This window comes from Segatella baroniae B14, assembly GCF_022024235.1.
GTDB lineage: Bacteria > Bacteroidota > Bacteroidia > Bacteroidales > Bacteroidaceae > Prevotella > Prevotella bryantii.
Genome location: NZ_CP091799.1, coordinates 238186 through 295856, shown reverse-complemented (window position 1 = coordinate 295856; position 57671 = coordinate 238186). Strand labels below are relative to the sequence as shown.

Here is a 57671-nt window from a genome sequence, read left to right as displayed (position 1 = left end):
TTTCTGAAGCAACATTTACTGCACAAATAGTCAAAAACAAATAACGAGATGAATCAAATTAGTCCTTTAGCCTTCGTACACCCAGAAGCGAAATTGGGAGATAATAATATTATCGGCCCATTCTGCTATATCGATAAGAATACAGTTATAGGCGACAATAATATTCTACAAAATAGTGTTACCATAAATTATGGGGCTCGCATTGGTAATGGAAATGAAATCTTTCCTGGCGCCAGCATTTCAACCAAGCCACAAGACTTGAAATTCAAAGGTGAAGAAACGATTTGTATTGTAGGAGACAATAACAGCATCCGCGAGAATGTTACCATATCTAGAGGTACTGCATCAAAAGGCAAAACTGTTGTTGGTAATAATAACCTATTAATGGAAAATATGCACGTTGCCCACGACTGTGTATTAGGCAACAATTGCATTATTGGAAACTCTACTAAATTTGCTGGTGAAGTAGAGATTGATGATAACGCTATAGTCAGCGCTTCTGTACTTTGCCATCAGTTTTGTAAAATAGGAAGTTATGTCATGATACAAGGTGGTAGTCGCTTTAGTATGGATATTCCGCCTTTTGTTATAGCAGGTAAAGAGCCAACACGCTATTGTGGCATTAATCTGGTAGGACTTCGCCGTCACGGCTTTAGCAAAGAACAGATTGACAATATCCATGAAGCTTACAGACTTTTATACTCTAAAGGGCTTCTGAAAGAAGGTATTGAAGAAATAAAAAAGAATCTCGAGTTAACCCCAGAGATTAACTATATTATTAATTTTGTATCTACCTCAAAAAGAGGAATAATAAGATAATTGTGAAAACACTTGTTGTTGTTTTAGGACCTACAGCTGTAGGCAAAACCGAATTGTGTCTGCAAATAGCCGAACACTTAAAAATTCCTATTATTAATGCAGACTCTAGACAGATTTTTGCAGAACTGCCAATAGGAACTGCAGCCCCTACCCTAGAACAACAACAACGTGTTAAACACTTTTTTGTTGGAAACCATCATATTCAAGACTATTATAGTGCAGCAATGTACGAAGAAGATGTCATAAATATGCTGCCAAAATTATTTCAAGTTCATAACCAAGCCTTACTTACGGGTGGTTCTATGATGTACATTGATGCCGTATGCAAAGGTATTGATGACATTCCTACAGTAGATGATCAAACGAGAAATTTACTAAAGACTAAATTAGAAGCTGAAGGTCTACCATCACTTGTAGAAGAACTAAAACGGCGTGATCCTGAGCATTGGGAAATTGTAGACAGGAATAATCCAAGACGAGTTGTACATGCATTAGAGATATGCTATATGACTGGAAAAACATATACTTCTTTCAGAAAAAATACAACTAAAAAGAGACCATTCAATATATTAAAAATTGGACTCAATCGAGCACGCGAAGAAATGTATACCAATATAAACCAACGCGTCTTGAACATGATGGAAAATGGCATGGAAGAAGAAGCACGTAAAGTATATCCATTTAAAGGCTTAAACTCACTTAATACAGTAGGATATAAAGAGCTATTTGATTATTTTGATGGCAAAATTTCCAAGGAAGAAGCTATTCTAAAAATACAAAGTAACACACGCAGGTATATGCGAAAGCAATTAACCTGGTTTAAAAGAGATGAAACTATCAAATGGTTTAATCCCGATAACAGTAAAGAAATCATAAATTATATCGATAGCAATATCTAAATATTAAATAATTAGGTAAATTTGCACGATATAAAAATATTCAAAATATGTTTGATAAAATAAAACGTTTTTTGCAATGGGCATGGGTAAAATTAAAAGCCTTTTGGCCATGGTATAAGGGTTTGTATGTTGGAAGAGCATGGTATACAAAATGCACTGTTGCATTTGCATCACTTATTGTATTCTTCTTTTTGTATCTAGGTGCCGTTGATATAAATTTTCTATGGCTATTCGGAAAGAGCCCAGGCTATTTTTCAGGCATTCTAAACCCACAAACCAATGAAGCCTCAGAAATATATAGTGCTGATGGTAAACTTATTGGTAAATACTTTAATGAGAATCGTTCTCCTGTAAAATATGAAGAAGTAAACCCTTATTTCTTCAAAGCACTTATTGATACCGAGGATGAAAGATTCTACAAGCACATGGGTATTGACCCTATTGGAATATTCGGTGCAGTAAAAGACGCCGTTCTTCATCACGATGGTCGTGGTGCATCAACGATTACACAGCAGCTTGCCAAAAATATGTTCCGGGTACGATCTCAATACTCTACAGGACTTTTGGGAAAAGTACCGGGATTGAAAATTCTAATTGTCAAGAGTAAAGAATGGATTATAGCAACCAAGCTAGAAACAGTATTCAGCAAAAAAGAAATCATTACGATGTATGCTAATACCGTTGACTTTGGTTCTAACTCTTATGGTATTAAGACTGCAGCTAAAACATATTTTAATACCACACCTAAGGAATTAAGCATAGATCAGGCTGCTATATTAGTTGGAATGCTAAAAGCAACCAGCTATTACAATCCAAAAACAAATCCAGAAAATAGTCTCAAAAGAAGAAACACGGTTCTTATGAACATGGTTAATCATGGTGATTTAGACCGTGCACAAATGGAAACATTGTCAAAGATGCCTATTGACATGAAAGACTTCAAAGTCGAGGAGAACTACGATGGACAGGCTTTATATTTCAGAGAAGCAATATCAGACTATCTTAAGGATTGGTGCAATGAGAATGGCTACGATTTATATTCCAGTGGACTAAAGATATACACAACGATAGACACAAGGATGCAGAAATATGCTGAGGATGCTGCCAACAAGCAAATGAAAATCATTCAGCAAAATTTCGATAATCACTGGTCTATCAACAGAAAACAGGAAACAAACTGGATGAGGCAAGAACCATGGGTAGACGAAAATGGTAAAGTAATACCTAATTTTATTCAGCAGGTAGCAGAAAGACAACCTTTCTACAAAGAATTACTTGCTAAATATCCGAACAACCCTGATTCAGTAAACTACTACTATAAGGAATGGAAACATCCTGTAGAAGTTTTCGATTACAACAAAGGTAAAGTTACCAAAATCATGACATCAGAGGATTCTATCAAATATATGACATCCTTTATGCATTGTGCTATGGTAGCGATGGAACCACAAACTGGTGAAGTAAAAGCATGGGTAGGTGATATCAACTTTAAAACATGGAAATACGATAAAGCAACTGCTCAACGCCAACCAGGTTCGACTTTTAAACTATTTGTATATACCGAGGCAATGAACCAAGGATTAACACCTTGTGACAAACGCCGTGATGAATACATCTCTATGGAGGTATATGACAAGAAGAAACATGAAATGACTACCTGGACACCGGGAAATGCAAATGGGTCATTCTCGGGAGACTCTATGCCACTTAAGAGTGCATTTGCAAAGAGTATTAACTCCGTAGCTGTAAGACTAGGACAAGAGATGGGTATTAAGCGCATCATTGAAACCGCACAAAAAATGGGTGTCAAGAGTAAGCTTGATGAAGAACCATCATTAGCACTCGGTTCAAGCGACGTAAATCTTCTTGAAATGGTAAATGCCTATAGTGTTATAGCAGACAATGGCAAGCACCATGATCCTGTATTGGTAACCCGAATTGTAGATAAAGATGGAAATGAAGTTTATCAAGGTCCAACAACAGACGAACAAGTAATACCCTACAAGAGTGCTTTCCTTATGCAACAGTTGCTCCAAGGTGGTATGAAAGAGCCTGGAGGAACTTCACAAAGTCTATGGGGCTATGTTGGCTCATTTAAAGATACAGATTTCGGAGGGAAAACCGGTACATCAAATAATCACTCTGATGCATGGTTTATGTGTGTTAGTCCTAAAATTGTAGTTGGAGCTTGGGTAGGTGGCGAATATCGGTCTATTCACTTTAGAACCGGAGCCCTTGGACAAGGATCGAGGACAGCACTTCCAATCTGTGGGTATTTCATGCAGGCATTGCTCAAAGATCCAGAATTCCAAAAATATCATGGAAGATTTGACAAACCACACGATGAAGATATCACACGGGATATGTATGAATGCGCAAGCTATGTACCTACTGTAAAAAGAGATACTACCCGTATAGATACAACCATGACAACTGCTGAAGAAATTCTCTTGGATGAGAATGGAAATCCAATGATACAATCTACAGAAGAGAAATCTACGGGAGAAGAGGATAACTCAAGCAAAAGTTCATCAGTTCCCTCTATAAGCAAACCTAAAAAGAAAAAGGCAACTGAAGAACAAGTAAATTTTGATGATCTTTAAAATAATGGGCATCCTGCAATATACAGGATGCCTTATTTATAAGCATGGAAGAAGACAAGAAACAATTAGCTATACAAAATATAGATTTAGACAATCCTGAATTGCAAAAGGCACTTCAAATTATCAAATATACCCATCGCTCACTTTTCCTCACAGGAAAAGCAGGAACTGGTAAATCTACTTTTTTACGATATATCGCATCAACGACAAAGAAAAAACATATTATCCTTGCCCCCACGGGTATCGCAGCCATTAATGCAGGTGGGGTGACACTTCATAGCTTTTTTAAATTACCATTCCATCCTTTACTGCCTAATGACAGCAGATTTAGTAACCGAAACATAAAAGGCACGCTAAAATATAATAACGAGAAGAAAAAATTACTACAAGAAGTAGAACTTATCATTATTGACGAAATCAGTATGGTAAGAGCTGATATTATTGACTTTATTGATAAAGTACTGCGCATATACAGCAGAAATATGCGAGAGCCTTTTGGAGGGAAACAACTGTTATTAGTGGGAGACATATATCAACTGGAACCTGTAGTAAGAGAAGAAGATAGAAAATTACTAAATCCATTTTATACATCTGCCTTTTTCTTTGAAGCCAAAATATTTCAGCAAATGCAACTCGTAAGTATTGAGTTAACTAAAGTATACAGACAACAGGATCCCGTCTTCATTAATATTCTAGATCACATCAGAACGAGTGAAATATATTCTAAAGACTTAGATCTTTTAAACCAAAGGGTAAATGCTGAGCTGAATGAAGATGACAACAAACTATCAATTACACTGTCAACGAGAAGAGATACAGTTGACTATATCAACGAGAAAAAACTACAGGATCTTGAAGGTGAACCCATGCTCTTCAAAGGATATACAGAAGGAGAATTTCCACTAAATAGCCTACCGACACCTATAGAACTATATCTCAAACCTGGAGCTCAGATTATATTCATCAAAAATGATATAGATCACCAATATGTGAATGGAACACTGGGTACAATAGTAGGATTTGACGATTATGATGACCCAGATACAGCGAAACTATACATTGAAACAGAAGACGGAAATAGTGTAACTGTAGAAAGGACAACATGGAGCAATATGCGATACACTTTCAATCAAACAGAAAAGAAAATAGAAGAAGAAGAAATAGGAAGATACATTCAATACCCTATCCGATTAGCATGGGCTATAACAGTACACAAGAGCCAAGGACTTACCTTCAAACAAGTCAAGATCGATTTTACAGGTGGAGTCTTTGCTGGTGGACAAACATACGTTGCCCTATCGCGATGCACTAGCCTTGAAGGTATTAGCTTAAAAGAACCAATACGAAGAAATGAAGTATTTGTAAGACCTGAAGTAAAACAATTTGCCAAGAATTATAACAATAATAATATTATCAATACTGCCTTAATAGAAAGTAAGGCCGACTTAGAATATTTCAATGCTGTACAAGCTTTTAACCAAGGAGACATGCAAAAAGCGTTGGATAATTTCTTTCTAGCCATTCACAGTAGGTATGATATTGAAAAACCTGTTGCAAAACGATATATTAGAAGAAAACTAAATATTATTAATGAGTTAAAAGAAGAAAATAAAAGACTTAAAGAGCAACAAAAGAAACAGGAAGACTATCTGAAAAAATTAGCTGTAGAATATACTCTTCTCGGAAAAGAATGTGAAAAAGAAGGAATGGAAGATGCAGCTATCAACAATTATAAAAAAGCCATTGAACTTTATCCGTCAGCACCTGAAGCAAAAAGAAGACTGAAGAAACTAGAGAAAAAAACGGGAAAATAAGATTTTATACCAAAATTAAAAGTTGATCGCACTACCATAAGGAAGCCTGCAAAAAAATAATTCTCTGCTTGAATATTATAAATCAAACAGAGAATTATATTTTGCCAGCTACTACTAGTGATGTTCTGGAACGATAGCAAGGTAAACTAAATCATGATCAGTATTATTCTCCATAAAATGAGAATGATTGATAGGACAATAATGCACTTGACCTGTTCTAACCTCTTCCACTGTATCATCATAATGAAAAGTAGCTATACCACTTATAACATAGACAATCTCACAATTTCCCTCATGAGTATGAAGCCCCGTACTAGCACCCGGACGTAAAGTAGAATACATTATCTTTACTTTGTCATCAACAAAATTACGTGTATCCAATGAACCCTTTCCACCCTTAAAGCCTACGAGATGAGCTTCAGCAATTTTATCAAAATCAATAATCATAATTGTGTTTCTAAAAATATAGGCAAATATACGAAAAAAGGCGGACATTTATTTTAAATAATCCACCTTTTTACATTATTTTTTGTAATTATCTACATCAATCTTTGCGGAACCATATATGCATGACCTTACGACGAATAGCAAAAATATTCATTATCGAAACAAGGATAAATAAAATACATCCTACAGTTAAAGCAGGTAACATATTACCATCTTCTATCTGAGGAAACAATGTTTCTATAATATTCATATAATAATCACGAACGAAATATAGTATAAGCCAAGCTATTAAAAGCACTGTAACGTTCAATCCTATTGTTAGAACTTGATAAGGCCTAGCCACAAGACTTGGACTAAATCCAATCATTAACAGGTTTTCTAGTTTTGACGAATTTTTCTGAACTAACAAATAGATACTTAACATCAATATATAAAAACTCAAAATAGAGATGACAAGTCCAACAACCATAACCATTGTTACCATCAAACGGAGAAAGTAGGTAGTCTTTTCTTGATTCATCTTTTCATCCTCTATCTCATAGCCTTTCTTACTCAAATATTCACCTATATGCTCATCAGCAGGATTATTGACATCCATTATCAAACGTGAAGGCTCACTATGACTATTTGGTGCAAAATAGCTATTACTCCAATCCATGAATGATTCTGGAACCAAAATCGTATTCAAGCGACTTGAAAAACCTATAACCTTACCCTTAAAAGATCGCTGATTGCCATTAGCATGAACAAACATTTCAAAATCGATCATACCTACTAACCCATCACTTAATTTTGGCAAGGAATGGCTTTGTGCAAATCCAAAATTATACATGGTAATATAAGCTCTTGGCAAGATGATAGGTACGACATCAGCACCTGCTGTATATTTCCATTCTTGAAGTGGAACATCAATAAACTCATCAGGAACAGCTTCAACAGGAATTTCCGAATTAAGAACATTGGTGCCATTCACACCCATATTAGCTGTGATTTTATATTCTGCAGATGTAAATTTGCCTACTTTCTTAACAAATTTCTGAGAAGACACATCATCTATTTCACTATTATTAAAAGTATTAGAACGACCACTAATAGTACTAGCTGTTCCTATCTTCTTATTCATAATAAGATAATCAGCCCTCATAAAACTATCTTCTGCCGTAAAAACAGGCATAACATCCTGATAGAACTGAAAGCCCAATAACACTATGAACATACCAAAAAGATTGGCGAAGAAGAAACCAATAAATTGTGGTATACTAATATGCTGACGTAATAATTTCCAAACTAGATTCATAACTTAAACACCTTTTCGTACTTCAAGTCCATATGTTTACCAATACTGGTAACTATAACTCCGGCTCCCTGCTCATGAGCTTCTTTCATCATTATGTCAGCCATTATTCTAGAATTATTATCATCAAGGTGGCTAATAGGCTCATCTGCAAGAATAAAATCAAATGGTTGTACCAATGCACGAATCATAGCAACCCTCTGCTGCTGTCCAAAAGACATTCTACCGACCTTAGCATTAAGCTTGTCAGCGATTCCCAACATGTCAAACCACTCCTTAATCTGAGATTCAGACTTAAAATTTGTAATTTTATTTTTAATCTGAACATTCTCTAAAGCAGTAAGTTCAGGGAACAGACGCAACTCTTGGAACAAATGGCTGATATGATTCTTTCTCATCTCTACCCACTGCTTCACAGAGTATTTTGCTGTATCATCATGATCAAAAAAAACAGTACCCGAATGATCATGACGATAACCTAAAATATAACTACAGAAAGTACTTTTACCACAGCCACTCTCTGCTTCTACCAGATAAAGATGTCCTTTCTCAAAAGTGGCATCCACATTCCATATATCAGATTCCCATTCAGTTCGCTGAGCAAACACTTGAGGAATGACAGAATGTAATTGAATCGTTTCCATGAATTATTTTAAACTATATACTAGCGTATTAATCTTACCAAAAAGTGGTTCTATGAGCGATGACACAACAGCTAAAGGATTGTTCTTATCGTCTACCCCTTTAAGATTAACTACCAGAACCATTTTCTTACCTAGAATAAAATGAACCAAGTCATTATTCATGGCCTTAGGTGATGGAAGAATAGACAGATCAGCTAATTCTGCACTACTTCCACTATAGTATTGCAAATCTGATGTGACACCAAAATAATATGAAGTTTTTGCATCTCTATAATAGAACGCATTCTTTCTCCAATCTGATATCGAACCACCTTTAGGACAAGACTGTTTCCAATAATCTACATCATCCAACCATTTTGCATGGGCAAGTTTTGCACTCATACTCAAAGATAAATGATCTGAAGAATAATTTGGAGAAACAATAGCCATATCACCATCTACGCTACGAATAATATTATCCATATCAACTGCAGAATTCAACCCTGCAAGTAAAGCTACCATAGCCTTGTCATTCTGCATCAAAGGGAGAAATTTAGTACCATCCACATTCAAAAACATTCCCAAAATGGCCGAAGAGGGCATTGTATGCACATACTGTCCTTTAATCGGACGATAAACTTGAATTGCTTTTTTTAGTGAATCATCTATTCTTTTATTAAATGAAAAGGTCTCACCTTGGAATATCAGACTATGATTTTTTGTAGAGATATCTGCAGCAAGCATGATTTGAGAAGCATCCGCATCTTTAGGAGCACCTAATGTAAAAGGTGCTATAAATTTTTCAGGGAGAGCAGCAGCTTGAGCAACTAAAGCAAATGGTGCCGCCATAGAATCTAACCTACTATACAATGGAGATTCTTTTATACCCTCTTCTTCTTCCTGACTGAGATATTTGGCTATTTCTTGCTGTACATCCATTTGAGCAGACATGACAACAGGTCCCATAACCAATAAAGCATTTTCTGAATAACCAGCCACCCAAGAATCTTTAATAACAGTAAAGTGGAAACCTCTGCGTTTTACAATCTTTGAACAAAAACCCTTCTTTGCTAGATTCTCAAATGTATTAGTTAAGTCATCTTCGTCATTAACCTTAGCACATAAACCGAGATTACCTTCGGAAGATTCAAACATATAGACTTTTTCTTCGACATCCAGTCCACTATGGCTAACATCATCTATATGAAATAGCGACTTTAAAATGTTATTCTGCTTACCAAGCATACCTTCAGAATTAGCCAATTGAGGAATATCCAAAGATAAAAGAGCCGTACTTTCCTTTGGTATTGAATTGATATAATCATCACTTGAGCAAGAACTCATGACAAGTGAAACCAATAGAAAAGATAAAACAATGATATGAGAAAATTTAATCATGAACCACAACCTTAAAAATTATTTTCGCATAGCCAATTGAGCCATCATTACACCAGACAAGCCAGCAGTTTCTGTTCTAAGTCTTGCATTACCTAATGATACTGATTCAAAGCCCTGTGACAAAGCATAATTAACTTCATCTATCGAAAAATCACCTTCCGGTCCTACTAAAATCGTAACCTCAGGCACAGCCTCATCTTTAGCCAACAGCAAAAGCTCCGTATACAGATCTTTTTTCTCTATTTCATTATAACAATGACAGATATAACGGTGCCCTGTCGTGTGCGCATCAATAAAATCACGGAAAGCAGTCATTTCATGAACTACTGGCATCCAAGGCTTGCGACTTTGCTTCATAGCCGACACAACAATTTTCTCTATTCTCTCCTTTTTGAGAACCTTACGCTCAGAAAACTTACAATGAAGAAAAGAGAATTCATCTATGCCTATTTCAGTAGACTTCTCTGCCATCCATTCTATTCGCTCCATCATCTTTGTTGGAGCTATGCCCAAATGTATTTTACCTTTCCATGCCTTTTCCTGAACAAGCGTATTAGTGATACGGTAATGACAATGCTTAGATGAAGCCAAAGTCACCTCAGCTTCATAAAAAGCACCATTACCATCCATCAAGAACATTTGATCTCCACTTTGTAAACGCAATACTCTCAAAGCATGATTAGCTTCATCTACAGGAAGTTCATCACGATGGCAAGCATCTGGAACATAGAAATATCTGACTTCTTTCATTTCCCAAACAATTATTTAGATAAATGCTTTCTTCGGTTAACTTCATCTCGAATATGTGAGGCCATTTCATAATCTTCTGCAGCAATTGCTTTATTTAAAGCTTGTTGCAACATACTGTCACTTATTCCGTTTATCGGCATTCTCATCGAACTAGAAAAAGGATCAAAATCAACCTGTTGCTGCTTCATTAGCTCTTCACCTATATATATCCTTAAATGAGAAGCTAAAGCCAAGATAATAGCATCAGCTGCCCTAATTGGCACCATATCCAATGTTTCAGAATTAACTAACACTACTTTATATTCACCATCAACAATACCATGAATCAAAACATAAAAATGAGCATCAGAAAATTGTGCTAATACTTTTGCAAACACACTTGGTAAACGTCGTTCGGCTTCATTCCCCTCACTGTTAAGAAGTTGAATTTCCTTACAATCAGATTGATTACAAGTAATCGATAATTGCTTGGTTTCTTCTTGATTAACGAGGATAATAACACCGGTAGCGTCAACGCCTACGACTTCTGATATATACCAATATTTTAATTCTATTTTAGAAGGTAAATCCATATGCCTATTGCTTCTTAGGAGAACTGAACATAAATGCAAAAAGAACTGCTACAACAAGAGCATACCCTGCAAAAATGAACCAGCAAGACTGCCAATCACCCACGAGGAATCCATTATCTGTCCACTGACAATGAGAATTAACAATCATACCAGCGATAATTGTACCAATTGATGCTCCAAGACCATTAGTCATTAACATAAAAAGACCTTGTGCTGAAGCCCTAATATCTTCACTACATTCACGATCGACAAACAAGCCACCCGATACATTAAAGAAATCGAAAGCGACACCATAAACAATACAACTGAGAATGAAGAGAAGAACTCCTGGCATAGTAGGATTACCAATTCCAAAGAATCCGAATCGAAATACCCATGCAAACATAGAAATGAGCATAACTGTTTTGATTCCATATCGACGCAAAAAGAAAGGAATCATCAAGATGCAAAGAGCCTCACTAATCTGAGAAATTGAAGTTAACAATGTAGCATTATTAGCTGCAAATGAGGATGATATGATAGGATCAATACTAGCCTTAAAACTTGTTATAAAAGGTCCTGCAAAACTGTTTGTTACTTGCAGAGACATACCTAACAAAGCCGAGAAAACAAAAAACAATGCCATTCTACGAGACTTAAAAAGGCTAAAAGCATCTAAGCCTAAAACTTCCATAAGAGACTGTTTCTTTTCACGCTTAACGATAGGACAAACTGGAAGAGAATAACAATAAATAAACAATACAACACTCAATATACCAGAAACAAGAAATTGATTATAAGTATATTGAAATTTAAAGGCGTTTTCAGCAAAAGTAAAAGAAAGTCCATGACCATCCCAAACAGCACAATTAACAAACCACATGGTTACAATAAAACCAATAGTTCCTAATACACGAATAGGAGGGAAATCTGATACCGTATCTAAGCCATGACTCTTCAGGATAGAGAATGCTGCTGTATTAGATAACGCTAATGTAGGCATATAAAAAGCGACACTCAGCGTATAAATGGCAATAAAAAGGCTCTTATTTGCTATTTCTTGTCCTTCTAATGTTTGCCAACCAATAAACCATAAACACAACATAAAGAAACCCGCAAATAAATGACACAATCCCAAAAGTCGTTGTGGTTGTATCCATTTATCTGCAACAATACCCATGATAGTAGGCATAAAAATTGATACTAGACCCTGAATAGAATAGAACCAAGATATTTTATCTCCAAGACCTACAGTTCCAAGGTAATTACCCATACAAGTAAGATACGCACCCCAAACTGCAAATTCTAGGAAGTTCATTAGGGCAAGGCGAAATTTTAAATTCATTTTATTTTTTTATTTGCATATACCATGCAAAGATACTGCAAATTGAAGACAAAACAAAAAAAATGAAACTTTTTTTAGTGTTCAAAAATTGAAGTTGATTATACACAAAAAAAAATTGATTGTCTCACGACAACCAATCTTTATTAACCTTAATAATCTAATACCATGAAAAACACGATGCAAATTTACGATATTTTTCTTATCTTGCAAACATTTTCGATAAAAAAATGTATTGTTATAACATTAGTTAAACATTTTGCCAGTCCATTTAAATTTTCTTTGCAATATAATTGCTTCTAAGCCCTTTTTATCCTCCTGTTTCATCATAGGCAAAGAGAGACTAAAGGAAATTGTATAATCTGAAGGAGATAGTTTAGCATAACACATAAGTGGTTCTATCTTTTTCGTCAACTCAGAATAAGTACTTTGACTCATTGTATCTGGTTTACTAAAGAGCGACATTGGAATCTCTTGTAAATCATAACCACCAAATGGCTTTTCTAAAGAAATTCTATTCCACGAATAATCATAAAACTCTACCTTACTATCTTGTGCTGGTCCAGAATAAGTAGTTACCATACACAAGATTGAATCGGACTGATAAGGAAGAACCTTCATTTCTACTGTCGTTGAAGTATCTACTTGAAGAAGTAAATAATCAGAAGTCAAACTGTCCATATGACTTTCGCCATGAAATAAATTATCTACACTCGCTTTTAATTTCATATCCTTAAAATCCAGAAATTCCTGACGTAGATTTTTATTAAAATGAGGCATCTGATTATCTGGCATATTCAGCCAAAAGCCACGAATACTCTGTGCAGAAACAAAAAGAGTGTTCATTAACACATATAATAATACAAACAGTTTCTTCATAAACATACTTTAATTGATTATTTAGATAGCAAATTTACAGAATTATCTATAAACTTACAAACTTTTCTTATAAATCAATGATATTTTATTGACATGAACCGTCTTGTATTTTGCGTATTTGTTATTGCAATGCTAGAATGCTTCAAATATGGATTTTTTATAACAAGCCATATCTATCTGACTATCAACTAATTACCTATCATCCATTTATTAATCTAACAAAAGCATAGCATAAACATAATGTTTGTGGGGTAAAAACATTATGTTTATGGAGTAAAAACATAGTGTTTATGCTATGAAAGCATAATGTTAGTCAGCTCAAATGTAAGTTTTAACCTATCATTAGCTATGGGGTTGTTGGAAAAAAGGGTAAAATGTAGCAACAAGATACCAAATAGTCAGTCCTAAATTCGTATCGTATCACTTTAAATTCTTGGTAAAAAAGGAGGCCAATTTATCCCAAGGAATAAGATTTTTTGGTTTACCCTTACCCTCCAAATCGGTATAGCCACCATCATAGAGATCACAATGAGAGGCACCAGGAACAATAAGCAATTCTTTATTATTAGGGTTAGGATTAGGCTTACCTACCACCTTGTACCCCTCAGCCTTGCCATCCACCATATAATGGTAAGCAGCCTCGCCCATATAACGAGAATGAGCTTTCTCACCATGCATCACGAGGACGGCAGAACGAATCTCATTAATATAATAGAGGAAACGAGCATTCGAGTAAGCTTGGATACCTATGGCACGCCAACCATCATTTGAGTTACCGCTACGCTTGTGATAGCCACGTGGCGTAATATAATAGTCGTAGTAATCTTTCACAAACTGGGGAGCGTCCTTCGGTAGAGGATTTACCACCCCCCCAGCCATTGCCATAGGGTCAATAAGACGCTGTCGGCTCACCGTCTCGCGCATATTGTTACGTGTCTCTTCTTTGTCCTCGCTATCGAAATAGCCATTGCCCGCAGTACGAGACAAGTCATACATGGTGCTAACCACTGTAGCCTTAATACGTGTATCCGCTGCTGCAGCATTGAGGGCAATACCTCCCCAACCACAGATACCTATAACGCCTATACGATCAGCATCAACAAAATCCTGTTTTGAAAGGAAATCAACAGCCGCCATAAAGTCTTCTGTATTGATATCTGGGGATGCTGTACGACGAGGTTCGCCGCTACTCTCCCCTGTATAGGAAGGGTCAAAAGCTAAAGCCACGAAACCGCGCTCTGCCATCTTCATGGCATAAAGTCCGCTAGACTGCTCCTTTGTAGCTCCAAAGGGACCACTAACAGCGATAGCTGCCAATTTACCCTCAACACCTTTAGGCGTATAAAGGTCTGCTGCCAAGATTAATCCATACTGAGTCTCAAATATCACCTTTTTATGATTCACGTTCTCACTCAAGGGAAAAACCTTGTCCCACTTTTGTGTTAATGCCAATTTTTGTTTCATACAGTTAACTGTAGTTTGATTTTTGCCAATGCAAGCTGCCTGCATCCCGCTAAGCAGCATTAATACCATCATTATCTTTTTCATTTGATATATTTTTTTCCATTGTTGATATACATTCCCCTTGCAGGCACCTGTTTCACCTCTGCACCATTCAGCGCATATCGTTTCCCTTTTTGGTCTGCTACAGAGACATTCTTAACGCCAGTAGTTTCAAGTACATATAGTTTTATACTGATGCGCCCCTGTCCGCCTTTCAGAAACGATTTTAGTTCGTCGATGGTGGAATATTCAATTCGTCCATTGACGCCATGGTCGAATAGCATACTTCCCTCGTTCATCAGCCCAAGATTATTTTTCTTGAGCCGTTCATTATCTATTCATTTAATTATAATGCAAATGTACAACGAAAAAAACGCAACCCTGTTATACGGATTGCGGATATATTTACCCAAATTAAGGTATCGTTATTTTTTTCGTTGCTCAGCATAAAACTGCGAAGGCGTCTGCCCTGTCATCTGTTTAAACAAACGGGTGAAATGGGTGGGATATTCAAAACCCAACTGCTCTGACACCTGTGTTACTTGCATACCACTGAGAAGAAGATTCTTAGCCTTCATCACTATGAAGCCGTGAATATAGTCCTTAGGACTCTCACCCAGAGCCTCACGTACGATGTCACCAAAATAGCCTGCAGAAAGGCACAGTTGACTGGCACAGTATCTCACACTTGGGAGTCCATCCTTCAATTGCCTACCCGTGTCGTAATAATTGATGAGCACCTGCTGAAATCGACTGAGGATATCACCTCCCTCTGTAGTCATCTCCTTGAACTGACGGATGTAAAAACGTCGGCAATAGTCGAGAATTAAGAGTATATAATCGCGAATAATGTCATCATGGACATCGTCGTTTCCATGCGCCTTTAGTTCCTCTCTCACATTAGCCATCAAACCTGACAACACATTCTTTTCTTGTTCTGTTAGAAATAAGGCCTCGTTGGCATTATAAGAGAAGAAATGATAATCTGCTAATCTGCGCTCTATCTCTGAACCTTGAATGAAGTGGGTATCAAACAGTAGAACCCACCCATTGTACTGCCGCCTCGTTCCATCATCGTGCTTACCACCAATCTGCCCAGGCGAGAGTGCCAATAATGAGCCACCAGCATCATGATATCGACCAATACCATAGGTGAGGTTCTCTGGAAACTCACTCTGTAAGAATAGTCCATAGACATTATAACGATTCAATGTATGACGAATCGCACCCAGTTCATCATAATGGATGACCGAAACATGCGGATGCCATACAGGAGCCCCGATATCACGGGCATAATCGTTGGCCTCGTTGATATATAAATCCATTTTTGTAGGCATATACCCTTTTTTAATAACTTTAATTCAGCAACACTTATATCTATTTTTCATAATTAGCACATGAGCATAACAAAATGTTATTTTGGATTTATCCACATTGCAGAATCCACCTATTTTAATACTGCAAAAGCCAAATAAGCGAATCTACAATAGACATAAGCAAAAATACAAATTAAATCAAAGAAACTCACTTTTTATGTAAACTAAGTTGCAAATTTAAGGAAAACATTTTTTTCATCTGTGCTTTTTATTTATAGGAGCTATACTCTATTTGACCAATATTTTATATTTCATTTTGCAAATTATATTATACAAAATATTTTGTGCAAATATACATATAACAAGATTTCTCATCAAGAGTTTAGTTCGAAGTTCAAGTTAACTATCTTGAAGTATTATCTTTCAGTATATTTACAAAAGATTCTGGCAAACAGATGTTATCAACATCTATAGCATCTTGGAACAACGGAGCTATTTCGCTATCTTTAAAACCAGCAATACCACAACCAATACGTGTAACATAAAAGAACAATTCGGTATGTTCCTTGGCAAAGTCTATAAACAAGTCAACATACGGCTTAATGGTTTCTACGCCACCCTGCATGGTTGGTATCGCATAGCTTTGACCTTGCAGTCCTACACCTTGCCCCCAAATAGCTCCGAATTTCTTCACGGCAGCTCTGGCAGCTCCACCTCCATGATGTCCATGAAGGTTGCTTCCAAAGACGAACACTTCATCTGCTTTCAACGAGGATATTGCATCAGGAGTATAATCAGGACGAACAGTATCATTATATATACGTACTCTCAATTGGACAAAACTCTCTCCACAATTCACATAATTATCCAATTCGTCATTTATTTCTAACATCCATTTCGGTAGCTTCGCTTTAGCATTCTTGATAAGTTCTTCGGGAATCTCACGATAGAATGCATATGCCATCGGACCAGCTATTGCAGCAAGGGTATCAGCATCACCACCTAAAGCGATTGCTCGTTTCAAACAGTCTACATAATCACTGCTTTCAAGGAAGCATATCAGCGCAGCAGGGATAGTCTGCTGACATGTCTCATCAAAACCATAGCCAGGCTTTATACCTGCATAAGTCAAACCAGACCAATTCGGGTAAAATTCATCCAAGACATGATGTCTGATGTAGTCTTTATCTTTTCCTTGCATACCATAATAAATGGCAAGGGCTGTCGCAACAGCTCCCTTGATACCTTCTGGGTGGTCATGCGTTGGTAGTGCAGTCTTTGTTGCCAAGTCAATGCACTCTTCTACACTTTTTGCCATAAAGCCGGCAGCAGAAACTCTCATACCACTTCCGTTACCGTAAGAATGGTAGGATGGCTGAATTTCTTTTGCAATAAGCCACTTCGCAAAACGTCCTCCAAATCCTCTGAACCAATCAGCTCGCCCTCTTAATCTAAGATTTGTAGCCATATCTAAATGATGTAAAAGTGCTTCTGCACAAGCAAAAGTGCAGACGGTATCATCTGTGTAGGTATTATCAAAGCCAAGCAAATCTACTTCAGCATACACTTTTGTTCTATGATCAAATTCATAGGGTTGTCCACTAATATCGCCAATAGCTGCACTAAGCAATAGATTATTCATGATATAATTTCCTTTCTTTTTTTTAATTCCAAACGAAATCCCTTTTGTTTTAATTCATTATAGCTTTGCTTGTTGTAAATACACAATACTTTTTGCAAACTTTGTACGCTAAGTTACAATTTTTCCCGCAAATACAGATAATTCGCCGTCTAAAATAACGGCTGATAATAGTATTTTCTATGTCATATTCATGTTTTTCTCTGATTTGGAATTACTTATTTGACAACCTGATATTTGCCTTGACGCAATTTTTCGATTCGTGGATTTGGGGTTCCCTCATAATATCGGCTCTTGTCGAAAGCAAATGATTTTTCAACAACAAAATCATAGCCACAAACAAATGAGGCAATATCAACATCAGACATCAACGAATCACGGTAATAGACATGGCTATCATCGTGCGAATAATCGGCATTCTTATTATTGTCTGATACATAATCCGCATTTACATAATGGGATGGAAATATCACAAATGTCTTTGGATTGGCTCCAGGCAGCAAACGATTTTCATAGTAAACATGCTTACTGTCGGCATACCAGTTACGAAATAGTTCTACCTTATGGATGGTCAGAAAGTCTGTACCTACAGGCATGGCCATCAGTTCTGGATTATATACCGTCTTTCCATCCGTATGAAATGCATTATATATTCCATCTTCCATATTTTTGTGCCTCAATGCGTTGAAGTTTCGTATTTTCGAACCGTAAGCCTCGTAATATACACGATGTCTGTCTTGACCATAGCGATATTGCCCCTTCAAAACAGCAAAAGACGCTGGGTCTGCTCCTTTTACTATATTGTTTTTGTAATAGACACACTTGGCATCAACTGCATAGAAACCATTTAAAGCCTTAAACGTGCGGGAATCTCCTACAGACACCGCTTTTTTATCTGCAAGGACATCAACATCGAGATAATAGACATAAAGACTATCTAAAGCCCAATTCTCATCTATCTGTCTGAAACTACCCATATCTGCTACATGGAGAGGCTGGTTCCCCATGTAGTAATCATGTGCGTCATGAGCAAGATTTGAAATGCCACCATTTGGTATAACAAAAGTGGTAGGCTCTGCACCCTCTATAATATTGTCATTGAACCATACATGGTGCATATCGGTTGCATAATGTTCGTTCAGGACTTTGAATGTACTTGGGTCGGCCCCTTCTAATATTTCGTAATCACAATATACATGATTAATGTCTATTGCGTACGCTTCGTTTAGGCGTTTATAAGTTGAAAAATCACAACCTTTAGGTTTCCTTTCGACGTATGCACTTGATGCAAGTGTTACAACAAATAGGAAGAAAACTGCCATGGGTATCAATGGGCACAAATAAAACAACCATGACTTTCCCACTTTTTTGGAAAGTTTAAACCACAACCTTATTAAGGGGAACAGATAGATAGGGTAAAGCCTGATAGTCAGTGTTGCACCCCAAAGGCAAATCTCGTCAATTGAAGATTGGCCTGATGTATCCCAGAAAAATATGGACACATAGAAACCTATTGGCCACAACAACAGCGTTAGAAGCATAAACCAGATAAAGATTTTCTGGAGTATCGTAGGCTGTTCTCCCAAAATACGAGCAGTCAGTCCTTTCGACTTATTTTCCTGTTCTATATACATTTCGTTTTATCATTTTGAGACTAAATTCCGATTTAGATGTTATTATCCTTTTCATTTATTTATCGTTCACAGATTAATAGGAAGTGCTATAATATCGTATGGATAGGAAATCCGCTTTACGCTATATGGCTCCACAATTCCAGGACAAGTTTCCTTTATCTGTTGATTACTAAAAATCTTAATGCCGCTGATGACAAAATTGTAATCACTATTGTCAAGTGAAGGAGTTATTTCTTTGTAAAGGATTATTGAGAAAGATTTACAAGGCTCTAAGCATTTGATGAAACAATCTTTTGTTGCACTAGGACGCCACCATTCCCCTACCATATTAGGGTCGGTTCCGATATCAAAAATGGAGAAATCACCCTTTCGCTTCATTAGATAATACTTTATGGCCTTTCGATAATCTTTACCATAGTCTTTTGGGTCATACCATATCCACAAGGTTTCGCTATTACTATTGTAAATAGTGACTATAATTTGTTGCACTTGGCAAGTATCATAGTTGACCACTATGGTATCTATTTTCGTGTCGAAAGCTAATGCAAATCGTGATGTTATCATCAATAACATTAATAGTAATCCTAATCTTTGCATGATATTTTTATTTTATGATATCTCTTCAACTGTCGTTAAAACATATACCGTTAATTTGCTATCAAAAATAACAATTTATAATTACTTTACGCTCATTATATATATTTTTTTACAAAACAACTTTTTTCAAACTTAATAAAAAGCTATATTAAATGACTTTTTTAAAAAAAAGTACCTATGTGTAAAGTACTTGCACTTCAAATCCGACTCATTCTGCACACTTTTACACATTTTCATAGTCACGAAAAAACATGAGAGATTTTATTTGTCTAACAGATATGGGAAACTCCAACCATCAATTCCAACAGCACGGAATTCGCCATTGATAAATGAAACTTTCCAAGGATGATATGCCTTCAACAGACCTTCCATTTCAGTTCCAAGTTGCTGATTATCGCTGGGGTTAAGAACTTTTACTTCACATTCTACAAGATTCCCTTGACTATTTACGCGAGCCTTATTGATACAGAACACGATGCGCTTAGCATTTGCCAGTTCAGGGTATTGTTCAACGTGTATCGGAAATAACCTTCGTAATTCAGCATTGTCCTTAACTTTATCAAAAGAAAAACCATCTATGACGTAATTGTGATATACCTTCTTTCCGGTAACTACTCCTTTGTCAATGCTAATAATTTGTTCGTCTTCATAGTTCCGCTCAAAACCTATATGCTGATAGTTAATCACTTTACCTTTAGCCACGCGAATATTTTTCGTCAGCCAACTGCCCACAATACAATCTCCTGCAACATGCTTCTTGAACACACGAAATAAGGTGGCAGCTGGAATGCAACTGCCCATGTAATCCTTGGTATCAGAGTCAGAGTGCACAGTTCGAATGCTGTCTAGATATAGCACATTTTGCTTGATACTCCAATAGCCAGTAAATCCATCCCAGTTGGATGTCAATATGGATCGTTCTGAGGGTAACACAGCTCTTAAATCGTGGTATAACAGAGAGTCTACACATATTGGTCTGCCTAACAACTCCCAACGGGTACCATCTATATATATTATGTCACCATCTTGGCCTGTTGCATTAACGGTAATTGCCAAAATCAAATATTGAATGAATAAAAGGACTCTCTTCATAATACAAATTACGATTAATTTAAAATTTCTGTTGCAATATACTAAAAAAAAACGAACCGTCAAATAAAACTACAAAATTTCGCTTATTACGCGACGTATTTGTCTCCAATATAGCAGCCTTGGCATCGGCTAACGGATACTGAGTATCAGTTTTTTACAGAGTTATGTAAAGTACTGTCACCTCTTTTTTAGACTCATTCTGCCTATTCTGCACGTTCGAAACGTGATTTTACAGCAGAACTTTTCCATCCAATGTTATTGTTCAATATTTGTTTTATACAAAATTGCTCAACATAAAATCTTACAATCATTTATCACTAACAAATTGCGTTTCTTATTTTTTGTGGTGTTATAGCCCCAAATATGACTAAAGAAGCATCTCAATTTCATACCTTCAACAAAAAAAGAATAGTTGCATTCTCCCTTTGTTTGGAACAAAGCCACATCTTTCTATGCATCCCACATATCATTCTACTGACCATTATAACAAACTTGTATTTTGTACATGATTTTTTCACTATTATTCATGAACTAAAGGATACGATGAACCATTGAATCCATGGATTGAATCGTTTTTGATAAGCAACTCATTATATTTGTCGTTGTATGAACTTGCATGAGAAACAGACAATTTATATTTGTTGCCACATAATCTGATATATGTTCCATGGACGACTCCTTCACTTCCTCCGTCAAAAATTCTATTTATATTGAATACATTAGTATCTTTATGTATATAAATTTGATATTCTCCATTAGGAGTGTCAAAATCGTACATAACATAGTGGTTATGGAGTTGGCAACTACTTGATATCTCAAAATTAACATATATAAGAAAAGGCAATATCATTGAATTAAGCAACATGGGGAATGCAAACCTTTTTAAGGGCTTCACTAGATTGAAAATACAAGATAATGCGACACCAGCAAAACAAATGAATACCGAGGTAAGAAGCATTGTCAGAGTATCCATAAAAGTTCCTGTCAGAAAATATAGCAGGACACATGCAATTACATCTGAAAAAAGTAGAATAAAAAAAAATCGTTTCATTCGATATTTGTGATAAGATACAATATAATATTTATACCGGATCATTGCGGTACTATTTGTCCATTCACAACTTTGTATTTACCTGCTAGTAATGACTGTACATATTGTATAAAATTCGTTATAGAATGTCCACTACTCCATTCGAATGATTTAAGTATCCAATCCCAAGAATATGATAAAAAAATACCTAAAAATCCGTGATTCACAGGTTCAAATAAAAAATATGGAAACCTCGATCATCATATAAATGACAAATAGCTACATCCTTATCATTCTCGAAGATAAAAATCATATCAAGACTAAGACTATCAGCTTTGCCCAGTTCATAACCGTAGTGTTTCTTTATCAAAGTACGGAAAAGGTTCACATCAAGACATTCATCAAAATAGATTTCTAGTAGACCTGGTTTTTTACATCCTCTCTTATAGTTTCTTATAAGCGAATAGTTGGAAATTCGATTCTTTCTGAGTATTTTCTGAATCACTTCGTATTCTTCCCAAAATAATATTATTACCTTTAATCTAGAAAAAGAAAACTCTTTCAATCTATTAAGTGCGAAATCAATCTTTCTATTGAATGATATCCACTGCAGGTCATACTCAGCCCATGCAATATTTCTTCGTACTTTCCTATATATAACTTTTTGTACGAAACTATAGTCAAGTGTATTGTAGTTCATAACTATTTCTTGAAAATATTTAAATTCTTATCAGCTGTTCCTATTCTATGAAGCTTACCACCATTCTTGACGAATACCTTCCAAACACCACCATTGTGTGATGTATTGTCAAAGGAATAGTATTTCCCGTTATATTCATAAACTTTCTCATTGTGACTCATAAATTCACGTGCTAACTTAAATCCTTTTGGGAGCATGGATTTTATGTATAAGGCTTTGCTTTTTCCACACTCTGCTTGTATTAATCTGTAACAAAACTAAAAGAATATACATACCACTTTTGTATTGATTCTTTCTTCCATCTGTTCTTTGTCTTTTGTAGTCCTGTAATATACTGTTTAACACGTTTCTTCTTGGATTCTGTATATTGATTAAATGGTAATACACAGCCTCTAACTTCTTTGATTTTTAATCTGGAGTCAAAAAGAATGAAGAAAAACGCCCTATAAGGGTAATCATCATCACCAGGTCCAGGCTTATAATACTCTTTCTTTAAGTAGTCCACCAATACATTTTCCCCATCTACAAATGTAATCTGTTTTAATTTTACATCATGCTTTTTTCCTTTCTTTGTACAATACGATATTGTAGAATCGTTTACTTGAGTATAAACACACCCGAATTCATCAAAAACATCCTCGTTATTCTGGCAATATATTTCAAGTTGCCATAGTATAATAAATGCAAGAAAACACAATACTTTTTTCATGCCATTATTACCTAAAAACTGTACCTGTTGGTGATTCCAAATAGTCATATCCCAATCGTCTCATTACGTTCCATTGTCTACCATATATATAGTCCGCGTTATTGGAATGGCTATGTGGCTGTCCTTTTAAAAATAGAATTACATGTCCGAATTCATGGGCAATTCCACAGGAGCGCTGATTTATATTTCCCATAGCATTAATGTTTATCCTAACGTTATTATTGGTAGATCTTTTATACTCTATTTTAGGTGCAAACTCCACGGAATAGTTCCATCTGTATACTCCATATTTGTTTCAGATATCCCCAACGAATCTAGAACTCTTTTATAATCATTTTCGTTCAAAAAATGCTGAATCATAAATTTAGGATAATTATAGTCTTTTATATTTCTCATTAAGTACCAGTTTTCTTTTTTCTGTTCGCTACATTTGATAATAATATATTTTTGATTCCAATAGACATCATGAACTGATCCGTTATGATTGATGGGATAAAATATGCCTTTTTCTCCTCCGTCATGATAAAGAAACGATTCTATTCCCATCTCGTTCGGAAGTAAGTAAAAGTGAGTATTACCTATTTGTTTGTATTGAGAAATGTCGCTAAAAAGAAATAGTGAGAAAAGAATAAATACTACAATTAACAATATTATTACTTTTTTGATTTCCATATGTAAAATTGATCGCCTTCGTATTTTCACCGATACTGTCTTGTCGGAGTATGTTACCTTCTGTATCATACAATGTTGCCAGACCTTTATTCATGTCAAAGTCCGCATAAAGGTTTACGCCATTAGTTGATTGTACTCCTACACGATATATGCTTGGAACAGACTCCCTATTTGCCTCGAGCATTTTAGAGTTATCGCCAAACATAGCGTATGGGCTTTGGGCATATACTTTTGTGCATATGCTCATAAGAAAGATCATCATTGTGATAATCTTTTGTGGTTCCAATGGATTAACTTTTCTCATATTCGTTATTCTTTGGCTTCGTTTTCAATATCCTTCAATGCTTTTTCCACACTCTGTTTATATTCCTCATCTGTTTGCTGGGAATAACCAGGACTATCTATTCTGATTATTAATACAATACTTTTTGCAAACTTTGCACGTAAAATTACAATTTTCCTACAATTACAAGCAAGTCGCCGTCTTAAATAATGTCAAAAAGCCGATTTTTACCTCATTCTAACATCAAAACGTTACCTTACCCTCTTTTTCTCTACCTTTCCGAGCTAATCGACACTATACAACAATAGCAAAAAAGAAGCGAGGCAAGTACCTGTTTTCCTAGCACTTGCCTCGTAATTCGCTAATTTTCAGCATCTTTCGATTATTCTTCTACTGCTGCCTGCGCGGTGGCTAACAGGTGTTGATTATCAGCGAGTTGCAGAGTTATTGTAAACTTCTGGCGACTCTTTTGCGACACGTTCTGCACGTTTTTACACGCTCATGGCAACGATAAACGCGTTTTTACGGCAGAAAAATCTCTTTCTATGTCATATTTCCTATTTTGGGTTTTACAATAAATTGCTCGACTTAGGTCTCACAATCGTTAACTGTAAATGTTTCATGTAATCTATAGAACTATAGCCCTCAAAAACACTCTGCAAACTTTGTTTGCAAAGTAAAAGTCTCTGCTTAGTAGTTTTCTCAAAATAGTGTTTCCCACCATGCAATATGATTGTCTGTTTGATTCATATCCGCTTCTGATATTTTTAATTGTTTCAAATATGTATAGTACTCTTCTTTATCTCGAAATCTATGAATATTGTTCATCTCACCATAATTTGGCTCAATACTATCCAAATTGATAATTACATACTCAATGATTTCAGGACTGTTACCATCAAAATTTTTCGAGATAACATATCTGTCATTCCAATAGATAGTCTTTGGGAAACCTGGAGTATTCTCACCACAATAACCAGAAGTTGCAATTGGTTTATAATACAAACCTACTAATGGCTTTCCGTCTTTTGAATCTGCTATCGTTTTCACAAGATAAAAGCGGGTGTTGCCAATCCTCCTACTATATGAAAAAAAATAATGATTCAAAAATAACAAAAAAGAACCAATAAATATCAGTAATAGGCATTTGTATAATGACTTCATCTTGTTGATCTCCATAAGTAAAATTGGTAGGTGTTTCCAAATTCTTTTTGCTGACTTCTTCTATGATTCCTAAGAAATGGCATATGATAATAACCAGAATATGCCCACTCAACGATAAACTCTGCTCTCTTCAGAGAATAAGGTTTCTTACCGTCAAACATCATCTGGAGTTCGTTAAGTCCATCAAGAAAGGCTTGGTCTTTTACCATATATGGAATAGTATCAAACGAGAGTTCCTCTCGGCACTCATAATATACGGTGTCGCTGCTCATTGCTGTTATCTTGCTTGTGACTAACAGAAAGAGTATGATTAGACTTATTATCTTATGTATATATAGTTTCACGAATTCTAGTGATGGATGATTCTGATTATTAATACAATACTTTTTGCAAACTTTGCACGTAAAATTACAATTTTCCTACAATTACAAGCAATTCGCTGTCTTAAATAACGTCAAAAAGCCGATTTTTACCTCATTCTAACATCAAAACGTTACCTTACCCTCTTTTCCCTACCTTTCGAACTAATCGACACTATACAACAATAGAAAAAAAAAGCGAGGCAAGAACCTGTTCATCAAGTCCTTGCCTCGTATTTTACTAATTTTCAGTTTCTATCGATTATTCCTCGACAGCAGCCTGCGCGGCTACTAACGGATGCAGGTTATCAGATGAACCGATTTATTCTCTCCCCTTCTCATTCCACTTTCCTTTTAACTGAAATTATCTGTGTTGTCTGTTTTTCTTTTCATCATACTCGCAAAAATTCATTTTTCCCAAATTGTACGAATTGTGGTGCAAAATAAACAAAGACCTCCACCAACTGGTGGCAGAGGCCAAAGGAAAGTGATGTTATTTTGAAAAATAATTATATCTTCTGGATTTCTTCTTTTAAATCTTTTATTTCCTTGCAAATACCTTCTATTATTTTGTTGTCATTATTACCAAATCGAGAAAACTTTTTTGTCCCAATCCAAACCTTTTCAGAAGTATTGTATCCCCGTCCTTTCAACATTTCTTTTAATTTATGGACTTCTTTATCTTGGTTGTTGTCATAACCCTTAGTATCATAGTCAATGTGCCTTATTGCTATATAACCTTTACCTTTATCTGTTATCGTTATTCCATATTTACCATTCAGCTTATACCTATGATTTCTTTCTTCATAGGCTTCAATGTTGCATTCTGATATTACTTTTTCTATGAGATTATTCAAATTCGAAATCTCTCCTTGTTTCTTCTTATTGTGGATCCTCTCTTCATATTCTTTGATCTGTTTAGCGCATTCTTTTTGTATCAATGCGATATCAATATGCTCATAATTATCTGAACTAATGAGGTATGGAATGACCGAAGCAACAAGATTCAGCTCTTCATTTGTTTTATATGCTGGGTGTGGGATACCAATACATAGTTTTCCATTAAGAACACCTACATAAATATTACCACAAACTTTCTTGTATTCGAACTGGATATTTTCTGACATTCTTGACAAATTAAAGAGTCTTTCAAAACAGTTCTTTCCACTAAGGAATATCAAATGTTTGGGATTTGTTATATTTATTAAATCAAGTGTATATGGAATTGTAATTTTTAATAAGGAATCGCTAATTCCATCAGCTTTTTTTGTACTGAAAAAAGATGCGTTCGTGACAATAATTTTACTATCATCTTCTATTATTTCATTCAAATTAGTCTGTGACAAGCATCTTTTCAAGCCTTTCCAATAGCCCCATTTTCTATGATTCTCCCATGACGAGGGTTTACCTTCTTCCCTGCAGTAATTACCTTTAAGCAAATGATTCTGGTCTTGATTATTATTGTACAAGTATGACCAGTTTTTATTTTCACATTGCTCCTTGTAAGTACCTCCACTACCCGGATTAATTCCAACAATCATCAATTCCGGTTCTTCTGAAATCAGAGAAAGATCAGATTGGGTATAATATGCTAGATTTACCTCCTTACGAGTCGCAATTTCATGATACTCTCTGACGGTTTTTTCTGCCCATTTTACAATTTCTTCTTGAACGTTCATAACTTTGTCGGGATTATAATTAGAATACATCTGTTTGGTAGATTTGTTTCACAGTTATCTCATCTTTATCTAACTGGTAGAGGCCAGAAGGCAAATCATCTTGGATTACCTCTCGCTCATAATAATCCATATCCTCATCTACTAAGACTTTTTTATAATAATTCTGCTCGTCTTGTTCAATTCTACCAGTAAAACATTGGGGAATCTCAAAAGACTCGCCATCATTTACTTCTATGTGATAAGCTTCCAAACCTTGTTGTTCTAAAAGTTCTTCCTCATTGGTATCATTATAGTCAAGACCATAATCTTCGCAAATACTTTCAATGGTTGGCATCATTAATACAAACATAACAATAAAAATTAAAAGTTAAACATTTTACAATATTTCTCTTGCTATCCAAGTACTAGCTTCTGCATCTGGGAGGGCGTTATTCATTCCTCTGATACATAATAATGTCCCGTATTCTGAACACCGTCAAAATCACGGAAGATTATCTTCATGTATCATACTCCTTTTGTAATATGCTGTCTATTATAGGATATATTTCAGTTTCATCCTCATAGGGATGGATGTTATAGAAACTATTTCCAGCCAGCATTGCCGAGAGGCTTGTTCTATTCTTGTTGTAGAAGATATGACAAGGTATCTGGAAACGCTCAGCGTATGCCAGTTCATAACCAACTCCCAGAGACGGACAAGTACATTCTGCTATCAGCACATCACTTTCACGTAGCCAATTAGTATCTTGGTTGTATATATCTGTTACAGTTTGCCCCTCTTCTGACAAATTGAGGTTGCCAACATGTTCTGTCAGCACAATGTCAGTCTTCTGAATGTATTTAATCAGGCGTTCATATAAGTTAGCATCAATACGTCCGCCTCGAATTGAACCTGCAAAATATACTTTCATAATGATGATAATGGTATTTATGTTGTTATCATATTAATCCAAGTTTTCTCAAATGCTCTTTTATTTCATCAGTTATATGCTCTAAGAGAGAATAATCAAAAAGAAAACTTAACTGCCGAGTGTGTATCACCAATTTTTCTCCATTGTCACTATGATGTGTATAAAACCAATGTCCACGAGTTTTTTCTTTATGCTCTCCCCTTTCTTTGCCGTCAAATTTTACGCCGAAGGTGTTATTTATTAAAAATCCACTTTCTTTGTCGTTTGAAATAAAATTGTTACATGCTAAGATTATAACAGGAAAACTATTTATAAACTCAGAATCTTTGAAGAAACAAAGTCGTTTGTCTATGTTATTTCTAGTTTCTGCATCAAGAACAGCTTTTGGACGAAAGATTGTATTAATTTCTGTAGTAAAGGCGTACTTTTCAAAATCAAACAGTGCAGGATTGAATACTTTTTGTGGACGATAGACATTTTCAATCAGCATTTGATAATTGCACCATGTAGGATTTTTGGAGTCACGAGGGGCTTCCCCAAATCCACTTCTACAAATATTCTCCTGTTCCAACAATCTCCTTGTTATTTCTTCTTCATCAGAAATAAAATAATCATTATGCGGTTCTTTGCCTATGATTAAAATATCAGCGTTGGGATTGCCTTGGCCACACCATTCTTTTCGATTTTTACAATCCTCCAAGAACTTTTCAAATAATACTTCCCTATCCATATTGTGTATTGAATTTCGTTTTTTACAATATTTCTCTTGCAATCCATGCACAAGCCTCTGCATCAGCAAGTGCGTGGTGATGATCCTCTAAACAGTAGCCACAAGCTGCAGCTACAGTCTGAAGTTGGTGATTTTCTAAATCAGGAAGTACTCGCCGTGAAACACAAAGAGTGTCGTAGAACTCATAATCAGGATAGTCCATCTGATATACACGGAATACGGCCTTCAAACAACCTTCGTCAAAAGGCTTGTTATGAGCAACGAGTGGCAAGTTCTCTATCAGAGGCTCTATCTGAGCCCATACTTTTGGAAAAACTGGTGCATCGTCAGTATCTTCATGACAGAGACCATGAACCTGAGAACACCAATAATTATAATAATTCGGCTCTGGCTGAATAAGAGAGTAGAACGAATCAACAATCTCGCCATTGCGCACAATGACAATACCTACAGAGCATACGCTGCTGCGCTCATTGTTAGCCGTCTCAAAATCTATTGATACAAAATCTTGCATATCTTCAATAACATCAATACAATAAATCTGTTATCTTTTCCCATTTGTCCCGTGAGGTTTCTGACAACGTACTCTTATACTCCGGATGTTGTTTCTTGGCATTCGGTTTTGATGCAGCAGATGAATTACCTTCCAACCAATCCACCTCAATGCCAATCATTGGTTTGCTTTTCAATTGGCGGTTCCATCCATTCGCGTACCAATCGCAACTGGTCTTAATTAACTCAATGGTTTCTTCTTTTGTCAAAATATAGAAATCCATTGTTTTTAATTCATCATCAGTCTTGACGAAAATCCATGGACCGATGACCTTATGCTCCAAATCTGGTATTGTCCCATCCAATTCTGAAGTTAATCCGGTCAAAATGTTATGGGTTTTGCCTAACTTCACCTGAATCATTACGCTTTTGCCCGTCTTGCGATTCATGCATATCAAGTCTGCATTTTCATAGTTGTTACGAAAATCATTTAGGTTGATTACTTCTATGCCGTGCTTCAGAAGCTCTAACTCTGCAGCTTTTTCACCAATTCGCCCATAGTCCAATTTTTGTTCCATAATATATATGTTTTGTTATCTCCAATCATATTCTGCTCCCAATGTCTCAAGACCTTGATATTTCCATGGTTCTTGGTCGAAGTTGGGAGTAAATTTTGCCATTAAGATTTTCTGCTTTTTTTCTTCTTCTGTATCTCTCCACCCATTAAAGCCCATGACACGCTGGTTGACACCAACGAAATCACTTACATCCAATTGGAAGAACACTGTACCTACACGTGTCATGTGATAATTTTGGTGTAGACATTCTTCCAAAGACCAGTTGTGGTTGTCAAGGATGAAACAATACTCGCCTTTCCCTTCTTCTCGGCTCCATGCTCCAACAGCAAAATACTCGGTAGGTTCATCCTTTTTCTCCAACTTTATGACATCTCCAGTATAGATACCTTCTCCATTGTCATCGGAAAAGTCTGTAAGGACACCGGCAAATAAAACTCTGCGAGCATAGCCGCGCCCTTTGCATTCATCACCAAAAACGTCCTCTACAACGTTCTGGTTATGGTCTTCCGCATATTTTTCGTCCTGCTCCCAAACATAGATGTCATCGCCAAAGAAGAAGAAATTTCCGAAATAGGTATAACCGAATTTCTTGTTGGTTGCTACATAGCGGACTTTTATGCCTGGCAAGAATCTGTTTGTGCCCGAACCAATGTCATGACTATATTTTTGACAAAGATGTTTTAAGGTTAGGTCACTGATTGTCATGCTCATAATAATTGTTTTTTACTTGTTATACTTGTTCCACATTCTCTTTATCTTACCAGCAAGTTCCTTCCGAAGCCATTCGGGTTCGAGAACTTCTATATCCTCACCGTTCCAGAGGATTTCCTGTATGAAGTCGAAGGAGGGGCGGAGGTTGAGGATGAAGATGCTATATTCCTCATTGCGTTCTATCTCTTCCTGCGACTCATGCATCTTCAAGTCACGGATATAATTGGCCTGACCTGCCACAACTTTCAGTTTGACGGTCTGCGGCTTTATACTTCGGTCAGCAATAATACCGAAACAATCTTCAAAGAAATCCTCTGCCGACCAGTCCTTTGGCATTTCAAAAGTCTCGTCTGTTGCATGAAGATATTCAATTCGGTCAAGAGAATAGATGAACGGTCCATTTTTATAATAATATGGATCTGTGCTTCGTGCCACCATATACCAACGCTGACGGAACAACTTAACACAGTATGGCTGTATATCGAAATTGTTCTCCTCATCTTTCCAATAACTGTGATAGGTCATGTTCAACACATGATTTTCCTTCATAGCCTCAATGATGGGCTGAAGGTAGTCCTGACCAGACGGCACGTATTCCAGAATGATGCGGTCTTTGATGCTCTGACTGTTGGCTAAGGCATTGCTCACACAGAAAGTGTTGTATAGCCAGGAACGAAGTCCGTTTTTACTTATGTCTTCCTCATTTTCGATATAGTAGCGGTATTCTCCACGGTTCTCATTGACGATGTTGATGAGGAACATATCCCAAATGACATGACGCCAGTTGTCGAAGGTACGTTTGGGTATATCCACTCCTCTGCTGATGTCATCACGAAGCCATAGCTCGTTCAGTTCTTTAAACGAGATCTTACGTCTGCGATAGATGGTCTCTATCACCCAGACGTATTTGGTTATCAAACTTTGTCCTCTATCGTTGTCCATATTTCTACGATTTTTTTGCAAAAGTATGACAAAGGTGCGCCAAACTGCGGCAGAGGTTTTACAAAAAAACAGTGATTAACGTCGCAGATTCTGCGATAAAAATACTAAATTAATGTCGAATAGCCAAACAAATCTGCAAATTATCGCAAATTATGCAACGTTTTTGGTCAGTAATCGTCGGAAGCTTTCTTCCGAAGACTAAAAAAGGACCTGCCCAAACGGACAGGTCCTTTTCATTATATCAGAGAGTTTAATTACTCCTCGACGGCTGCCTGTGCGGCGGCTAGACGTGCGATTGGCACACGGAATGGAGAACAACTTACATAGTTCAAGCCTGCACGATGACAGAACTTAACAAAAGATGGCTCACCACCATGCTCACCACAAATACCACACTTCAAGTTAGGATTTGCATTACGTCCCTTCTCTACTGCAGTTTCAATCAACTGACCAACACCTTCCTGATCGAGAACCTGGAATGGATCGTGCTCCAAAATCTTACCATCGATATAAGTATTCAAAATAGAAGCAACGTCATCACGGCTATAACCAAATGTCATCTGAGTCAAGTCGTTTGTACCGAAGCTAAAGTAATCAGCATACTTCGCAATCTTATCAGCAGTAAGAGCTGCACGTGGAATTTCAATCATAGTACCGAGTTTGAACTCGACTTCTACGCCTTCTTCTTCGAAAAGTGCTTTTGCTGTAGCCTTAATAACCTTCTGCTGAGATTCAAGCTCCTTGAATGTACCTACTAATGGAACCATAATCTCTGGCTTTGGATTAAAGCCTTCCTTCTTCAACTGAATAGCAGCACCGAGGATAGCCTTAGTCTGCATAGCAGTAATCTCTGGGTATGTAATACCAAGACGGCAACCACGGAGACCGAGCATAGGGTTAGACTCCTGAAGAGCCTTAACACGTGCCTGAATGAACTCCAAGCTCTTACCCATTTCATCAGCCATAGTCTGCTGACCTTTCAAATCATGAGGAACAAATTCGTGCAAAGGTGGGTCCAAAAGACGGATGTTAACATCCTTACCATCCATACACTTCAAAATGCCATAGAAGTCCTGCTTCTGAAGTGGAAGAAGTTTTGCAAGAGCTACTTCACGACCTTCTTTACTATCAGAAAGAATCATCTCACGCATAGCCTTGATCTTATCCTTCTCAAAGAACATATGCTCTGTACGACAAAGGCCGATACCTACAGCACCGAAGTTAGCAGCAACCTCTGCGTCATGTGGAGTATCTGCGTTGGTACGAACAACCATCTTAGTATACTTGTCGCAAAGTGACATCAACTCAGCGAAGTCACCTGTTACCTCAGCTGCTTTTGTCTTAACTTCACCCTCAAGAACCTGACCTGTAGAACCGTTCAAAGAGATGTAATCACCCTCTTTGAAAGTCTTACCATTAACAGATACTGTACGAGCCTTATAATCGATTACCAATTCACCTGCACCTGATACACAGCACTTACCCATACCACGAGCAACAACAGCTGCGTGAGATGTCATACCACCACGTGCAGTAAGAATACCTTCTGCAGCAGTCATACCTGCAAGGTCCTCAGGAGAAGTTTCAATACGAACCATAACTACATTCTTACCATCAGCATGCCACTTAGCAGCATCTTCTGCAAAGAATACAATCTGACCACAAGCTGCACCTGGAGATGCTGGTAGACCCTGTGTAAGAACTTTAGCATTCTTCAAAGCTGCCTTATCGAATACTGGGTGGAGAAGTTCATCCAACTTCTGAGCCTCACAACGCTCAATAGCTGTTTTTTCATCAATCTCACCTTCGTGGAGAAGATCCATAGCAATCTTAACCATTGCAGTACCTGTACGCTTACCGTTACGTGTCTGAAGGAACCAAAGTTTACCTTCTTGTACAGTGAACTCCATATCCTGCATGTCATGATAATGCTTCTCCAATTTATCCTGAATACCATTAAGTTCTGCATATACCTCAGGCATAGCCTCCTCCAAAGAAGGATATTCAGAAGCACGAGTAGCTTCATCAATACCAGCAAGTTTAGCCCAACGACGTGAACCTTCAACTGTAATCTGTTGTGGTGTACGAATACCAGCTACAACATCCTCACCCTGGGCATTAATCAACCATTCACCATTAAAGATATTCTCACCAGTAGCAGCATCACGGCTGAAACATACACCAGTAGCAGATGTTTCGCCCATGTTACCGAATACCATAGCCATTACTGAAACAGCTGTACCCCATTCTTGAGGAATATCATTAAGTTTACGATAGAGAATAGCACGCTCATTCATCCAACTATCGAATACAGCACAAATAGCTCCCCACAACTGATCTTCAGGATTCTCTGGGAAGTCGTGACCTGTCTGATCCTTGATAGCCTTCTTGAAAAGAACAACAAGCTGCTTTAACTCATCAACATTCATCTCATTATCAAGAGAAATACCACGCTGAGCCTTAACCTGCTCGATGATAGCTTCGAATGGATCAATATCTTCCTTGTTAACTGGTTTCATACCAAGTACAACATCACCATACATCTGTACAAAACGACGATAGCTATCATAAGCGAAGCGCTCATTACCAGTCTTTCTTGCTACACCCTCAACAACAACATCATTCAAACCAAGGTTAAGAATTGTATCCATCATACCTGGCATAGAAGCGCGAGCACCAGAGCGAACAGAGAGGAGAAGAGCATTTTCAGGATCACCGAACTTCTTGCCCATGATATCCTCAATCTGCTTCATAGCCTTTGTGACATCATCCTTCAACAAAGCTACAACGTTTTCTTTTCCCTTTTCATAATACTCAGAACAAACTTCAGTAGTAATTGTGAAACCAGGAGGAACTGGAACACCGATAAGGTTCATTTCAGCCAAATTGGCACCCTTACCACCAAGCAGATTTCTCATATCTGCTCTACCTTCAGCCTTACCATTACCGAAGGTATAAACTCTTTTTTCACTCATAGTTGATATTAAATATATTCAAAAATTATTGATCATAACTACTTTTCTCTTGCAAATATAAAAAAAACCCATCGTTCAAACAAACTTTTACGTAAAAAATTACGGAACGTTTTTTTGATTTCAATTGTTATCGCACACAATGCAAAATACACATTACAGTTTATACAATATGAACATTTTTTCGTAACTTTGCAACACAAATTTGAAAATAAGAAAAATGAGTAGAAAAAGAAAGCCGTTACCTATTTTGGAGAATGTAACGATTACAGATATCGCTGCTGAAGGTAAGTCTTTAGCAAGAGTTAACGACATGGTTGTCTTTGTTCCATTTACGGTTCCTGGAGATGTTGTCGATTTGCAAGTTCGCAAAAAAAAGCATCATTATTGTGAAGCTGAAGTGATCAGATTTATTCAATATAGTGAAAAGCGAGAAAAGCCTTTTTGCGAACACTTTGGAATTTGCGGAGGATGTAAATGGCAAAATTTACCTTATGAGGAACAAATAAAAGCCAAACAAAAGCAGGTACAAGATCAACTCACTCGTATCGGCAAAATTGAACTCCCTGAATTCCATCCTATTATGGGGTCGCAAAAGATTAAAGAATATCGCAACAAACTAGAATTCGGATGTGCTAATAAACGTTGGTATACAAAAGAGGAAATTGCAGCTTTGCCACCAAAACAGGAAGGTGAAACTGGGAGTCTAACAGAAGGTGCCATTGGGTTTCATATTACAGGAGCTTTCGACAAAATTTATCCTATCAACAAATGTTGGTTGATGGATAATTTGAATAATGAAATAAGGAATGAAATTGGCCAATATGCTACAAGCCATGACATATCTTACTATAATATCCGTGAACAACATGGCTTATTACGCGACATCATGTTCCGTAATAGCAATACTGGCGAATGGATGGTACTCATCCAATTCCATTACGATGAAGAAGGTGATCATGAGAAGGCTCTGGGTCTCCTACAACATATTGCGGACAGTTTCCCTCAAATTACTTCTTTATTATATGTGAACAACCAAAAAGGAAACGACACTTTTGGAGATTTGGATATCGAGGTCTTCAAAGGCAAAGACTATATCTATGAAACCATGGAGGACTTGAAGTTCAAAGTTGGTCCAAAAAGTTTCTACCAAACAAATACCGATCAGGCTTACCACCTTTACGAAGTAGCTCGAAATTTTGCGGAATTAAATGGAGAGGAGTTAGTTTACGACCTTTATACAGGAACAGGAACCATCGCAAACTTCGTTGCTCACCATAGTAAAAAAGTAATTGGTATCGAATATGTACCAGAAGCTATTGAGGATGCTAAAGTAAATAGTGAAATCAACGGAATTGACAACACTTTATTCTATGCTGGAGACATGAAGGATATTTTAACCGATGACTTTATTAAGCAGCATGGAAGACCTGATGTCATTATTACAGACCCACCAAGAGCCGGCATGCACCCAGATGTAATTCAGGTTATCCTTAATGCAGCTCCAAAACGTATTGTCTATGTAAGTTGCAACCCTGCTACACAGGCAAGAGACTTAGCTCTTCTTGACTGTGATTATAAAGTCATGCAAGTTCAGCCTGTTGACATGTTTCCACATACGCCACATGTAGAAAACGTCGTACAACTTTATCGAAGATAACAATTCAATAAGACTTTATAATATCTTTATTTACCCATTTTCAACGCTTTTTTTTAAAAAACTCGAAAATGGGTAATAATGTTATAAAAAAAAGCTATATTTGCAAAAAATGGTTAGTTTTTTAAAATAGATCTTGCATTTATGAGAAAAGGATTTATTACTCTTATATTAGCAATTGCCACATTAAACGCTAATGCACAAATTAAGCTCCCGGCATGGTTAAGTAACGTAAAACTATCTGGATATGCCCAGACTCAATACCAATATACCAGTCAAGAAGGTGCTAAAGCCAATAGTTTCAACCTTAGAATAATAAGGATGTCACTTGACGGTCGAATCGCTGATGATTTCTATTGGAAAATTCAATTACAAATGAACGGCAACACGTCTACCCTGACAAGTGCACCGAAAGTTGTAGATTTATTTACAGAATGGCAAAAATTCGATTTTTTCAAAGTTAAAATTGGACAATTTAAAAATCCATTTACATTTGAAAATCCAATGAATCCGATTGACCAAGGTTTTATGGGTTATGGTCAAAACGTACAGAAATTAGCAGGCTTTACAGACAGAGCTGGTGGTCACTCTAGTAATGGTAGAGATATTGGCTTGCAATTTCAGGGTGATTTCCTCAAAAATGCTAATGGAAGAAACCTATTACACTATCAAATAGGAATCTTTAATGGGCAAGGTATTAACGTAAAAGATATAGACCAGCAAAAAAATATTATTGGAGGTATATGGGCTATGCCTGTAAAAGGTATGCGAATTGGTGCCTTTGGATGGACAGGCTCATACGCAAGAAAAGGAACATGGACAGAAGATAATGTCACATTCAACGGAGTAAGAAAACTCGCTCAAAATCGTTATGCATTTTCTGCTGAGTATCTCGTAAACGATTGGACTTTCAGATCAGAATATATACATTCTACAGGCTATGCTTTTGCAAAAACTCTAACCAACACAAACGATGCTACAGCTAGTGATTGTAATTTGAGTTCAAATGGAAATAAAGCACAAGGTGTTTATGCCTTGGTAATAGCACCAATTGTCAAGCAAAAATGTCATATAAAAGCTCGTTATGACATGTACCAGCCGAATGGAGAAATCAACAAGATGAAATCACAATATGAGTTGGGAATGGATTACGAGTTTACTCGCAATTTAGAAATCAGTGGTGAATTTGCTCACATCAATGACCGTTCATTAACAAAGCACAACTACAACATGATCGACATCGAAGTATCATTCAGATTTTAATTCATATCACCATATAAAAAGGTGTATCAAAAATGATACACCTTTTTATACCCATCACTCTTCAAACAATAATAAATATTATTTTGTATAAGTAATAACAAATATTTTTAAGAAAAACATATGATAGAAGAAAATACCGATACCAAAGCAACCAGTCAAGAATCTACCTACCACGTTTACAATAGCAAGAACTACCAACGCAGCCACAAAGACAGCCGAGGACATCATCATCACCATCATTTAAGTGCAGCAACATTTAAAGATGAAGCTACACGCTATAAAAAGAAAAAGCGTGTTATTGCTAACACACTTTTCTTAATACTTGGTACTATTGCATTAGTTATTATCATTGCTGTGTACTGGCTATATACAAACGAATAAGACTCTGCTAAAACGAATACGAAAATCCTAAAGAGCAATATTCTTTAAATTCCCAATAGCCATAATCAGTATCACGAGTCCCACCATCATCAAATCGTGGATACAAGAATATATTAGCAGATATATACCGATTAAACTGTAACGAAATCTGATTTTCCCATTCAAACTCCGTACGGTTATATGTAGTATAACCATACATTCTTGTTTTCCACTTCACCATATCAGATAAGGCCCACGTCAAATCAACAGTAAACTCAGAACCAAAGTCCGAAAGGCTGTGACGACCTTCATCAATACCGTTTCTTGTAGAAAGCTCCAATCGATCAACATATTTCCAGTTGAAAGCAAAAGGAGCTAAATGAACCGTACCAGTTAGTTTTTTATTCAACCAACTAACAGTATAATCCATACCGACAGACACATTTAAATTGAACGGAGACATAAAATCACTATATACAAAAGGATCATTACTCTTATAACCACGTGTGAACTGAGTATAAGCAATCAACTGCAACGTATAATACCATTTACTGGCAGCCTGTAGACCCAACTTTCCGGTATATCGTAATAAATCTTCTGAAGTTTTATATTTATGGAGAGTATCACCGCGCGAAGTCTGATAACCTAACTTCAACTCTAATTTATTATCCCACTTTACTTTTTGCTTATTATTATAATTAGCCTGCAAAGTTACACTTCCGAGCATAGAATAATTACTTTCTCCTCCTTTATACCAATTACCTGAGATATAATTTTGTAAGAATTGAAGATAATAATCGCCAGAAAAAGTCCAAAAATTTGGTTTAGTCACCCAAACATCCATAGAAATAACATCTGGCTCCATTGGAACAGGAGCGACTCTATCAATAATGTTGTGACTCGGATTTTGTACGGAATGATCATCTACCCCATTTATAGATGTCGAAATCAACTCATTCTCGGTAAAGCGTATCAAATCTGGTCGACGGAGATAAATATTCATCAACGAATTATTCAACAATCGATTAGCTATTCCACCTTGCTGCTTTTCAAGATTTAGAATATCTTTAGCAGGACCTTTATAAAATGTTAGTGGAGAAAACAAAATGAAATCATTTTCTACACTCAAAGGCTTTACCATTGACTGAAGAGTATCCAACCTACGCTCATAATTCTTCAACGAATCATCATATTGTCTTAAAAAAGAAAGAGACACATCATCTATATGTGTCTGTCTTGCACGCCTTTGGGCTTGACTACCCAAATTAAACATACATAGAACAATAAGGCTTATAAGTATTTTATTCATCATCATTCATAAAAAATCGGCTACAAAGGTAAGAAAAATAGTTTATAGAATACACAGATTAACACAGATTATTATTTTGATTACTTGTTTGTTTCATATTTTTGTTGTAACTTTGCAACTTGTTAATTATAAAGTAATTTAAAAATCACAATCGTGGCTGAAACAAAGTATATCTTCGTCACCGGTGGTGTAGTGTCTTCACTAGGTAAAGGTATTATCTCTGCATCCATTGGCAAATTGCTCCAGGCTAGGGGCTACAACATCACAATCCAAAAATTTGACCCATACATTAACATCGACCCAGGTACTCTGAATCCATATGAACATGGAGAGTGTTATGTTACTGTAGATGGAATGGAAACCGACTTAGACCTTGGTCATTATGAGCGATTTACAGGTATTAAAACAACAAAAGCTAATTCTTTGACAACAGGCCGTATATATAAAGCTGTCATTGACAAAGAAAGACGCGGAGATTATTTAGGAAAAACGATTCAAGTCGTACCTCACATCACTGATGAAATAAAGAGAAACGTAAAGTCTCTTGGACAAAAATATAATTATGATTTTGTTATCACTGAAATTGGTGGTACAATAGGTGACATCGAAAGTGCACCTTTCATGGAAGCCATACGACAGTTAAAATGGGAATTGGGCAAAAATGCAATTAACGTACATTTAACATACGTACCTTACTTGAAGGCTGCAGGAGAGCTCAAGACTAAACCAACCCAACATTCTGTAAAAGAACTACAGAGCGTTGGTATTCAGCCTGACATACTTGTACTCCGTACGGAAAAACATTTACCTAATGGTATCCTTAAAAAAGTTGCAAGTTTCTGTAATGTAGATTATGATTGTGTATTCCAAAGCGAAGACCTTCCAAGCATTTACGAAGTACCTGTACATATGCAAGAGCAAGGACTCGATGCTGCTATATTAAGAAAAACAGGTATGAACGTAGGAGAAACTCCTGCATTAGGTCCGTGGAAAGCTTTTTTGGAACGCCGAAATAACTCGACTGAAACTGTTAATATAGGTCTCGTTGGCAAATACGATCTACAAGACGCATATAAAAGTATACGCGAGAGTCTATCACATGCAGGAACTTACAATGATAGAAAAGTTAATATCACTTTCATTAACTCAGAATACATTACTGAAGAAAATGTAGCTGACAAGCTAAAAGGCCAAGATGGAATTGTTGTATGTCCAGGTTTTGGGCAACGTGGTATTGAAGGCAAAATCATAGCAGCTCACTATACAAGAACTCACGACATACCTACATTCGGTATATGCCTAGGTATGCAAATGATGGTTATCGAATTTGCTCGAAACGTATTGGGTTATGCAGATGCAAATTCAAAAGAAATAGATGAAAAGACTCCACATAATGTAATTGACATTATGGAAGAACAAAAAAACATCTCAACCATGGGCGGTACAATGAGACTTGGAGCTTATGAATGTGTATTAAAACAAGGATCAAGAGTTTTTGATATTTACAAGAAAGAGCATATTCAAGAAAGACATCGCCATCGTTATGAATTTAACAATGACTATCAGAAAGAGTATGAAAAAAATGGAATGAAATGTGTAGGAAGAAATCCAGAAAGCGATTTGGTAGAAATTGTAGAAATACCAACATTGAAATGGTATATCGGAACACAATATCATCCTGAATATCAAAGCACTGTATTACATCCTCATCCTCTTTTCGTTGATTTTGTAAAGACAGCAATTGCTAACAAAAAATAAATAAATGAACAAGAATAACATTACAGGCATAGTTCTTATTGCCCTTCTTATTATCGGTTATGGCTGGTATACTCAGCCATCAGAAGAAGAAATTAAAGCTCAACAAGAACAACTTGCAAAGCAAGAAGAAGCTAAGAAAAAGACCGAGAAGGCCTTTAAGGATGCTGAAAAAGCCAAACAAGAAGCTGCCAAAGCAAAAATTCTTGAAGATACAACAGCTTTGTTTCATTCTGCATTGAATGGTAAAGCTCAAACGGTTACATTGCATAATGATAAAATTGAGCTAACATTAAATACCAAAGGTGCAACAGTAGAAAAAGCTGTTATTAAGAACTATGTAGGTCATAACATTCAAGTAAAAGATGGTTCAAAAGATCAGGACAAAGTAACTTTGTTTGATCAAAAAGATCAAGCCCTCAAATTTATGCTTTCAGCTAAAGAGGCTAACATCGTTACTTCTGAACTATATTTTACAGCTTCTGAAGTTACAGACTCTACAGTCGTATTTACTGCAGAGGCTGCTCCTGGCAAAAACATTAAGCTGAGCTATGTATTAGGTAAAGATTATATGCTCCACATGCAGTTAAGTGTAAACGGCATGTCTGGCATTTTTGCACCTAATACAAATACAATGGATGTTGACTGGGCTGAACGCTGTCGCCAGCAAGAAAGAGGATTCTCATTCGAAAATAGATATGCTACTCTCACCTATCACAATACAGAAGGTGGAACAGATTATTTGAATGAAACAAAAGAAGCTATTGACGAAAAGATAGAAGAGAAAGTAGATTGGGTCGCTTTCAAAAATCAGTTCTTCTCATCAGTGATGATTGCCAAGAATGATTTTCAAGAGAATGCTTTAATGACAAGTATTCCACAGGACAAAGAATCAGGTTATCTTAAACAATACCAAGCTAAGTTGAAAACATTCTTTGATCCAACAGGAAAACAACCTTCAGAATTTGATTTCTACTATGGCCCAAACGATTTCCGACTTCTACAAAAGGTTGAGTCTGAAAGCAATTTTGGCAAAGACTTGGAATTACAGCGATTAGTATACTTAGGATGGCCATTATTCCGAATCATTAATCGATGGTTCACACTTTACGTATTTGATTGGCTTAGCCAGGTATTTCCAATGGGTATTGTCTTAATTCTTATCACTTTACTCTTAAAGGTTATCACCTATCCAATGGTAAAGAAAAGCTATATGAGCTCTGCTAAAATGAGAGTTCTTAAGCCTAAATTGGAAGAAGCTACCAAACAATACGATAAGCCAGAGGATCAAATGAAGAAACAGCAGGCTATGATGGCTGAATACGCAAAATACGGAGTAAGTCCATTATCAGGCTGTTTACCAATGCTCATTCAGATGCCAATTTGGATTGCTATGTTCAACTTCGTTCCTAACGCAATCCAACTCCGTGGTGAGAGTTTCTTGTGGATTAACGATTTGAGTACATACGATCCTATCTTCGAATGGGGAACCAATCTATGGATGCTAGGCGACCACATCAGCTTAACCTGTATCTTATTCTGTGGTGCAAACATTCTATATAGCTGGTTCACAATGCAGCAACAAAAAGATCAAATGGTAGGCCAACAGGCAGAACAAATGAAAATGATGAGATGGATGATGCTTTTAATGCCGCTCATGTTCTTCTTCATGTTCAATGATTATAGTGCAGGTTTGAACTTCTACTATTTTGTCAGCTTGTTTTTCAGCGCAGCCATCATGTGGACACTTCGAAAAACAACAAACGACGAAAAGCTACTTCAGATTCTAGAAGCTAGATACAAAGAAAATAAAACCAATCCCCAAAAGGTATCAGGCTTAGCTGCTCGTTTACAAGCTATACAACAAGAACAGATGGAAATGCAACGCAAACGAGAAGAATTAGAACGCAAGAAAAATAGTCTAAATAAATAAAAAAAAGGGCGGACATTCTAATGCCCGCCCTTTTAATCTACTACTTCTAATTATGAACAATTTAATAACGTTGGCAGCTGCTGCAATTCTAACTTGCAGTACTGTACAAGCACAAACTATGATTGGAAAGAGTAACATAAAACTTGAGAGAGATTTAATGACCCCAGAAGCATTATGGGCTATGGGAAGAATCGGAGGAGTTACGACCTCACCAGACGGGAAAAAAATCGCCTATCAAGTAGGTTACTACAGTGTTAAAGAAAACAAAGGACACCAAATCCTTTATGTAAGCGACAGCAATGGTAAGAATAAAATACAACTTACCCAAGATGCTAAAAGTGAAAGTGATGTTGCCTGGATAGAAAATGGTAAAAGCCTAGCCTTTTTAAGAGACGGTCAAATTTGGAAAATGGACGTTGACGGCAAAAACCGTAAACAACTCTCCAATTCAAAAATTGCCATTGAAGGTTTTCGTTTCTCACCTGATGGCAAAAAAGTGTTACTTATAATGAGTATACCATATTATGGTAGCATCAAAAAAAATCCTTCAGACTTACCTCTAGCAAGTGGACGCGTTGTAACAGACCTTAATTACAGACATTGGGATCACTATGTTGAAACAATAGCACATCCCTTTGTAGCAGAATTAAAAAATGACAAAATTACAGAGGGTATAGACATTCTAAAAGGTGAACCATACGAAAGTCCATTAGCACCATTTGGCGGTATTGAACAATTTGCATGGAGTCCTGACTCAAAAAATGTAGCTTACACCTGCAGAAAGAAAGAAGGTGTAGACTATGCCATATCAACAGATGCCGATATCTATCTGTACAATATAGAAAGCGGAAAGACGATTAACCTTTGCAAACCTGCAGATTATAAGGCACCAAAAGTTGATCCTACAAAAAGTTTAAAAGACCAAGCTGTAAATCATCAAAACGGAGATTTCAATGTTGGCTACGACATCAATCCAAAGTTCTCTCCTGATGGAAACTACATCGCTTGGCAAAGTATGGAAAGAGACGGTTATGAAAGTGACCGAAATCGCCTTTGTATATATAACATTAAAAAAGGCACAAAAAAATATGTAACAGAAACATTTGATTCTAATGTCGATGATTATTGTTGGGCTAATAATTCTAAAACACTATATTTTATCGGTGTTTGGGAAGCAACCACAATGGTATACCAGACTAATTTGAATGGTGAGATAAAACAGCTCACAGATGGATGGTATGACTATGGAAGCATTCAGACTTTGGGCAACACGAATATGCTAATTGCTACACGCCACAGTATTTCTCATCCTGATGATATCTACCTTATCAAGCCTTCAGACAAAGCCAAGAAGAGCGCAGTAACTCAAATCACCAATGAGAACAAGCATATTCTTGATCAAATGCAAATGGGAAAGGTAAGCCAAAGATGGGTAGAAACAACAGATGGCAAAAAAGAGTTAGTTTGGATTATATTACCTCCTCACTTTGATGAAAACAAAAAATATCCTACTTTACTTTTCTGCGAAGGTGGTCCACAGAGCCCTGTTTCACAATTTTGGAGCTACCGTTGGAATTTCCAAATTATGGCTGCACAAGGATATATTGTCGTAGCTCCAAACCGTCGTGGATTACCTGGTTTTGGACAGGCATGGAACGAAGAAGTAAGTGGTGATTGGACAGGTCAATGTATGAACGATTACCTAAGTGCCATCGATGATGCGGCAAAATTACCATATGTAGACAAGGACAGATTGGGATGTGTAGGTGCCAGTTTCGGCGGTTTCTCTGTATATTATCTTGCAGGACACCACAACAAGCGTTTCAAAGCATTTATTGCTCACGATGGAGCTTTCAATCTTGAATCTATGTACACTGACACAGAAGAGGATTGGTTTTCTAACTGGGAATATGAAGACGCTTACTGGAAAAAGAACAGATCAAAGAATGCAGAAAAAACTTATACCCAAAGTCCACATCTTTATGTAGATAAATGGGATACTCCAATTTTGTGTATTCACGGTGAAAAAGATTTCCGAATCAATTATAATCAAGGAATGGGAGCATTTAAAGCTGCTCGAATGAAAGGCATTCCAGCAGAATTGCTACTTTATCCCGACGAGAATCATTGGGTACTAAAGCCACAAAATGGAATTTTATGGCAGAGAACATTCTTTGAATGGCTTGACAAATGGTTGAAAAAATAAATTATTTAATAGACAACAAAAAAATAAAATAAAATGAGTCATCAACAAGGACATCCAAAAGGCCTATACCTGTTGTTTGCTACAGAAATGGCCGAGAGATTTAGTTACTATGGCATGCGCGCCCTCTTTACTCTTTACATGGTCGCTGCCTTATTTTCAACAACTGATGCTTTCCAGATTTATGGATCATACACCGGTCTCGTATACCTGACTCCACTAATTGGTGGCTATATTGCTGACCGTTATTGGGGAAACAACAAAAGTATAATTACTGGTGGCATTATCATGGCCATTGGACAATTTTTGTTATTTGCAAGTGCATGTTTCGTAAAACAAAGTATTACCATTGCTCCAGAACTTGGTGGAACAATTGATCCAAATGTAGATAATTTCATGGCCAAGATGCTGATGTTCGCTGGTTTGGCAGCTCTTATCTTTGGTAATGGCTTCTTTAAACCAAACATCTCTACAATGGTAGGCGACTTGTATGAGCCAACCGATCATCGCAAAGATGCAGCATTCACTATATTCTATATGGGTATCAATGTAGGTGCATTCATCGCTCCATTTATTTGCGGAGGTGTAGGTACGGGTAGTTGGGAAGATCCTTCTAACTTTAAATGGGCTTTCTTTACAGCTGGATGTGCTATGGTACTATCTATCGTAATCTTTGCTAGTCTTAAGAATAAATATCTAAGAACACCAGAAGGTGTGTTGATAGGTAACAAACCTAAATCACAATTAGTTAAAGAAGAAGCTCTATCAAGAGGTGAAGAGATTAAAGAGGACGAAACTCCTAAAGTTAAGAATTCTATATGGCGTCCTATCTTAAGTCTTGCCTTAGCCATAGTTTGCTATATTGCTTTTGGCGGTCTTAATGCTGGTAACTTCAACGATATCATATCTGCTGCTGTTTTTGCTATTGCAATAGCAATGCCTGTATTCATTATCACAGACAAGAGCCTTACCAAAGAAGAAATGAGTCGTATTGGCGTAATTTATATTATTGCCATTTTCGTAATTTTCTTTTGGTCAGCTTTCGAGCAGGCAGGTGCATCACTCACTTATTTTGCAGAACATAATGTAGATAGAAATCTATTTGGTATTGACTTCAAAACTGCTTGGTTCCAAAGCGTTAACCCTATTTGTGTTGTATGTTTTGCTCCTCTTTTCGCCATACTTTGGGAGAAATTAGGAAAAATAGGAAAAGAGCCTGCATCTCCAATGAAACAAGCACTCGGTTTAATGCTTTTAGCAATAGGATATGCAATTATCGCTTTTGGTACAGCTGGTGTAACAGGCAACTCTAAAGTTAGTATGTTCTGGCTTATCGCAATGTATGCAATCCACACTTGTGGTGAGCTATCTCTGTCGCCTATCGGATTGAGTATGGTAAACAAGTTATCTCCTGCACGTTTGGCTTCTTTACTCATGGGTGTATGGTTTATGAGCAATGCTGCAAGTAACATTCTTGCCGGCAAATTCTCAACCTTATTCCCTGAACCTGGTAAACCTGCCCAAAGCATACTCGGATGGGAAGTTGCAACATTGACAGATTTCTTCCTTATCTTTGTTGTAATGGCTGGTGTTGCAAGTGTTGTTCTAATTTGCCTCTGCCCTCTTTTAAAGAAGATGATGAAGGGTATAGAATAAACAGCATATACTTTCATATAAAAGGCGAATGAAAAATTTATTCATTCGCCTTTTATTATGACTTTTACAGTACGTTTAATCTTTTTGCAAAGATTAAACGTACTGTAAAAATTGAAAATCGATAAAATATGTGCCCGAAATGCTAATATATAAGTATTGCAGACCTATTATAAAAAGTAAATTTTGGGATATCCATTTTGTTTTTATAGTTGTGTTCTAACGGAAAGCCTATAAAATTGGACACCAATACAAAAAATATGAATCTAAGACAATTAACACATACTTACGCTATATATCAAACTGAGAAAAACAGCATCATTATAAACATGTAATATGTAAACAAAAACTCATATTGTGCCACAACTAAATAATAAGTTAGAAACACAATATGAGTATAAATATGATAGAGATTTCAGACTTTTTTAATCTTTGATATTAGCCTGTTCTAGTCCATAATTATTTCTTGCATCCAATACCTTAAGGAGAATACCAAATAAGACAGCAGCAACACCAAAACCAGCAAAAGTCATCATTGGAACAACAAAAGTAGGAACCCCATTATAGGTATTATTCTCAATAATGGTTCCCATAAGCATCGGAATAAGAGTCAAACCGATATTTTGAATATAAAATATGATTGCATAAGCACTACCTAATTGCTTCATCGGAATAATTTTTGGCACAGAAGGCCACATAGCACTAGGTACTAAACTAAAGGCCACTCCCAACAAAACAACAAGTGATACAGCAAACCATGTCTGCTCAACAATAGGTAAAGCAAAGCAAACATGTACACCCGTCAAAATCAAGGAACCAATAATCATCAATGTAGCTCCCTTACCAACTTTATCATATATACTACCAAAAATAGGCGTTAAAATAATAGTACCAAATGGCATTACAGAAGGAATCCATCCTGCATAATAAGGATCAACATGGTATTTATAAATCATCACCTTAGTTGCAAACTTCAAAAAAGGGAAAATACCACCATAAAAACATAGGCACATGAATGTTATAAGCCAGAATCCTGGATTTTTAAAAATAAGGCCCAAATCACTCAAGTGGAATTTTTCATCTTCGCCAGCTTCTACAAAACTATTCGCCTGAGGATCGCTCTTATCCAGTTTAACATCCATTACATCATAAACGAGCCATAACAAAAGACCAATAACCAGCAAAACTAATCCCAAAAGCAAAGGGGCTGATAAATGAAACTTCTCGGCTAGCGGTACACTCACCCAAAAAGTCATAGCTGTACCTAAACGAGCTAAAGCTACTTGAATACCCATAGCCAAAGCTAATTCATGACCAGTAAACCATTTCGTCATAACCTTAGATATCGTAATACCCGCAATTTCTGCACCTACACCAAAAATAGCAAAACCAAGAGAAGCTATCAAAACCTGATTTTTAATAGCATGGTCAAGTCCTGTATAGCCACCTATAAGAGGAATATTAATTAAAGTTGTACCCTCTGTCGACATATACTCTATCGCATAGAACTTAATAGCAGCTCCAACGACCATTAATATACAAGATAAATTTCCTGTAAAACGAATACCCATCTTATCCAGAATGATTCCACCAAAGAATAACATTCCTAAGAAGACATTAATAAATCCATAAGATCCTGAGAATACACCGTAATCCGAACTAGGCCATCCTAAACCTCCCTCTGAAGCAGGAGTTTCAAGCATTGTCTCCAAAGGAGCCATTACATCTGTAAGGAAATAACCCATCATCATGGTGATGGATACAATAATTAATGCAGCCCAGCGTGCTTTAAAGCTATCACTGAGCCTTTCTCTTATGATTTCAGTCATAGTTTATAAAAACTCTCTCTCTTTATTATTTTATATTATTATTTTTTGTTTTTACTATATCAAACAAGTATGTTAACTTAAACACAATCTGCCCATAACGGCTAGCACTAAAATAATCACGCTTGCTAGATCCATAAATATTTCCTAGACCATAATAATAACGTGCTTCTGCTAGAAAATGCCCCACTTTGGGATGACTATACTCTATACCGCCACCTAATGCGATTCCATAATCAAACTTATTTTCAATAGCCATAGAATCCTGAGCAATCACCTGATTTGAACGTGTAGGAGTAGTATTAAGAGCATTTTCATAAGTAAAATTAGTCTTTGTTGATTCTGAAAGGTAAAAACCAAACTGTGGTCCTAGATTAACAAAGAAATTAACTCCATTCCTTTCTCGTCCCCATGCTAAATGTGCAAAAATAGGTATCTGAATATAATTAATTGTACGACTATATTCTTCTGCCAAACCTGTAACATTATTAATAACAGGTTGATTATTTGCATCAAGAATATCTTCCTTCCATCCCACAGAAGCATAATTGACTTCAGCATAAATAGAACAGATACTCTTAAAATACTTTTCACAAATATAACGAAAAGAAAGTCCTCCACTTACACCACCATGAAAAGCCTGAGATACTTCCGGTTGGAAAGTAATATTACTCAGTACATATCCTCCATTGACACCTATCGCAAAATCATTACGATGATCACCAACCTGAGCACGAAGCAATGTGCAAAAAGTACTCAAGAAAACAAGAATAATTAAAAACTTTTTCATCTTAATAAACTATCGTTTCGATTTTGCTATCTGTATAATGAATTAATTGAAAATTTTGATTTATCATCCCCCCTCCAGGGATTCTTCCAAAATGCAAAGGCGTCTGAATAGGCTGATAAGTACTCTGAGCAGGAGAGCCGATAAAATTCTGACCAAACTTACGATATCCCCTCAAGAAATATTCTGCATGATCAAATCCTGTTATTGCAAAACGTGGAATATATTGCTGCATCATATCTGTATGAAACCAACTTTTATAAGCTTTATTAAAAGTAATAAAACGTTCTGAAGTTGGATTATAATAGTAAGTAGACGGTATATACACATCATACTTTTTGAAATTCTTTATATCGTATTTCTCATACATCAACCACTCCGTATGACCAAACATAGAGATTTTAAGATTCGGATTAGTCGAAGTCAAAAAATCTAGTTTAGTGAAAACTTCATTCAATTTAGGTGAAGAAGAAGCATTCAAAATTACAATATTAGGGCGAACTCTATCAAAAGCCTTAGCAAAAGATTCTGAAGGAGAATTAATATTTGTAAGACTATATACAATATTGTTTTTATCTAACTGTTTGCGTAATTCCTTTGTAAATTCACCCTTTGCTGTAGAAGGATCATTACAGTCTATCAAGATTGGATGGAAATTTTTAAAGCGATTTACAAATACCTCTGCAGTGGTCTGCAGCACCCGTGCTGAAGGCTGATAGATTTGAAATATCTGAGAATTGGAATTAACTTCTGAAGATTCGATAGAAAAAGGTATAACAAGTTTGATATTATAAGTTTTACAAAAACCAGACAGAGCACTTACCTGTTTGGTATAAAGTGGTCCAAAAATAATATTGCATTCCTTAGCACCGTCTTGTAAAAGAATATTTCTAATATCAGCATCTTGAGGTACATTCCATGACTTAACATCAACAGAAAGACCTTCCTGCTTAAGTTGATCAACAGCTAAAAGAAAACCGCGATAGTACTCTACCATACGAAGGCCATCCCCATCATTATTATGCAATGGTAACATTATCCCAACTTTAACAACAGAACTCTGAGTTTCTTGTTTTGTCTGTGAAGCCTTCGGCTTTTCTCCTACGTTAGGAATGTACAAAATATCTCCTTTTTTTAACGTATACCCTTCCTTAGCCATTTCAGGATTTGCTTTCACCAAATCTGGAATAGAAATACCAAACTGATTAGCAATACCATAGATGGTATCCTTCTTTTTAACTTTATACACTTCACGCTAATTGGTAGTCTGAGCCATTAAGCCAGAACTAAATATAAGGCAAAGTGCTGATACTATAAATGAAAATAAGTGTTTATTCATCATCTAAATTTTAATTCATATGCAAAAATACAAAAAATCTGTCATCTTCACCTCCACATCTCCTATCTTTTTATTAACTTTGCATAATTAAGAATTTATGAAAGTATATTTTAGACATATTATTATTCTTAGCTTTTTAATGCTAGGATCTGTTATAGCTATCCAAGCTGACACATATCCTACAGTATCACCACAAGCATCTTTTATTGGCGCAGAAGGTGACACTATTGCTAATGGGGGAAGTGGCTCTGGTCCTATTGAAGGCTTATTTTATGCAAATCCATCCAATATCGACGAGTATGATATGCACTATACATGGACTTTCTATATTGGGGATGAAACCATAGTAAGAAACGAAGAAAATACATCATTCACTTTCACTACTTCTGGTACACATACCATAGCATTACAGGCTTGGTATACTAAAGATAATGTAACAGACAGTATTTCTATAGATCAAACTTTTACAATTACAGTTACAGAAAGCAAATTAGAAATGCCTAATGCCTTTTCGCCAAACGGAGATGGAATAAACGATATTTATCAGGCAAAACAGAATTATAAAAGCATTATAGAATTTCACGCCTACATTTTCAACCGTTGGGGCCAAAAATTATATGAGTGGGACAGTCCTGCCAAAGGACAAGGATGGGACGGTACTTACCGAGGCAAACCTGTGAAAGACGGTGTTTACTATGTTTTAGTCAAAGCAAAAGGCGCTGATGGAACAGTATTTAATATTCGCAAAGATGTAAATATATTGAGAGGTTGGTCCTCTTCGTCTACAGAGTAATACAAATTAGGATTAGTTTAGCATCATGCAAAGAGAAGATGAAAAGATAAATGTTTGGGGTGCAAGGGTTCACAATTTAAAGAACATCGATGTTGTCATTCCTCGCAATTCACTAACAGTAATAACAGGACTTTCCGGTTCAGGAAAATCCTCTCTCGCTTTTGATACCATTTTTGCCGAAGGCCAGAGAAGATACATAGAAACTTTTTCAGCTTATGCTAGAAATTTTCTAGGAAATATGGAACGACCGGACGTGGACAAAATTACAGGGTTAAGTCCGGTAATAAGTATCGAACAGAAAACAACTAACAAAAACCCAAGATCAACAGTCGGAACAACTACAGAAATATACGATTATCTTCGACTATTATATGCTCGTGCTGGTATCGCTTACAGCTACCAAAGTGGCGAAAAAATGGTAAAATACACCGAGGAAAAGGTAATCCAGATGATTCAGACAAATTACGCTAATAAACGTATCTATATTCTTGCTCCTCTAGTACGCCAAAGAAAAGGTCACTATCGTGAACTTTTTGAAAGCATGAGACGTAAAGGGTATTTATATATGCGTGTCGATGGAGAAATACTGGAAGTTACTCGGGGTATGAAGGTTGACCGATATAAGAACCACAATATAGAAGTTGTTATCGACAAACTCGCTGTTCAAGGTAGCGACGACATACGCTTAGCTAATAGTATAAAGACTGCTATGAAGCAAGGAGAAGGCGTACTTATGATAATGGATAAAGATACTGGTTCTATCAAAAATTTCTCCAAGAGACTCATGGACCCTGCAACAGGATTAGCTTATAGTGACCCTGCCCCTAACATGTTTTCATTTAACTCTCTAGAAGGAGCATGTCACCATTGTAAGGGACTTGGAGTTATCAATGAAATTGATATAAACAAAGTTATTCCTGATAATAAAAAAAATATTCATGACGGCGCGATTGCTCCTTTAGGCAAATATAAGAATCAGATGATCTTTTGGGAATTGGAAGCAATACTTGGTAACTATGACTGTACACTTAAAACACCTGTCAAGGATATACCTACTGAAGCTATCGATGAAATACTACATGGAAGCCTGAAGAAAATCAAAATATCAAAAGATAAAGTACATACCAATAGTGATTACTTTATAGAATTCAATGGCATCATCAAGTATTTACAGGATGTTATTGATAATGATGAAAGCTCCACTGGACAGAAATGGGCAGATCAATTTATGGCCGAAGTAGAATGCCCTGAATGCCATGGCATGCGACTCAAAAAGGAATCTTTATCATATAAAATTTGGGATAAAAATATCTCAGAAGTTGCCAATATGGACATTCTTGAGTTGAAAGACTGGCTAGAACATGTGGAAGAACACTTGGATGAACAACAAAAAAGATTGCACACGAAATTCTCAAAGAAATTAAAACTAGAATAAATTTCTTATTGGATGTCGGTTTAGACTATCTGTCACTTAATCGACAGTCTGCAACTCTTTCCGGAGGAGAAAGTCAACGTATCAGATTGGCGACACAAATCGGATCACAGCTTGTCAACGTACTCTATATTCTTGATGAACCTAGTATTGGTCTTCATCAACGTGACAATGAGCGTCTAATAAAATCATTAAAAGAATTGAGAGATTTAGGCAATACTGTTATCGTGGTAGAGCACGATGAAGATATGATGAGAGCTGCTGATTGGATAGTCGACATTGGTCCTAAAGCCGGACGTAAAGGGGGTGAAGTAGTTTTCCAGGGAACTCCAGAAGATATGCTCAATACTCATACCATTACTGCTGATTACCTTAACAAAAATAAAAAAATAGAAATTCCATCTATCCGACGTCAAGGCAATGGCAAGGAGATTACCATATATGGTGCACATGGTAACAACCTTAAAAATGTAAATATCAGTTTTCCACTTGGTAAACTTATTGTGGTTACTGGTGTATCAGGGTCTGGAAAATCTACCTTAATCAACGAGACCTTACAACCTATTTTATCTCAGCATTTTTATCGCTCAATAAAGAAGCCAATGGCTTATAAAAAAGTTGAAGGTATCGAAAATATAGACAAGGTTGTAAATGTTGATCAAAGTCCTATTGGCAGAACTCCTCGAAGTAATCCTGCCACATACACAGGTGTATTCAGTGACATCCGTGCTTTATTTGTAGGACTGCCTGAGGCTAAAATAAGAGGCTATAAACCAGGTAGATTCTCTTTTAATGTAAAAGGAGGACGTTGCGAAGCTTGTAGTGGTAACGGCTACAAGACGATTGCGATGAATTTTCTACCAGACGTTATGGTTCCATGCGAAGTGTGTCATGGCAAAAGATACAACAGAGAAACTCTTGAAGTACGTTTCAAAGGGAAAAGTATTGCAGATGTACTCGATATGACCATCAACCAAGCTGTAGAGTTTTTTGAAAATGTACCTCAAATATTACCAAAGATTAAGACTCTTCAAGACGTTGGCCTTGGTTACATCAAATTAGGACAAAGTTCTACAACACTCTCTGGAGGAGAAAGCCAGCGTGTAAAATTAGCCACAGAATTGGCTAAAAAAGATACTGGCAAAACTTTATATATTCTTGATGAACCAACAACAGGCTTACATTTTGAAGATATACGCATTTTAATGGATGTGCTTCAAAAATTAGTTGATCGAGGTAATACTGTCATCATTATTGAGCACAACCTTGATGTAATTAAGTTAGCTGATTGGATTATTGATGTTGGTCCAGAAGGGGGCAGAAATGGAGGACATATTCTTGCTACTGGAACACCGGAAGAAATATCTAAAATCGACAATGGATTTACTTCAAAATTTTTAAAACCGATATTAGAAAAAGGATCATGAATTTTAGCAGAATTAAGGTATCTTTAGTTCTATTTTTGGTCTCAATTTCTATTCAAGGCCAAAATTTACCAACTGACGGACCTCTGACAATAAACTTAAAGGTACAGGAACTTGCAGAAAAGCTATTAAAAAATAAACAGGGAAGCATTGTTGCCATAGATCCTACTACAGGTGAAATACTCTGTATGGTGAGCAAAAACAAGGTTCAGGATAACATCAATAGAGCAATTTCTGTAGATTATTCTCCAGGTTCGACTTTTAAAGTTGCACAAGCTGCAACTTTGCTTTCACTTCGAGCGTTGGTGCCAGAACAGGAATACAATTGCAAAAAAGGATTTTGGCAGGAGAAAATACACATTGGATGTCATGACCATAAAGCTCCTCTAAAATTAGTTCAAGCAATAGGACAATCATGTAACTCATATTTCTGCAAAGCCTTTAAAGAGTTTATTGACAACAGAACATTATATCCGAGCAAAATTACTGCAATTAATACTTGGAACAAATATATGCTAAGTATGGGATTAGGCAATCCTCTAGGCATAGATATGGCTGGCGAAATAGGAGGACTTATACCAGATGCAACCTACTTAAATACGACACACAAAGGAAGTTGGAATGGTACAACTATTATGTGGGTAGGGATGGGACAAGGAGAAGTTAACACTACTCCTCTTCAGCTCTGCAACTTGGCTGCTGTCATTGCTAATCGTGGCTTCTTCTATACTCCACATATACATAAGCCAACACCCGAACATCCTCTAGATAGTTCTTATACTACCAAAAGAATTTCGTTACCTGAACCAAGCGCATTTGAAAAAGTTATAGAAGGTATGCGAGCTGCTGTAATCAATGGTACATGTGTTAGCATCAGAAACCCCAATTATAAAGTCTGTGGAAAGACCGGTACAGCTGAAAATAAAGGCCACGACCACTCAGTATTCATGGGATTTGCCCCAATGGATAATCCAAAAATTGCAGTAAGCGTGTATGTCGAAAACGGAGGATGGGGAGCTGATCTTGCTGCTCCACTTGGTGGATTAATTATGGAACAATACATTCTTGGCCAATTAAGTCCTTCATCTCAGAAAGTTGCTAAAAAATGGGAAAACAAAGAAATCTACATTACCCCTGTAGAGATACCATTTAACTTTGATGATCTTTAAAAACAAAATAGATACATAAAAAAATCCCGCTAGTTGAATACTAACGGGATTTTTTGTATCAAAGTTTCCCTTTACAGGGAAACCATTTATAATTACAACAATGATGCTGCATTAATCCAATCGTATACACAAGAGCAAATACCAAATCCTATAATGCCGGCCGTACATAGAGCCAAAGCTAATTTTGTACTAGTTGCACTTTGGAAAGTCGGAAGTGGATTTTCGTTAGGTTTGATAAACATAGCCTTAACGATAAGCAGATAGTAATAAAGCGATATTACTGTATTAATCAAAGCAACAAACAGTACACCATATGCCCATGCACCCATAGTAGTATCAAGACTCATACCCTTAACAGCTGCCATAAAGATGAAGAACTTACTAAACATACCTGCAAATGGAGGAATTCCACCAAGTGAGAACAATGCCAAAGTCATCAACACGGCCAATTTTGGATTTGTCTTGTACAAACCATCATAACTATTCATCGTTACAACACCGTTATTATGCTCCTCTACAGAACTAATAACAGAGAATACACTCATATTAGCTACTACATAAATCAAGACATAATAGCTAAGAGCAGATGTACTCATAGCAGTATTACCAACAATAGCCAAAACAATGTAACCAGCCTGAGAAATAGAACTGAAAGCCATAAAGCGCTTCAAATCATTCTGACGGATAGCAAACAAATTAGCTACAGTGATAGAAAGAACAATAACGATAAAAAGCAATGTCTGCCAATATTCTACCATAGGAGCAAATACCTTGGTCAGGATAGCACACAATGTGAATGCTGCAGCACCCTTAGAGATAACAGACAAATAACCTGTTACCGTAGTAGGAGCACCCTGATAAGAATCAGCTGTCCAGAAGTGAAATGGTACCAAAGAAATTTTGAAACCAAGACCACTAAAGAAAAACACTAATCCCATAATAGAAAGAGGAGATACTGTTATCTTTGAGGCAATATCCTCAAAATACAAAGTACCTGTCGCAGCATATAAGAATGAAATACCAAAAAGCATAACTCCACTAGAGAATGTGGCGGTAAGTACAAACTTAGCACCTGCCTCTGCTGAATTATGACGATATTTATCAAATGCTACTAAACAAGCCATTGGCACTGATGCCATTTCAAGACCAAGGAAGAACAATAGAAAATGATTTGCACTAACCATCATGTTCATACCCAAAAGAGTTGAAATAACAAGCATATAAAACTCGCCCTCCTTAAAAGAAGTATCAGGACGAGACATCCACTCTTTACTCTGAATCAGCACTATTAAAGTACCAAGAGCTAAAATAGTCTTGATTACACCTACAGATGCATTAGTATAATACATGCTACCGAAGCAAGTTGCTGCATCGACAGGTGCGATATTAATAGCAATATGAGCCAGCATTAAAACGCAAACCAAAGGATTGAACCATGAGCGAGTATTAACCACTCCCTCCTTTTTGGCTGAACAGAAGTCTGCAATGAAAGCGATTACCAAAATAGTCATCAATGTGACTTCTGGTAACATATTTAAAAATTGACTATAATCTAAATTCATTTTTTCAAATACTTAAAGTTTGTCATTACAAAGCTGCTGCAAATGCGGCTGTATTAATATGTTCGATAAGTGGA

52 protein-coding genes and 2 pseudogenes (2 of these 54 only partly in view) are annotated in these 57671 nt (G+C 36.5%); 15 read left to right on the top strand and 39 right to left on the bottom strand.

Features of this window, described 5'->3' with window-relative positions; genetic code table 11:
* The 5 genes in view from L6469_RS01215 to L6469_RS01195 are tightly spaced (at most 47 nt apart) and all read left to right on the top strand, a layout consistent with a single transcriptional unit that may run on beyond the window.
* Nucleotides 1-44, top strand: partial view of a bifunctional UDP-3-O-[3-hydroxymyristoyl] N-acetylglucosamine deacetylase/3-hydroxyacyl-ACP dehydratase gene (locus L6469_RS01215; RefSeq protein ID WP_006282494.1) — the final stretch only. The gene continues 1342 nt to the left of window position 1, outside the view; the window shows 44 of its 1386 coding nt (coding positions 1343-1386); its start codon lies off the left edge, out of view; it ends in the stop codon at nt 42-44.
* A gap of 4 nt (nt 45-48) precedes the next feature.
* Nucleotides 49-819, top strand: coding sequence for an acyl-ACP--UDP-N-acetylglucosamine O-acyltransferase (gene lpxA, locus L6469_RS01210; RefSeq protein ID WP_006282495.1), 771 nt, complete (start codon nt 49-51; stop codon nt 817-819).
* A gap of 2 nt (nt 820-821) precedes the next feature.
* Nucleotides 822-1718 carry a tRNA (adenosine(37)-N6)-dimethylallyltransferase MiaA gene (miaA, locus tag L6469_RS01205; RefSeq protein ID WP_006282496.1) on the top strand — a complete coding sequence of 299 codons (897 nt, stop codon included), beginning with the start codon at nt 822-824 and terminating at the stop codon, nt 1716-1718.
* Nucleotides 1719-1765: 47 nt separating this feature from the next.
* The gene (locus L6469_RS01200; RefSeq protein WP_006282497.1) at nt 1766-4321 is read left to right on the top strand and encodes a transglycosylase domain-containing protein; all 2556 of its coding nucleotides are present in this window, start codon (nt 1766-1768) and stop codon (nt 4319-4321) included.
* 44 nt (nt 4322-4365) lie between these two features.
* Complete coding sequence (locus L6469_RS01195) at nt 4366-6135, top strand: AAA family ATPase (RefSeq protein WP_006282498.1); 1770 nt, start codon at nt 4366-4368, stop codon at nt 6133-6135.
* Nucleotides 6136-6249: 114 nt separating this feature from the next.
* Here L6469_RS01195 and L6469_RS01190 read toward each other — a convergent pair whose 3' ends face one another.
* From L6469_RS01190 to ppdK, 33 genes and pseudogenes are all read right to left on the bottom strand, one after another.
* Nucleotides 6250-6582, bottom strand: coding sequence for a cupin domain-containing protein (locus tag L6469_RS01190; RefSeq protein ID WP_006282499.1), 333 nt, complete (start codon nt 6580-6582; stop codon nt 6250-6252).
* A gap of 97 nt (nt 6583-6679) precedes the next feature.
* Nucleotides 6680-7879 (bottom strand): hypothetical protein, encoded by a 1200-nt coding sequence (locus tag L6469_RS01185; RefSeq protein ID WP_074548458.1) that lies wholly within the window; start codon nt 7877-7879, stop codon nt 6680-6682.
* Nucleotides 7876-8520: an ATP-binding cassette domain-containing protein gene (locus tag L6469_RS01180; protein WP_006282503.1), complete on the bottom strand. Its 645-nt coding sequence runs from the start codon at nt 8518-8520 to the stop codon at nt 7876-7878. Before L6469_RS01180 ends, L6469_RS01185 begins: the two co-directional genes overlap by 4 nt.
* Before the next feature lie 3 nt (nt 8521-8523).
* Nucleotides 8524-9897 (bottom strand): DUF4836 family protein, encoded by a 1374-nt coding sequence (locus L6469_RS01175; protein ID WP_039870429.1) that lies wholly within the window; start codon nt 9895-9897, stop codon nt 8524-8526.
* 18 nt (nt 9898-9915) lie between these two features.
* The gene (locus L6469_RS01170; RefSeq protein ID WP_006282505.1) at nt 9916-10647 is read right to left on the bottom strand and encodes a 16S rRNA (uracil(1498)-N(3))-methyltransferase; all 732 of its coding nucleotides are present in this window, start codon (nt 10645-10647) and stop codon (nt 9916-9918) included.
* Nucleotides 10648-10658: 11 nt separating this feature from the next.
* On the bottom strand, nt 10659-11219 hold the full coding sequence (locus tag L6469_RS01165; RefSeq protein WP_006282506.1) for a bifunctional nuclease domain-containing protein: 561 nt from the start codon (nt 11217-11219) through the stop codon (nt 10659-10661).
* A gap of 4 nt (nt 11220-11223) precedes the next feature.
* A complete protein-coding gene (locus L6469_RS01160) occupies nt 11224-12543 on the bottom strand; it encodes an MFS transporter (RefSeq protein WP_006282507.1) in 1320 nt (439 codons plus the stop codon).
* A gap of 243 nt (nt 12544-12786) precedes the next feature.
* Nucleotides 12787-13419, bottom strand: a complete 633-nt coding sequence (locus L6469_RS01155; RefSeq protein ID WP_036858292.1) for a DUF3256 family protein — start codon at nt 13417-13419, stop codon at nt 12787-12789.
* A gap of 420 nt (nt 13420-13839) precedes the next feature.
* Nucleotides 13840-14967, bottom strand: a complete 1128-nt coding sequence (locus L6469_RS01150) for an alpha/beta hydrolase (protein WP_006282509.1) — start codon at nt 14965-14967, stop codon at nt 13840-13842.
* Nucleotides 14964-15221: a hypothetical protein gene (locus tag L6469_RS01145; RefSeq protein ID WP_039870431.1), complete on the bottom strand. Its 258-nt coding sequence runs from the start codon at nt 15219-15221 to the stop codon at nt 14964-14966. Before L6469_RS01145 ends, L6469_RS01150 begins: the two co-directional genes overlap by 4 nt.
* 126 nt (nt 15222-15347) lie before the next feature.
* On the bottom strand, nt 15348-16247 hold the full coding sequence (locus tag L6469_RS01140; RefSeq protein ID WP_027454089.1) for an AraC family transcriptional regulator: 900 nt from the start codon (nt 16245-16247) through the stop codon (nt 15348-15350).
* A 394-nt stretch (nt 16248-16641) separates the two neighbouring features.
* On the bottom strand, nt 16642-17058 hold the full coding sequence (locus L6469_RS01135; protein WP_039870466.1) for a hypothetical protein: 417 nt from the start codon (nt 17056-17058) through the stop codon (nt 16642-16644).
* Nucleotides 17059-17184: 126 nt separating this feature from the next.
* Nucleotides 17185-17880, bottom strand: a pseudogene (locus tag L6469_RS01130) (ADP-ribosylglycohydrolase family protein); the annotation flags it as partial.
* Between the two features lie 215 nt (nt 17881-18095).
* On the bottom strand, nt 18096-19511 hold the full coding sequence (locus L6469_RS01125) for a DKNYY domain-containing protein (RefSeq protein WP_081456331.1): 1416 nt from the start codon (nt 19509-19511) through the stop codon (nt 18096-18098).
* 66 nt (nt 19512-19577) lie between these two features.
* A complete protein-coding gene (locus tag L6469_RS01120) occupies nt 19578-20108 on the bottom strand; it encodes a hypothetical protein (RefSeq protein ID WP_074802928.1) in 531 nt (176 codons plus the stop codon).
* A gap of 261 nt (nt 20109-20369) precedes the next feature.
* Nucleotides 20370-21200 carry a hypothetical protein gene (locus L6469_RS01115; RefSeq protein ID WP_006282514.1) on the bottom strand — a complete coding sequence of 277 codons (831 nt, stop codon included), beginning with the start codon at nt 21198-21200 and terminating at the stop codon, nt 20370-20372.
* A gap of 520 nt (nt 21201-21720) precedes the next feature.
* Nucleotides 21721-21978, bottom strand: a complete 258-nt coding sequence (locus L6469_RS01110; protein WP_143067124.1) for a hypothetical protein — start codon at nt 21976-21978, stop codon at nt 21721-21723.
* Between the two features lie 475 nt (nt 21979-22453).
* The gene (locus L6469_RS01105; RefSeq protein WP_006282516.1) at nt 22454-22930 is read right to left on the bottom strand and encodes a hypothetical protein; all 477 of its coding nucleotides are present in this window, start codon (nt 22928-22930) and stop codon (nt 22454-22456) included.
* Between the two features lie 2 nt (nt 22931-22932).
* Nucleotides 22933-23127, bottom strand: coding sequence for a toxin C-terminal domain-containing protein (locus L6469_RS01100; RefSeq protein WP_006282517.1), 195 nt, complete (start codon nt 23125-23127; stop codon nt 22933-22935).
* A 44-nt stretch (nt 23128-23171) separates the two neighbouring features.
* On the bottom strand, nt 23172-23687 hold the full coding sequence (locus L6469_RS01095; protein WP_006282518.1) for a hypothetical protein: 516 nt from the start codon (nt 23685-23687) through the stop codon (nt 23172-23174).
* Nucleotides 23688-23879: 192 nt separating this feature from the next.
* Nucleotides 23880-24185: a hypothetical protein gene (locus tag L6469_RS01090; RefSeq protein WP_006282519.1), complete on the bottom strand. Its 306-nt coding sequence runs from the start codon at nt 24183-24185 to the stop codon at nt 23880-23882.
* Between the two features lie 58 nt (nt 24186-24243).
* Nucleotides 24244-24615 (bottom strand): hypothetical protein, encoded by a 372-nt coding sequence (locus tag L6469_RS01085; RefSeq protein ID WP_039870443.1) that lies wholly within the window; start codon nt 24613-24615, stop codon nt 24244-24246.
* A gap of 681 nt (nt 24616-25296) precedes the next feature.
* The gene (locus L6469_RS01080; protein WP_223918701.1) at nt 25297-25644 is read right to left on the bottom strand and encodes a hypothetical protein; all 348 of its coding nucleotides are present in this window, start codon (nt 25642-25644) and stop codon (nt 25297-25299) included.
* A 110-nt stretch (nt 25645-25754) separates the two neighbouring features.
* Complete coding sequence (locus L6469_RS01075; RefSeq protein ID WP_006282522.1) at nt 25755-26030, bottom strand: hypothetical protein; 276 nt, start codon at nt 26028-26030, stop codon at nt 25755-25757.
* Nucleotides 26031-26626: 596 nt separating this feature from the next.
* Entirely contained in the window at nt 26627-27796 is a 1170-nt protein-coding gene (locus L6469_RS01070) for a hypothetical protein (protein WP_162091555.1), read from the bottom strand.
* Nucleotides 27797-27815: 19 nt separating this feature from the next.
* On the bottom strand, nt 27816-28133 hold the full coding sequence (locus L6469_RS01065; RefSeq protein ID WP_039870445.1) for a hypothetical protein: 318 nt from the start codon (nt 28131-28133) through the stop codon (nt 27816-27818).
* 160 nt (nt 28134-28293) lie between these two features.
* A complete protein-coding gene (locus L6469_RS01060; protein WP_006282524.1) occupies nt 28294-28707 on the bottom strand; it encodes a nucleoside 2-deoxyribosyltransferase in 414 nt (137 codons plus the stop codon).
* Nucleotides 28708-28735: 28 nt separating this feature from the next.
* Entirely contained in the window at nt 28736-29437 is a 702-nt protein-coding gene (locus L6469_RS01055) for a hypothetical protein (protein WP_006282525.1), read from the bottom strand.
* 22 nt (nt 29438-29459) lie between these two features.
* Complete coding sequence (locus L6469_RS01050; protein ID WP_006282526.1) at nt 29460-29951, bottom strand: 3'-5' exonuclease; 492 nt, start codon at nt 29949-29951, stop codon at nt 29460-29462.
* Nucleotides 29952-29964: 13 nt separating this feature from the next.
* Complete coding sequence (locus L6469_RS01045) at nt 29965-30507, bottom strand: hypothetical protein (protein ID WP_006282527.1); 543 nt, start codon at nt 30505-30507, stop codon at nt 29965-29967.
* 15 nt (nt 30508-30522) lie between these two features.
* Nucleotides 30523-31218 (bottom strand): hypothetical protein, encoded by a 696-nt coding sequence (locus L6469_RS01040; protein ID WP_006282528.1) that lies wholly within the window; start codon nt 31216-31218, stop codon nt 30523-30525.
* A gap of 12 nt (nt 31219-31230) precedes the next feature.
* Nucleotides 31231-32160 carry a WYL domain-containing protein gene (locus tag L6469_RS01035; RefSeq protein ID WP_039870449.1) on the bottom strand — a complete coding sequence of 310 codons (930 nt, stop codon included), beginning with the start codon at nt 32158-32160 and terminating at the stop codon, nt 31231-31233.
* Between the two features lie 254 nt (nt 32161-32414).
* Nucleotides 32415-35135 carry a pyruvate, phosphate dikinase gene (gene ppdK / locus L6469_RS01030; protein WP_237851103.1) on the bottom strand — a complete coding sequence of 907 codons (2721 nt, stop codon included), beginning with the start codon at nt 35133-35135 and terminating at the stop codon, nt 32415-32417.
* A 217-nt stretch (nt 35136-35352) separates the two neighbouring features.
* Here ppdK and rlmD point away from each other — a divergent pair, with 217 nt between their 5' ends.
* From rlmD to L6469_RS01015, 3 genes are all read left to right on the top strand, one after another.
* Entirely contained in the window at nt 35353-36792 is a 1440-nt protein-coding gene (gene rlmD, locus L6469_RS01025) for a 23S rRNA (uracil(1939)-C(5))-methyltransferase RlmD (RefSeq protein WP_039870452.1), read from the top strand.
* A gap of 141 nt (nt 36793-36933) precedes the next feature.
* A complete protein-coding gene (locus L6469_RS01020; protein WP_006282532.1) occupies nt 36934-38052 on the top strand; it encodes a porin in 1119 nt (372 codons plus the stop codon).
* 120 nt (nt 38053-38172) lie between these two features.
* Nucleotides 38173-38433 carry a hypothetical protein gene (locus L6469_RS01015; protein ID WP_006282533.1) on the top strand — a complete coding sequence of 87 codons (261 nt, stop codon included), beginning with the start codon at nt 38173-38175 and terminating at the stop codon, nt 38431-38433.
* Nucleotides 38434-38440: 7 nt separating this feature from the next.
* Here L6469_RS01015 and L6469_RS01010 read toward each other — a convergent pair whose 3' ends face one another.
* Nucleotides 38441-39727 carry a DUF3078 domain-containing protein gene (locus L6469_RS01010; RefSeq protein ID WP_027454103.1) on the bottom strand — a complete coding sequence of 429 codons (1287 nt, stop codon included), beginning with the start codon at nt 39725-39727 and terminating at the stop codon, nt 38441-38443.
* 147 nt (nt 39728-39874) lie between these two features.
* On the opposite strand from L6469_RS01010, the gene L6469_RS01005 reads away from it, so the two are divergent.
* From L6469_RS01005 to L6469_RS00990, 4 genes are read left to right on the top strand one after another with little or no spacing between them, the layout of a single operon-like run.
* Nucleotides 39875-41479 carry a CTP synthase gene (locus tag L6469_RS01005; RefSeq protein WP_006282535.1) on the top strand — a complete coding sequence of 535 codons (1605 nt, stop codon included), beginning with the start codon at nt 39875-39877 and terminating at the stop codon, nt 41477-41479.
* A 4-nt stretch (nt 41480-41483) separates the two neighbouring features.
* A complete protein-coding gene (yidC, locus tag L6469_RS01000) occupies nt 41484-43409 on the top strand; it encodes a membrane protein insertase YidC (RefSeq protein ID WP_006282536.1) in 1926 nt (641 codons plus the stop codon).
* A 52-nt stretch (nt 43410-43461) separates the two neighbouring features.
* The gene (locus L6469_RS00995) at nt 43462-45615 is read left to right on the top strand and encodes an alpha/beta fold hydrolase (RefSeq protein ID WP_039870455.1); all 2154 of its coding nucleotides are present in this window, start codon (nt 43462-43464) and stop codon (nt 45613-45615) included.
* Nucleotides 45616-45648: 33 nt separating this feature from the next.
* Complete coding sequence (locus L6469_RS00990) at nt 45649-47268, top strand: peptide MFS transporter (protein ID WP_006282538.1); 1620 nt, start codon at nt 45649-45651, stop codon at nt 47266-47268.
* Nucleotides 47269-47690: 422 nt separating this feature from the next.
* Here L6469_RS00990 and L6469_RS00985 read toward each other — a convergent pair whose 3' ends face one another.
* Genes L6469_RS00985 through L6469_RS00975 form a run of 3 tightly spaced genes read right to left on the bottom strand, consistent with a single transcriptional unit; the run spans nt 47691 to nt 51127 of the window.
* A complete protein-coding gene (locus L6469_RS00985) occupies nt 47691-49094 on the bottom strand; it encodes an MFS transporter (protein WP_027454107.1) in 1404 nt (467 codons plus the stop codon).
* A 25-nt stretch (nt 49095-49119) separates the two neighbouring features.
* A complete protein-coding gene (locus L6469_RS00980; RefSeq protein WP_006282540.1) occupies nt 49120-49881 on the bottom strand; it encodes a porin family protein in 762 nt (253 codons plus the stop codon).
* Nucleotide 49882: 1 nt separating this feature from the next.
* Nucleotides 49883-51127 carry a LysM peptidoglycan-binding domain-containing protein gene (locus L6469_RS00975; protein WP_317208500.1) on the bottom strand — a complete coding sequence of 415 codons (1245 nt, stop codon included), beginning with the start codon at nt 51125-51127 and terminating at the stop codon, nt 49883-49885.
* Nucleotides 51128-51314: 187 nt separating this feature from the next.
* Here L6469_RS00975 and L6469_RS00970 point away from each other — a divergent pair, with 187 nt between their 5' ends.
* From L6469_RS00970 to L6469_RS00960, 3 genes and pseudogenes are all read left to right on the top strand, one after another.
* Nucleotides 51315-52010, top strand: a complete 696-nt coding sequence (locus L6469_RS00970) for a T9SS C-terminal target domain-containing protein (protein WP_006282542.1) — start codon at nt 51315-51317, stop codon at nt 52008-52010.
* Nucleotides 52011-52035: 25 nt separating this feature from the next.
* Nucleotides 52036-54869 (top strand): annotated as a pseudogene (gene uvrA, locus L6469_RS00965) (excinuclease ABC subunit UvrA).
* Nucleotides 54866-56035 carry a penicillin-binding transpeptidase domain-containing protein gene (locus L6469_RS00960; protein WP_006282544.1) on the top strand — a complete coding sequence of 390 codons (1170 nt, stop codon included), beginning with the start codon at nt 54866-54868 and terminating at the stop codon, nt 56033-56035. Before uvrA ends, L6469_RS00960 begins: the two are co-directional and overlap by 4 nt.
* A gap of 92 nt (nt 56036-56127) precedes the next feature.
* On the opposite strand, the gene L6469_RS00955 is transcribed toward L6469_RS00960, so the two are convergent.
* Both L6469_RS00955 and L6469_RS00950 read right to left on the bottom strand, forming a co-directional pair.
* Nucleotides 56128-57597 (bottom strand): NADH-quinone oxidoreductase subunit N, encoded by a 1470-nt coding sequence (locus L6469_RS00955; RefSeq protein ID WP_006282545.1) that lies wholly within the window; start codon nt 57595-57597, stop codon nt 56128-56130.
* A gap of 25 nt (nt 57598-57622) precedes the next feature.
* On the bottom strand, nt 57623-57671 hold the end of the coding sequence (locus L6469_RS00950; RefSeq protein ID WP_006282546.1) for a complex I subunit 4 family protein. Its footprint extends 1457 nt past the window's final position; only the last 49 of its 1506 coding nucleotides appear in the window; the start codon falls outside the window, past its right edge — the gene reads right to left on this strand; its stop codon occupies nt 57623-57625.

Bases quoted from the DNA above. Each gene is read 5' to 3' on its own strand.
- L6469_RS00980 (WP_006282540.1), bottom strand. From the start codon at position 49,881: ATGAAAAAGTTTTTAATTATTCTTGTTTTCTTGAGTACTTTTTGCACA.
- L6469_RS01170 (WP_006282505.1), bottom strand. From the start codon at position 10,647: ATGAAAGAAGTCAGATATTTCTATGTTCCAGATGCTTGCCATCGTGAT.
- L6469_RS01190 (WP_006282499.1), bottom strand. From the start codon at position 6,582: ATGATTATTGATTTTGATAAAATTGCTGAAGCTCATCTCGTAGGCTTT.
- L6469_RS01120 (WP_074802928.1), bottom strand. From the start codon at position 20,108: ATGCAAAGATTAGGATTACTATTAATGTTATTGATGATAACATCACGA.
- L6469_RS01140 (WP_027454089.1), bottom strand. From the start codon at position 16,247: ATGGATTTATATATCAACGAGGCCAACGATTATGCCCGTGATATCGGG.
- rlmD (WP_039870452.1), top strand. From the start codon at position 35,353: ATGAGTAGAAAAAGAAAGCCGTTACCTATTTTGGAGAATGTAACGATT.
- L6469_RS01075 (WP_006282522.1), bottom strand. From the start codon at position 26,030: ATGAGCAGCGACACCGTATATTATGAGTGCCGAGAGGAACTCTCGTTT.
- L6469_RS00955 (WP_006282545.1), bottom strand. From the start codon at position 57,597: ATGAATTTAGATTATAGTCAATTTTTAAATATGTTACCAGAAGTCACA.
- L6469_RS01040 (WP_006282528.1), bottom strand. From the start codon at position 31,218: ATGAGCATGACAATCAGTGACCTAACCTTAAAACATCTTTGTCAAAAA.
- ppdK (WP_237851103.1), bottom strand. From the start codon at position 35,135: ATGAGTGAAAAAAGAGTTTATACCTTCGGTAATGGTAAGGCTGAAGGT.
- L6469_RS01085 (WP_039870443.1), bottom strand. From the start codon at position 24,615: ATGAGAAAAGTTAATCCATTGGAACCACAAAAGATTATCACAATGATG.
- L6469_RS01015 (WP_006282533.1), top strand. From the start codon at position 38,173: ATGATAGAAGAAAATACCGATACCAAAGCAACCAGTCAAGAATCTACC.
- L6469_RS01110 (WP_143067124.1), bottom strand. From the start codon at position 21,978: ATGTACGATTTTGACACTCCTAATGGAGAATATCAAATTTATATACAT.
- L6469_RS00990 (WP_006282538.1), top strand. From the start codon at position 45,649: ATGAGTCATCAACAAGGACATCCAAAAGGCCTATACCTGTTGTTTGCT.
- L6469_RS00960 (WP_006282544.1), top strand. From the start codon at position 54,866: ATGAATTTTAGCAGAATTAAGGTATCTTTAGTTCTATTTTTGGTCTCA.
- L6469_RS01145 (WP_039870431.1), bottom strand. From the start codon at position 15,221: ATGAACGAGGGAAGTATGCTATTCGACCATGGCGTCAATGGACGAATT.
- L6469_RS01175 (WP_039870429.1), bottom strand. From the start codon at position 9,897: ATGATTAAATTTTCTCATATCATTGTTTTATCTTTTCTATTGGTTTCA.
- lpxA (WP_006282495.1), top strand. From the start codon at position 49: ATGAATCAAATTAGTCCTTTAGCCTTCGTACACCCAGAAGCGAAATTG.
- L6469_RS01155 (WP_036858292.1), bottom strand. From the start codon at position 13,419: ATGAAGAAACTGTTTGTATTATTATATGTGTTAATGAACACTCTTTTT.
- L6469_RS01150 (WP_006282509.1), bottom strand. From the start codon at position 14,967: ATGAAAAAGATAATGATGGTATTAATGCTGCTTAGCGGGATGCAGGCA.
- L6469_RS01035 (WP_039870449.1), bottom strand. From the start codon at position 32,160: ATGGACAACGATAGAGGACAAAGTTTGATAACCAAATACGTCTGGGTG.
- L6469_RS01200 (WP_006282497.1), top strand. From the start codon at position 1,766: ATGTTTGATAAAATAAAACGTTTTTTGCAATGGGCATGGGTAAAATTA.
- L6469_RS01195 (WP_006282498.1), top strand. From the start codon at position 4,366: ATGGAAGAAGACAAGAAACAATTAGCTATACAAAATATAGATTTAGAC.
- L6469_RS01185 (WP_074548458.1), bottom strand. From the start codon at position 7,879: ATGAATCTAGTTTGGAAATTATTACGTCAGCATATTAGTATACCACAA.
- L6469_RS01065 (WP_039870445.1), bottom strand. From the start codon at position 28,133: ATGATGCCAACCATTGAAAGTATTTGCGAAGATTATGGTCTTGACTAT.
- L6469_RS01010 (WP_027454103.1), bottom strand. From the start codon at position 39,727: ATGATGATGAATAAAATACTTATAAGCCTTATTGTTCTATGTATGTTT.
- L6469_RS01095 (WP_006282518.1), bottom strand. From the start codon at position 23,687: ATGACTATTTGGAATCACCAACAGGTACAGTTTTTAGGTAATAATGGC.
- L6469_RS01105 (WP_006282516.1), bottom strand. From the start codon at position 22,930: ATGAACTACAATACACTTGACTATAGTTTCGTACAAAAAGTTATATAT.
- L6469_RS01060 (WP_006282524.1), bottom strand. From the start codon at position 28,707: ATGAAAGTATATTTTGCAGGTTCAATTCGAGGCGGACGTATTGATGCT.
- L6469_RS01070 (WP_162091555.1), bottom strand. From the start codon at position 27,796: ATGAACGTTCAAGAAGAAATTGTAAAATGGGCAGAAAAAACCGTCAGA.
- L6469_RS01045 (WP_006282527.1), bottom strand. From the start codon at position 30,507: ATGGAACAAAAATTGGACTATGGGCGAATTGGTGAAAAAGCTGCAGAG.
- L6469_RS01165 (WP_006282506.1), bottom strand. From the start codon at position 11,219: ATGGATTTACCTTCTAAAATAGAATTAAAATATTGGTATATATCAGAA.
- L6469_RS01125 (WP_081456331.1), bottom strand. From the start codon at position 19,511: ATGTATATAGAACAGGAAAATAAGTCGAAAGGACTGACTGCTCGTATT.
- L6469_RS00985 (WP_027454107.1), bottom strand. From the start codon at position 49,094: ATGACTGAAATCATAAGAGAAAGGCTCAGTGATAGCTTTAAAGCACGC.
- L6469_RS01115 (WP_006282514.1), bottom strand. From the start codon at position 21,200: ATGAAGAGAGTCCTTTTATTCATTCAATATTTGATTTTGGCAATTACC.
- L6469_RS01090 (WP_006282519.1), bottom strand. From the start codon at position 24,185: ATGGGAATAGAATCGTTTCTTTATCATGACGGAGGAGAAAAAGGCATA.
- L6469_RS00995 (WP_039870455.1), top strand. From the start codon at position 43,462: ATGAACAATTTAATAACGTTGGCAGCTGCTGCAATTCTAACTTGCAGT.
- L6469_RS01020 (WP_006282532.1), top strand. From the start codon at position 36,934: ATGAGAAAAGGATTTATTACTCTTATATTAGCAATTGCCACATTAAAC.
- L6469_RS01180 (WP_006282503.1), bottom strand. From the start codon at position 8,520: ATGGAAACGATTCAATTACATTCTGTCATTCCTCAAGTGTTTGCTCAG.
- L6469_RS01050 (WP_006282526.1), bottom strand. From the start codon at position 29,951: ATGCAAGATTTTGTATCAATAGATTTTGAGACGGCTAACAATGAGCGC.
- L6469_RS01100 (WP_006282517.1), bottom strand. From the start codon at position 23,127: ATGCTCCCAAAAGGATTTAAGTTAGCACGTGAATTTATGAGTCACAAT.
- yidC (WP_006282536.1), top strand. From the start codon at position 41,484: ATGAACAAGAATAACATTACAGGCATAGTTCTTATTGCCCTTCTTATT.
- L6469_RS01055 (WP_006282525.1), bottom strand. From the start codon at position 29,437: ATGGATAGGGAAGTATTATTTGAAAAGTTCTTGGAGGATTGTAAAAAT.
- L6469_RS00970 (WP_006282542.1), top strand. From the start codon at position 51,315: ATGAAAGTATATTTTAGACATATTATTATTCTTAGCTTTTTAATGCTA.
- L6469_RS01160 (WP_006282507.1), bottom strand. From the start codon at position 12,543: ATGAATTTAAAATTTCGCCTTGCCCTAATGAACTTCCTAGAATTTGCA.